This window comes from Sphingopyxis selenitireducens (genome assembly GCF_051550705.1).
Taxonomy (GTDB): Bacteria; Pseudomonadota; Alphaproteobacteria; order Sphingomonadales; family Sphingomonadaceae; genus Sphingopyxis.
Genome location: NZ_JBPULG010000006.1, coordinates 115,343 through 173,013 on the forward strand (window position 1 = coordinate 115,343; position 57,671 = coordinate 173,013).

General features: G+C 63.1%; 45 protein-coding genes (2 of these 45 running past the window's edge). 25 read left to right on the top strand and 20 right to left on the bottom strand.

The features are described from left to right. The 8 genes from ACSYDV_RS19185 to ACSYDV_RS19220 form a co-directional block, all read right to left on the bottom strand. Positions 1-2,757: the beginning of a filamentous hemagglutinin family protein gene (locus ACSYDV_RS19185; protein ID WP_438325525.1), read on the bottom strand. The gene continues 9,612 nt to the left of window position 1, outside the view; the window shows 2,757 of its 12,369 coding nt (coding positions 1-2,757); the start codon lies at positions 2,755-2,757; the stop codon falls past the left edge of the window. A 112-nt stretch (positions 2,758-2,869) separates the two neighbouring features. After that, positions 2,870-3,547, bottom strand: a complete 678-nt coding sequence (locus tag ACSYDV_RS19190) for a hypothetical protein (protein WP_438325527.1) — start codon at positions 3,545-3,547, stop codon at positions 2,870-2,872. Positions 3,548-3,569: 22 nt separating this feature from the next. Beyond that, positions 3,570-5,387, bottom strand: coding sequence for a putative porin (locus ACSYDV_RS19195; protein ID WP_438325528.1), 1,818 nt, complete (start codon positions 5,385-5,387; stop codon positions 3,570-3,572). Positions 5,388-5,439: 52 nt separating this feature from the next. Continuing rightward, entirely contained in the window at positions 5,440-6,135 is a 696-nt protein-coding gene (locus ACSYDV_RS19200; RefSeq protein ID WP_438325530.1) for a TonB-dependent receptor, read from the bottom strand. Next, entirely contained in the window at positions 6,135-6,554 is a 420-nt protein-coding gene (locus ACSYDV_RS19205) for an ExbD/TolR family protein (RefSeq protein WP_438325531.1), read from the bottom strand. Before ACSYDV_RS19205 ends, ACSYDV_RS19200 begins: the two co-directional genes overlap by 1 nt. 26 nt (positions 6,555-6,580) lie before the next feature. After that, positions 6,581-8,317, bottom strand: a complete 1,737-nt coding sequence (locus ACSYDV_RS19210) for a DUF2341 domain-containing protein (RefSeq protein ID WP_438325533.1) — start codon at positions 8,315-8,317, stop codon at positions 6,581-6,583. Positions 8,318-8,319: 2 nt separating this feature from the next. After that, complete coding sequence (locus tag ACSYDV_RS19215; protein ID WP_438325535.1) at positions 8,320-9,924, bottom strand: ShlB/FhaC/HecB family hemolysin secretion/activation protein; 1,605 nt, start codon at positions 9,922-9,924, stop codon at positions 8,320-8,322. A 405-nt stretch (positions 9,925-10,329) separates the two neighbouring features. Continuing rightward, positions 10,330-11,310 carry an AraC family transcriptional regulator gene (locus ACSYDV_RS19220; protein ID WP_438325536.1) on the bottom strand — a complete coding sequence of 327 codons (981 nt, stop codon included), beginning with the start codon at positions 11,308-11,310 and terminating at the stop codon, positions 10,330-10,332. A gap of 167 nt (positions 11,311-11,477) precedes the next feature. Between ACSYDV_RS19220 and ACSYDV_RS19225 the strand changes: the two genes are divergently transcribed. The 13 genes from ACSYDV_RS19225 to phoA all read left to right on the top strand — a co-directional run bounded on the left by ACSYDV_RS19225 (position 11,478) and on the right by phoA (position 29,562). Continuing rightward, positions 11,478-12,164 (top strand): energy transducer TonB family protein, encoded by a 687-nt coding sequence (locus ACSYDV_RS19225; protein WP_438325538.1) that lies wholly within the window; start codon positions 11,478-11,480, stop codon positions 12,162-12,164. Positions 12,165-12,208: 44 nt separating this feature from the next. After that, positions 12,209-12,907, top strand: coding sequence for an STN domain-containing protein (locus ACSYDV_RS19230; protein ID WP_438325540.1), 699 nt, complete (start codon positions 12,209-12,211; stop codon positions 12,905-12,907). Further along, positions 12,904-13,449 carry an RNA polymerase sigma factor gene (locus ACSYDV_RS19235; RefSeq protein ID WP_438325542.1) on the top strand — a complete coding sequence of 182 codons (546 nt, stop codon included), beginning with the start codon at positions 12,904-12,906 and terminating at the stop codon, positions 13,447-13,449. The genes ACSYDV_RS19230 and ACSYDV_RS19235 overlap by 4 nt, the downstream gene beginning before the upstream one ends. A 111-nt stretch (positions 13,450-13,560) precedes the next feature. Continuing rightward, complete coding sequence (locus tag ACSYDV_RS19240; RefSeq protein WP_438325543.1) at positions 13,561-14,490, top strand: FecR family protein; 930 nt, start codon at positions 13,561-13,563, stop codon at positions 14,488-14,490. 282 nt (positions 14,491-14,772) lie between these two features. Beyond that, positions 14,773-17,118, top strand: coding sequence for a TonB-dependent receptor (locus ACSYDV_RS19245; RefSeq protein WP_438325544.1), 2,346 nt, complete (start codon positions 14,773-14,775; stop codon positions 17,116-17,118). Next, a complete protein-coding gene (locus ACSYDV_RS19250) occupies positions 17,108-18,562 on the top strand; it encodes an esterase-like activity of phytase family protein (RefSeq protein WP_438325545.1) in 1,455 nt (484 codons plus the stop codon). The genes ACSYDV_RS19245 and ACSYDV_RS19250 overlap by 11 nt, the downstream gene beginning before the upstream one ends. A 389-nt stretch (positions 18,563-18,951) precedes the next feature. Beyond that, a complete protein-coding gene (locus tag ACSYDV_RS19255) occupies positions 18,952-22,743 on the top strand; it encodes an autotransporter domain-containing protein (protein WP_438325547.1) in 3,792 nt (1,263 codons plus the stop codon). A 75-nt stretch (positions 22,744-22,818) separates the two neighbouring features. Further along, the gene (locus ACSYDV_RS19260; protein WP_438325549.1) at positions 22,819-23,886 is read left to right on the top strand and encodes a helix-turn-helix transcriptional regulator; all 1,068 of its coding nucleotides are present in this window, start codon (positions 22,819-22,821) and stop codon (positions 23,884-23,886) included. 135 nt (positions 23,887-24,021) lie between these two features. Continuing rightward, positions 24,022-25,362, top strand: a complete 1,341-nt coding sequence (locus ACSYDV_RS19265; protein WP_438325551.1) for a tetratricopeptide repeat protein — start codon at positions 24,022-24,024, stop codon at positions 25,360-25,362. A 380-nt stretch (positions 25,363-25,742) separates the two neighbouring features. Beyond that, positions 25,743-26,165 carry a VOC family protein gene (locus tag ACSYDV_RS19270; RefSeq protein WP_438325552.1) on the top strand — a complete coding sequence of 141 codons (423 nt, stop codon included), beginning with the start codon at positions 25,743-25,745 and terminating at the stop codon, positions 26,163-26,165. A gap of 314 nt (positions 26,166-26,479) precedes the next feature. Next, positions 26,480-27,187, top strand: a complete 708-nt coding sequence (pgl, locus tag ACSYDV_RS19275) for a 6-phosphogluconolactonase (protein ID WP_438325994.1) — start codon at positions 26,480-26,482, stop codon at positions 27,185-27,187. 10 nt (positions 27,188-27,197) lie between these two features. Next, on the top strand, positions 27,198-27,632 hold the full coding sequence (locus ACSYDV_RS19280) for a GFA family protein (protein ID WP_438325554.1): 435 nt from the start codon (positions 27,198-27,200) through the stop codon (positions 27,630-27,632). A 523-nt stretch (positions 27,633-28,155) separates the two neighbouring features. After that, positions 28,156-29,562: an alkaline phosphatase gene (gene phoA / locus ACSYDV_RS19285; RefSeq protein WP_438325556.1), complete on the top strand. Its 1,407-nt coding sequence runs from the start codon at positions 28,156-28,158 to the stop codon at positions 29,560-29,562. A gap of 189 nt (positions 29,563-29,751) precedes the next feature. Here the strand turns inward: phoA and ACSYDV_RS19290 are convergent, their stop codons facing one another. From ACSYDV_RS19290 to ACSYDV_RS19305, 4 genes are all read right to left on the bottom strand, one after another. Then, a complete protein-coding gene (locus tag ACSYDV_RS19290) occupies positions 29,752-30,918 on the bottom strand; it encodes an Sb-PDE family phosphodiesterase (RefSeq protein ID WP_438325557.1) in 1,167 nt (388 codons plus the stop codon). Positions 30,919-30,949: 31 nt separating this feature from the next. Continuing rightward, the gene (locus tag ACSYDV_RS19295) at positions 30,950-33,775 is read right to left on the bottom strand and encodes a TonB-dependent receptor domain-containing protein (protein WP_438325558.1); all 2,826 of its coding nucleotides are present in this window, start codon (positions 33,773-33,775) and stop codon (positions 30,950-30,952) included. 341 nt (positions 33,776-34,116) lie between these two features. Beyond that, a complete protein-coding gene (locus ACSYDV_RS19300; protein WP_438325559.1) occupies positions 34,117-35,172 on the bottom strand; it encodes a FecR family protein in 1,056 nt (351 codons plus the stop codon). Beyond that, complete coding sequence (locus tag ACSYDV_RS19305) at positions 35,165-35,746, bottom strand: RNA polymerase sigma factor (RefSeq protein ID WP_438325560.1); 582 nt, start codon at positions 35,744-35,746, stop codon at positions 35,165-35,167. The genes ACSYDV_RS19300 and ACSYDV_RS19305 overlap by 8 nt, the downstream gene beginning before the upstream one ends. A 203-nt stretch (positions 35,747-35,949) precedes the next feature. Between ACSYDV_RS19305 and ACSYDV_RS19310 the strand changes: the two genes are divergently transcribed. Continuing rightward, positions 35,950-38,100 (top strand): catalase, encoded by a 2,151-nt coding sequence (locus ACSYDV_RS19310; RefSeq protein ID WP_438325561.1) that lies wholly within the window; start codon positions 35,950-35,952, stop codon positions 38,098-38,100. Continuing rightward, positions 38,097-39,356: an NAD(P)/FAD-dependent oxidoreductase gene (locus tag ACSYDV_RS19315; RefSeq protein ID WP_438325562.1), complete on the top strand. Its 1,260-nt coding sequence runs from the start codon at positions 38,097-38,099 to the stop codon at positions 39,354-39,356. The genes ACSYDV_RS19310 and ACSYDV_RS19315 overlap by 4 nt, the downstream gene beginning before the upstream one ends. Positions 39,357-39,449: 93 nt before the next feature. Here ACSYDV_RS19315 and ACSYDV_RS19320 read toward each other — a convergent pair whose 3' ends face one another. The 6 genes from ACSYDV_RS19320 to ACSYDV_RS19345 form a co-directional block, all read right to left on the bottom strand. Next, entirely contained in the window at positions 39,450-39,620 is a 171-nt protein-coding gene (locus ACSYDV_RS19320; protein WP_438325563.1) for a DUF1328 domain-containing protein, read from the bottom strand. Between the two features lie 134 nt (positions 39,621-39,754). Then, on the bottom strand, positions 39,755-40,249 hold the full coding sequence (locus ACSYDV_RS19325; RefSeq protein WP_438325564.1) for a hemerythrin domain-containing protein: 495 nt from the start codon (positions 40,247-40,249) through the stop codon (positions 39,755-39,757). A gap of 507 nt (positions 40,250-40,756) precedes the next feature. Continuing rightward, positions 40,757-41,407 (bottom strand): class II aldolase/adducin family protein, encoded by a 651-nt coding sequence (locus ACSYDV_RS19330; protein WP_438325566.1) that lies wholly within the window; start codon positions 41,405-41,407, stop codon positions 40,757-40,759. Continuing rightward, positions 41,407-42,348, bottom strand: coding sequence for a carbohydrate kinase family protein (locus ACSYDV_RS19335; protein ID WP_438325569.1), 942 nt, complete (start codon positions 42,346-42,348; stop codon positions 41,407-41,409). Before ACSYDV_RS19335 ends, ACSYDV_RS19330 begins: the two co-directional genes overlap by 1 nt. Before the next feature lie 2 nt (positions 42,349-42,350). Next, positions 42,351-43,625, bottom strand: a complete 1,275-nt coding sequence (locus tag ACSYDV_RS19340; protein ID WP_438325571.1) for an aminotransferase class III-fold pyridoxal phosphate-dependent enzyme — start codon at positions 43,623-43,625, stop codon at positions 42,351-42,353. An 18-nt stretch (positions 43,626-43,643) separates the two neighbouring features. Further along, complete coding sequence (locus ACSYDV_RS19345) at positions 43,644-45,881, bottom strand: TonB-dependent receptor (RefSeq protein ID WP_438325573.1); 2,238 nt, start codon at positions 45,879-45,881, stop codon at positions 43,644-43,646. Between the two features lie 155 nt (positions 45,882-46,036). Between ACSYDV_RS19345 and ACSYDV_RS19350 the strand changes: the two genes are divergently transcribed. From ACSYDV_RS19350 to ACSYDV_RS19385, 8 genes are all read left to right on the top strand, one after another. Then, positions 46,037-46,699: a TetR/AcrR family transcriptional regulator gene (locus ACSYDV_RS19350; protein ID WP_438325574.1), complete on the top strand. Its 663-nt coding sequence runs from the start codon at positions 46,037-46,039 to the stop codon at positions 46,697-46,699. Next, positions 46,696-47,835, top strand: a complete 1,140-nt coding sequence (locus ACSYDV_RS19355; RefSeq protein ID WP_438325576.1) for an MFS transporter — start codon at positions 46,696-46,698, stop codon at positions 47,833-47,835. Before ACSYDV_RS19350 ends, ACSYDV_RS19355 begins: the two co-directional genes overlap by 4 nt. 157 nt (positions 47,836-47,992) lie before the next feature. Further along, on the top strand, positions 47,993-48,511 hold the full coding sequence (locus ACSYDV_RS19360; RefSeq protein ID WP_438325577.1) for a sigma-70 family RNA polymerase sigma factor: 519 nt from the start codon (positions 47,993-47,995) through the stop codon (positions 48,509-48,511). A 123-nt stretch (positions 48,512-48,634) separates the two neighbouring features. Continuing rightward, a complete protein-coding gene (locus ACSYDV_RS19365; protein ID WP_438325578.1) occupies positions 48,635-49,630 on the top strand; it encodes a FecR family protein in 996 nt (331 codons plus the stop codon). Between the two features lie 121 nt (positions 49,631-49,751). Beyond that, positions 49,752-53,273, top strand: a complete 3,522-nt coding sequence (locus ACSYDV_RS19370) for a TonB-dependent receptor domain-containing protein (protein WP_438325580.1) — start codon at positions 49,752-49,754, stop codon at positions 53,271-53,273. Between the two features lie 10 nt (positions 53,274-53,283). After that, positions 53,284-53,871, top strand: a complete 588-nt coding sequence (locus tag ACSYDV_RS19375; RefSeq protein ID WP_438325581.1) for a biliverdin-producing heme oxygenase — start codon at positions 53,284-53,286, stop codon at positions 53,869-53,871. Next, the gene (locus ACSYDV_RS19380; protein ID WP_438325582.1) at positions 53,855-54,274 is read left to right on the top strand and encodes a YbaN family protein; all 420 of its coding nucleotides are present in this window, start codon (positions 53,855-53,857) and stop codon (positions 54,272-54,274) included. The genes ACSYDV_RS19375 and ACSYDV_RS19380 overlap by 17 nt, the downstream gene beginning before the upstream one ends. After that, complete coding sequence (locus ACSYDV_RS19385; protein ID WP_438325584.1) at positions 54,271-55,083, top strand: energy transducer TonB family protein; 813 nt, start codon at positions 54,271-54,273, stop codon at positions 55,081-55,083. The genes ACSYDV_RS19380 and ACSYDV_RS19385 overlap by 4 nt, the downstream gene beginning before the upstream one ends. 158 nt (positions 55,084-55,241) lie before the next feature. Here ACSYDV_RS19385 and ACSYDV_RS19390 read toward each other — a convergent pair whose 3' ends face one another. Then, positions 55,242-55,577 (bottom strand): hypothetical protein, encoded by a 336-nt coding sequence (locus ACSYDV_RS19390; RefSeq protein WP_438325585.1) that lies wholly within the window; start codon positions 55,575-55,577, stop codon positions 55,242-55,244. Between the two features lie 83 nt (positions 55,578-55,660). On the opposite strand from ACSYDV_RS19390, the gene ACSYDV_RS19395 reads away from it, so the two are divergent. Next, positions 55,661-56,587 (top strand): LysR family transcriptional regulator, encoded by a 927-nt coding sequence (locus ACSYDV_RS19395; RefSeq protein ID WP_438325586.1) that lies wholly within the window; start codon positions 55,661-55,663, stop codon positions 56,585-56,587. A gap of 128 nt (positions 56,588-56,715) precedes the next feature. Further along, positions 56,716-57,486, top strand: coding sequence for a sulfite exporter TauE/SafE family protein (locus tag ACSYDV_RS19400; protein ID WP_438325587.1), 771 nt, complete (start codon positions 56,716-56,718; stop codon positions 57,484-57,486). 72 nt (positions 57,487-57,558) lie between these two features. On the opposite strand, the gene ACSYDV_RS19405 is transcribed toward ACSYDV_RS19400, so the two are convergent. Next, positions 57,559-57,671 carry the 3' portion of a hypothetical protein gene (locus ACSYDV_RS19405; RefSeq protein WP_438325589.1) on the bottom strand. Its footprint extends 439 nt past the window's final position, so the window shows 113 of its 552 coding nt (coding positions 440-552); the start codon falls outside the window, past its right edge; it ends in the stop codon at positions 57,559-57,561.

Sequence of the window (57,671 nt, forward strand, 5' to 3'; positions counted from 1 at the left end):
AGCATCGATCATGCTACCGGCTTCAACAATGACATCATGGGTGGAGGACAGGCTCACGACTCCCCCGTCGATATGCGACAAAAGCTCACCCGCCGCATCGCCTGAAGCCGCGTTGGCCCACAGGCCGCGCACGTCGAGCGTGGCGCCGTCATGCAATTGCAGACGCGCCGCGCCGTCGGCATCCAGCAGAACCTCGCCGCCACCGCGACCCGCGCCGCCCGGAAACAGATTGGTCGCCTTGATTGAGCCACTACGTGCGGTGATGTTCGCGGCGATATCGATAGTCGGGGCGACCAGATCGACCGACCCACCATTGGCGAGGCGAAGGTCACTCTCGACCGCAATTGCGCCGCGTGTCTCCAGCTTGATCCCGCTCAGACCGGCCTCGTTCAGCCGGGTGGCATCGAACCAGGCCGTGCCGACCCGGATATCGGGCAAACCGAGATCAGTAGTAATCTCTGGCGTTATGGCATCGAAGTCGCCAATCTTCACGTCCACGTCAAACAGGCCCAGGCCCGAAAGCACGCCATATCGGCCAAGCGCCAGCGTGCCTGCCTTTGCGACTGTATGCTGACCGAGCTTGTATCCGTCGGAGACGCCATCGGCGCGTGCGTTGGTCTGTCGTTCGCCGTTGATGACGCCAGCGACGATATCACTTTCCATGATGACGGTGGGCGCGGAGAGGATGAGCTGACCAGCATCGCGTCCGACGCTGTAGCCATCGGACCAGCGGCGCGAGGAGCGAGCGCCGCCGAGCGGATGGGACCAGACCTGGGTGTAGGCTTCGCCCCAGCGCTCATGATTGCGGATGAACGCGTCGCCCCAGGCGACCATCTTTATGCCAGCGGGGGCATGGCGCAGATCATAAAGCTTGCCGTCCGCGCCGAGCACGCGTGTCGAGTTCACCCAACCCGCGGCATAGTCGAGACTCCCGCCGGATATGTCGAACACTGCACCTTGCTGCGCGACGACCTCGTTTGCGGCGAGCGTGATCGTGCCGCCGACCGCCGTCCATTCACCGATACCGTGGGCCATATTGGCGAGATGACCGCCAACTTCGAGGAGGCCGCCGGCGGTATACCAACGGTCGCCCTCATAGCCGCCGGTGCCATCGGGCAACAGGATGAGATCGCGGACATCGATCCACACATCGTTGCTGCGCAGTTTGTCGTTATCGCGGTTCGCCGGGCTGTCGCGCATCTCGTTGCCCTGGACGTTGACCAGAATCGAGTTGGACTCCATGTCGAGGGCCACGCCCATCACGCCGGACACATCGATCCGCGCATCCTTCTCCACGGTGATCCGTCCGGCATTGGCCTGCACGGCGACCTGACCGCCTTGAGCGCTGGTGTTGGAGCCGCCCTCGAACACGACGTCACCCCCGGTGACGATCTCGATGCGCGACTGGTCGAGCCGGTCAGCGAGGGTGGAGCGGTCATCGAACCCGCCGGTGGTGGTGCTCAGGCGGTTGGCGTTGGCGGTGGTGCTTTCCTTGATGAGCGCATCGCGCTGGCCGTTGAGCGCGGTGTCCTTGGCTTCCAGTTCAGGCAGGATGATGGTGAGGCTGTCCTTGCCGAGCGTGACCGAGCCTTGCGTGTCGGACGCACCGTTGAGCAGATGAATGGTGCCGCGCTGATTGACCCCGGTGGTGGAGACGAGCACGCCGTCCTGCCGGATTGTTCGCCCACCCAGCGTGATGTCGCCCTGCGTCGCTTCGATAAGACCGCTGTTCGTCACCGCGCCGCTGGTCGAACCGCCGGAAATCAGCCCGCGCACCTCGTTGCCGCGCGTCGTCGAATATGGATTCTCCGCCGTGCCGTAGCCACGGCGGACGATGAACTCGTCACCCGCCGAGAGCAGGGTCTGTCCCCTGGGCGTCGTGATGCTGCCCGCATTTGTCACTTCCGTGCCCATCAGCAGCACATAGCCGCCGCCTGACGTGATGCTGGTGGGTGCATGGGTCCTGATCTGTGCGCCCGCCTCAACCGTGATCGCGCCGCCAGCGCCGGTGAAGCTGGGCAGATAGTTCGTGCCCTGAAGCTGCGAGTAGATGCCACGGTTCAGGAAGTCGTCGTTGGTGATATTGGCGCTGGAAGCGACGAGATTGCGGACATTGACGGAGGACGCGCCGCCGAACAGGATGCCGTTCTGATTGAGGATGAGGACGGTGCCCTTGGCGTTGATGCTGCCATGGATCTGCGACGCATCGGCATCGCGGACGCGGTTGAGTACGACCCAGTCGGCGCCCTGCTGGTTGAACGTGAGATCAGTTTCCCGTCCGACGTTGAAGCTGTCCCAGGTGAGGATCGCTTTCTGCTGCGTCTGCTCGACCGTGACGTTCGTGCGGCCGTCCTTGCCGGCGCCCTGCTGCGGGCCGCCCGCGCCTACCCATAGGCTGGGATCGATCTCGATCTCGGGCGCAGCCTGAAGTCCGCCTTGGCCAAGACCGTTGGGGATTGCGTTAAGGGCCTGCTGCGCGGCGATGCGCGCCTGCATCTGCGCGTCCTGCATCTGAGTGCGGGTCTGCGTTGCGCGGCGGAGCGCATCGAGTGCACGCTGGGTAGCGCTGCTGGTCTGGGCCTGCTTAAGCGCCTGCTCTTGCGCGACCCGCGCGGCGGTCGCCGCCGGATCGGCGCCCGCACCGCGCCCCCGGCCCCAGCCGCCTTCGGACTGGGCCTGTGCAACCCCGCCAAGCAGCAGGGCCGAGAGCGAAGCGCTGATGAGGAGCTTGTGGCGGAAGGAGCGGTCATGGGTCACAGTGTATACTCCGGCAGGCTGGCGGCCGGGCAGGCAGCCGCACAATGTTCGATGGAAGCAATGGGATGGCGACGGCACCGCGTGTCAGGCGGTGGTCTGAAGAATCTGGTTCTCACGGGCGCGGAACCCGCGGAGGCCGGGAAACGGGCCGTTCGGAATGCACCGAGGTGCCGAACCCGCTTCCCATTCGCAGGCGGGCGGCAGTCTGGTTGACGACGCCGACCCGCGCGTCGGGTGAGCCGGCCTGCGGGATCGGCGCGTCGATCCCCGCGCGCGCTTCGTTCTGGGCGATGCGCGCTGCGTCGGTCAGTTTCCGGGTCGCGCAGTCGAGATGACCGGCGCGCTCGCCAGCGATATCGATAATGACGCAAGGCCCCTGAGGCGCCCCGCCTCCGATCCGCTGTTCGTCCTGCGGCGCGTCCGGTTTACTCGCTTCGACCTGCAAGGGCGGAAGTTCGAGCACCGGATGCTCATGCGCTGGCCGGGCCTGCGCGGGCTGCGAACCCGGCGCCAGGAGAAGGACGGGTAACAAAAGGACGCGGGCGCGCCGCAAAGGGGTGATGGGCGCGCCCGCGCAGGCCAGTGGAAGGATGGCCCGCTCCGCAAGGAGCGTCGGAAGCGAGCCGGTGCCGGCGTTCGAACGCCGGATACGGGATGTCGAAGACGCCACGCGCCGCGTGACCCGACCCCGCCCGATGAGAGCTGCAGGCGGAGCCGGGTCGCGGTGACCGTCTGCATGGGCAAGTCCACGCAGGTAGGCCGACAGGATGAGAAGCATCATGGTCGACATGGGTCTGATCCGGTGCCTTTGCTCAGAACCGGGTCATGAGGTCGACGAACCCGCGATCGACGCTGAACGGCGCGGAGGCGATCTCCTCGGCGCTGAGCCAGCGGAACCCTACGATGGTGTTCTTCGCGATCCCGTAATTGCCGCCGATCTGCCAGCCGCGATTGTTGGTGCCGCCGATGTGGAAGTCGCTGTCCGCGAACGCATCGACCACCGCGTCGCTTTCCAGCCGGCGATAGGCGACATAGGCGTTCCAGTCTCCGCGCTTCGCCTGCCAGTCGCCCAGCATGTTAAGGTTCATGACCGTGCCGACCGTCAGACGCGCCTGCCAGCCCTCGTTGCCGCCCTGATAGGCTCCGGGCTTGGCAATGGTGCGATTGGGGTTCTCGGTGGTGGGTGCCGGGACCAGCACGTCGGGCCCCAGATTGTTGAGCGCGGTGCCGACCCAGCCCTGACCATCGACCAGATTGCCGCGGATCGCCTTGCCATTCCAACCGAGGTTGCGGACATAATCGCCCTCGAGCCGTAACCCGAACCCGTCGGGGCTGGGCCTGTATTCGAGCTGGCTGCGCACATGCAGGATCTGGAACTTCGACGCGTAACCGAAATATTGCGGCTCGGGCGAGAGGTCGGGGTTGATCGGGTTGGGGACGATGTCGCGCAGCGGCGTCATTGTGTTACCGAACTGCTGGAACGCCGGGCGCAGGGCATCGGTCGAACAAACCAGCTCATACCAGTAGCACGGCTCCGAGAGGCGGCCCTGTATGTTGGTGTAGCGATAATAGGCGCCCGCCAGCTTCACGCCGACCTGGTCGGCAGGCTTGAACTCGACACCCGCCTGTGCGGCGAGCAGATAGCGGTCCTGGCTCTTATAGGCCCGTCCGCGCGGGACATTATTCTCGACCCGCGCATTCTGCGTGCCGAAGTTCATATCGGTGTTGAACACCGGGAACGCGCCCGCCGTGCCGAAGAAGCGCACGCCGTCGTTCAGCGGCGCACTGCCCGAGATCGCCACGCCGTCGAAGTTCATGTCGTTGTCGAAGATCAGGTCAGACGACCAGAAAGGATTGGCGAACCGCCCGAGGTCGATGTTGACGTCTTTGACCGGAGTCAGCCGGATCGAGGCACGGTCGAGCCAGAGCTGATATTTGCCGGTGCCGTCCGCGCCCAGCGTCTGATTGGTCGAAACCGGCGCATTGTCCGCGCCCGTCGCGATGCGCACGTCGGCGCTGATCCACTCTGCGATCTGCGCCTTGACCCCGAGCCGGGCGCGCAGGCGGAACCGCTGCCGATTCTCCAGCGTGTTCACATATGGCGCGCCGATAGAGTCGGGGTTTGCGTCATTGATGTCGAACGGATCGCCATGGTTCAGGCGCCCATAGTTCCAGAAGATGTCGCCATTGTCCTTGTCGTAGAACCGGCCTTCGCCGCGCACGCGCACGTCGCCATAAATGCTGATACGCCGCGTCCATTCAGGGGTCTCCCCGGGCTTCGACCAGCCTTCGGCCTGCGCCTGGGTCCCAAGCTCCGCGCGAACCTGCTGCGCGATCTGTTCGCGCACCACCGGGGATACATAGGCCACCGTCTGCGTGCCGTCGGCGGCAACACCCGCCTGCGGGATCGGCGCGCGGACCGGCGCGGGCTCGACCACTTCGGCCTGCGCGATGATGCTGCTGGCGTCATCCTGCGTGATCACGCCCTTGGCGACCAGCAGTTCGAGGATCTTCTCCCCATCGACGCGGCGTTCCTGCGCCAGTGTCGGCGAAGCAAGCAGCGTCGCGCCGGCGGCGCACGCCATCAGCATGGGTTTAAGGCGGCCAACGCGGCCGATAGACGTCAACATGGTGATATTCCCCTTTGGAAGACTGGTGTTCGGGTGCTGGACGGACATGCGATCAGCCTCCCGAGCGGGTAGAGAGTTCAAGGCGCATCACGGGAAGTCCGGCAGGCGGCGCCTTGCATGATGCCCCGGCCAGCACGGCGCGGATCTGCGCAGCGAGGCGATCATCGACCCCGGACACTCGAACCTGCGTGAACCGCCCATCGGGCGACATCGTCACGGCAAGCGACGCATTATAGCGCCCGCGCGACAGCTCCCGGTCACGCTGCGCCGCCGACCGGACGCATCCGAGCGCCACATTGGCATAAGCACGATACGCATCATCGCCGCCACCGGGGCGTCCGCCGATGCGGGTGCCCCCGCCATTGCCAACGGCGAGGCCGTAATTACTTGGGCCGGCGCCCTCGCGGGCCGAGAGCGCGCTGTCGCCGGGCGTGGGATCGCTCGACTGATCGGGTGGCGGTGGCGTATCCATCGGCTGATCCAGCGGCTCGGCCAGCTTGGGCTCAGGCGGCTGCTCGACCTGTTCCTTTGGCGGCGGCGGTGGAGGTGGTGGAGGCGGCGGCAGGATAACCTGCGTCGTCTTCATCTCAGCCGGCCGGTCGCTCACTGACTGCCGGCTGAGCATGTTCCAGGCGATGGCCACGACGAGGCCCACGCCCATCACGGCAAGTATAGGGCCGAAGGTAACCGAAGACTTGCGCCGGCGCGGACCGCCGCCGTCGGGCCCGCCCAAGGCGACGGCCGCCATTACTGGCCTCCACCCGGCGGGCGTGTCGATGCCATGCCAAGACTGGGGACGCCGACCTTCGAGCACAAGTCGAGGACTTGCATGACCTTGTCGTACTGGACCGCCCGGTCGCCGCGCAGGATGACTGCCAGGTCCGGCGTTGTAGCGATGCTGGAGCGCAATTGCGCTTCCAACTCGCTCATCGATACCGGGATGGCGTCAATCGACACGGTGCCGTCATTGCTGACCGCGATGACCCGGCTCTTCTGTGCTTCCAGCGTCTTGGCGGATGACGCACTGGGAAGATCCACCTTGATGCCCTGCACGGCGGCAGTAGTCATCAGGATGAAGATGATGAGGAGCACCAGCACCACGTCGACGAACGGGGTGATGTTGATCTCGTTATACGGCTTCTTGCCGCCGCCTACCTGCATGCCCATGGCCTGAACTCCTTATCCGTTGGGGTTCAGGCGGCCTGGGCCGCTGCAGGAACATCCTGCCACGTCTCGGCAATGCGCTTCTCCAGCTCGTCCACGAAGATGTCGTGGTCGGCGGTGATCTCCTCGATGCGGCTGAGCAGATAGTTGTAGCCGAACAGCGCCGGGATCGCGACGGCGAGGCCGGCGACGGTGGCGAGCAGTGCGGCGGCAATACCGGGCGCAATAGCGTTGATGTTGACCTCGCCTGCCGCGGCGACGCTGGCAAAGGTGATCATGACGCCGAGCACCGTGCCGAGCAGGCCGATGAACGGGCCGCCCGAGATGGCAATGGTCAGCAGCACCAGTCGCGCGTTGAGCTTCTGGCCTTCACGCACGCGGCCAGCATCGAGCGCCGAGCGGATCGCCGCGATCGACTGCGCGCGGATCGCGAACCGGCTGCCGGTGTCTTTGCCCTCGCGCAGGCGCTCAGTCAGTTCGCGCCGGCCAATGGCATAGAGCCGGCCAAGCGTGGAGTCGGCCGCTGCGACACCCGGATCGAAGGCGGGGAGCCCGTCATGGTCGCCCGCGCGCCGCGCCTGCGCGTTATAGACGTCGAGGAAAGCCTCATTGGCGTTCCTGACCTTGCCGATCAGCAGGCCCTTGCTGATCATGATTGCGATTGCGACGAGCAGCATGAAGGCGCAGATCAGGATCACCACCCAGGCGTCGAACGTCAGCGCAGCAAACAGCACGCCGAAGTGGCCGCTGCCGCCGGTCTCGACCTGCTGCGCGGTATCCGTCGTTACCAGCTTTGCGGTCTGGCCTTCGCTGCCCGCCGCAAGCTGGAATGCGGCCTGCGGCAGCGCGGCGCCCGCAACGCGGAACTCGTCGATCTCCCCCGCAAAGCCAGCGCCAAGCTGGGCGGCACCCGTGGCCGCAGCCAGTGCGCCTGTCACCTCGCCGGCGGGCTGGCCATTGATATAGAGAATGCTCTTTGCGCCGTCATTGACCAGCGCCACATTGGCCCAGGCGCCTGCGGCAAGCGCGCCGCCGGCCGAGCGGTTGCCGCCCTGGTCGATGAACAGCTGACCATCTTCGCTGATGAGGCTGACGCTGCCCGGCAGGCTGAACACCGTACCGTCATCGCCGGGCTTCACCCAGAAGCTCACTGACAGCGGACCCGCTGCAAAGGCGGACGCAGGCAGCGTGACCGGGCTCATGCCGTCAAGCACAAGGCTCGATCCGATCAGGCCACCCGCGTTGCGACCCGCCGCTCCAGTGGCATTATTGCCGTTCGACGTGGCATCTTTCGCGGCGCCTTCGTCGTTGAAGTGATAGACCAGCCGGTAATCGGCGCCGAAGGTGCCCGCAACATCCTGCTGGGCCGTAGCATTCTTGTTGCCATAATAGGCGTAGACCGCCGAGGCTTGGCCGGGCTGGAGGCCCTGTACATCGACCCAGATCAGCGCCTGTTCTTCCTGCGGGCTCCACTTTTCGATGTGGAACTTGAGCGGCGTGCGATCATCCCCGGCGACAAAGCGCAGGTCCGAGCCGTCGGGCTTCACGTCCTTGAAGCTGAAGTTGCCGCTATGGAGCCGAATCAGGACGGGCGCGCGCGCCACCTCGCCGGTGACACCTGCTGCCTGGGTGTTGAGGTTGATCTTGGTGCGATAGCTATAGTCCGCCTCCCACCAGGCATGGGCGGGCGAAGCGAACGCGACGGTCGCGGCAGCGGCCAGAAGCGTTCCGGCCACGCCTTTCTTGAAACGTGTAAAGACTGACATGGTTAGAATTCCCCCTGAATGCGGAAGCGAACGAAGATGTCGCCTGACTCGGATGTCGAGCCCGACTTGAGCGGCACACCGGCGTCGATCGCGCCGGTCAGGTAATTGAAAAACTTGATGCGCCCGCCGAGACCGGCGCTCGACAGCCAGGTGTCACGCGTCGCGGCCTGGCTCGGCAGCGGCTGATGGATACCGACATAGCCGCTGTCGACGAACGCATGCAGACGCAGCTCGGTAACGAGGCTCGATCCCAGAAGCTTCGCCAGGTCGGGCGAACGCAGTTCGGTCTGATAGGCAAAACCATAATCGCCGATCGCCTCGGACTCATAATAGCCCCGCACGCTCGACATGCCGCCGAGACTGAAGCCCTCGTTGCTGATCAGCGGATCGGGCGACCATTGCCCGGTCAGCCGCGCGTTGAGCTGGAGATCGGGGCCGAAGGTGCGGGTCGTATCGGCGTCGAGCTTCAAGGCAATGAAGCTCTGCCGCGCCATGTAACGCTTGGCATCGAACCGCCGCCAGTCATCGCCAAGACCGCGGATGCCGAAGGCGCCGGAGAAGGTCAGGCTGCTGGTGGCATTGTCGTCCATCCAGTCGCCGCGCCAGGACGCGATCAGCGGCGCATATTTGATCGGCGCCGAAGCTCTGTCGGACCCCAGCAACACGTCTTCGCTGAAGTCCTTATAGTCCATCCCCAGTGTCAGACTATGATAGAAGCCCTCGCTGGCCCCCAACGATTGGATCAGGCGAAACCCGCCCATCTTGCCACGCCCGATCACGCTCGTGCCGCCCACAACCGCAATGTCGCTGTCACTATAGACCCCGTAGACCAACATCTGCGAGCCTTGGCCAAGCCGCATCAGATAGTTGCCGGAGAAGACCGTGCCGTCGTCGGGACGGTGCGGCGCGGTCTGGGCAGAGAGAGACAGGCTGTCGCCGCGCCCCCACATATTGTCGTAGCGCAGGGTGGCGGAAGCGCGCAGGTCCGTCGTCGCGCCCGAGGAGAAGTTGTTGAGTTCGGCCGAGGCGTGAAAGGGCGAACTTTCCTCGACCTTCAGCACGACATCGAGCGTGCCGGGCGCTTCGCCCGCACGCAGCTCCGGGGTCACCCGCCGTGAGGGGTTGCTGTTGAGCGCCACCACGTCGCGCTGGAAGGCCGGCATGTTCGGGGTGGTGCCGACCGCGACCGACGGTGCCATAGCGCGGATCGCATCGGCATTCTTCGTGTCACCCTCGACGAGGAGCTGACCTACCGCCTGCGGCTGGACCTGCAATTGCAGAACACCGCCGTCCACCGATTGCTCGGGGATATAGACCGAGACCGCCACATAGCCCCGGTCTTCATAAAGCTTCTGCAAAGCCGCCCGCGCGCCCTCGACATCTGCCTCCGACCGGCCCGGCCCCATGAAAGGCAGAATCGCTCGCTCCACATCATCCGCGCCAAGCAGCGTGTTGCCCTTCACCTGAAACGCCAAAATGTCGAAAGATGCGGCGGCAGGCTGCGCCGCTGCATCCTGCGCTTGCACGGTGACCGGCGCGATGCACAGCATCGCCGCGACCACCGCAGCGCTTGGCCGCAAGCGCCAATGATTTTTGTCGAACCTCAAAACCTTCACCTCCTGCCGGCAAGGCCGCCACGGCACTGGGCCCGACGGCGATCGGTCGCTCAATCGCAAGAGGACGCTGGAGCAGGTCATTGCTGCAATCCGGCGTCACTCGTCGAGGCGCTCATGGGACGGCGCGCAGGATTCGTTCAAGTCAATTCAGATCATCTGGCCCATAGATATGCGCTTTGGCCGGGTTTCTACAACTATGATTGCATTTGGATTACAAAATCTATCGAATATACATTGAATTGATTCCAATCAGCGAAAATCATATCGGCACAGAAAATTGGAAATATTTCATATTTTTGGATTTTTTATTTGAAAAACAGAAAATGCGTCACAACCAATAAGGTTGAAACGTTCCATAATTATTACGATGAATGTGGAGTTTGCTTCCGCGTCAGATCACTCTCTTTGCCGAACCGCCCGTGCACGGGTCTGGCTAGCGGATTCAGAATAGCGACGCAGGAACGCCCTCGAGAAACTGGGGGTGTCGGCAAAGCCTGCCGCAATCGCGAGTTCGGCGACCGAGCGGCTCTCCATGCCGCTTTCGAGGCGCTCATGCGCCCAACTGAGTCGCATCGAGCGGATATATTCCTTCACCGTCATGCCCAGGCACGCCCGGAAGCCCTTGCGAAGTGTGCCGCCTGTCACCCCGACAGCCGCGGCGAGCTGCTCAAGGTCGAAAGCTGTCTGAGGCTTGTCGCGCACCAACCGAATCGCATCGCTGACCGCACGCACCGGCTGCATGAGCTCGCTCGCGCTACCGCAAAGATGCTCGGCAAGACCTTGATAGAAGGACGCGGCGACCGCCGTCGTTGCAGCGCCCGATTGTGGCTGAGACGTCCCGATAAGGTCGACGATCAGTTCTGTCACCCGCACCAGTCTGCATGTGTCCGCGAGCGGGGCAAGGCTGGTCGCAGCCGGGGCAAGACGCCGGCCGTCGCCGGTGATCGAACTGACCGAGGCATTGAGGCGCTCGGGGTAAAAATAGACCGCAAGCATGTTCGCACAATCCTGCCAGGATACGAAGACCTGGCTCGGTCCAGTACCGACCCAAGGCGTGCCGACGGGGCATATGACGTGCTCTTCGCCGTGCGAGACGAGGACCGCGCCATCGAGAGGCACCAGAAACAGCACCCTTCCGCGTGGAACATGAAGTTCGCTCGACAGACAGCGCGGTGCATGGCGCAGATCGACGATCAGATCGTCGACATGGACATGATAACGCGAGAGCAGGCCGCCGGCACTCGTCTCTACAATCTGGGCGGTGCCTTTAGCCAGACGGCGCGGATCGGCACGGCGCAAGGAAAGCGGCGTTGCCGAGCGCTCACCTGCGTCCGATCGCCTGCTGTCTTCCACTCGTGCCAATGCGCTTCTGTCCATCTCGATCCTCCACATCTTGAAGGACAGAATTCTCGTGAGAATGGCGCAGGACTATTTTCACGCCCTCGCATATTTTTTCTCATTTTCGCGGTGAGACGGCGGAAAAACGTCACTTGGCGTGTGACGCGAATATTTCACGGAACTGACGCATTAGAGCGCGAATCCTCATGACCTTCGCCAATCTATCTCCTTTTTCCGACAGGGCTTTCGGCTTGCTCAGTTCGCTGGCGATCCATGCCGCAGTTGGCGTCGCGTTGATTGCCTGGCCGGCTACCGGTCAACGCGGAGAACATGCTCCCAGAAAATCCGGCGAGGCCTTGATGGTCGTCGAACTGATCCCGCTCTCCGGCGAGGGGACCGATACTCGCAACAGCAAGGGTAACGCAGAGCCCATGCTGCACGAACCCGCCGGAAGTTCGCCCTCCATATCCGGCGATGTATCCCGGATGCCCACAGGGCACGCACCTTCCCCAACTGTGACACGCGGGGGCAGCGCCGCGACGACGGGCGAGCAGGATGACACAGCGGAGCAGGCGGCATCGGGCGGCGCGCAAGCGCTTTCTGGCGCTGACATGCAGCAGTTCCGCACGCTTCTGCTGCGCCACATCGAGCGCTTTCGCCGCTATCCCGACGACGCCAGGCAGGCCGGGTTTGAGGGCACCGTTAAGGTTCATTTCGAGATGGACCGGCAGGGCCAGGTCATAGACCTGTGGATCGAGATGAGTTCGGGCTCGCGCAGTCTTGACAACGAAGCGCTAGCCGCGGTCCTGCGCGCCAGGCCGTTGCCGTTGCTGCCCGCGACCTGGCCTTCGCCTATGGGGGTCACTCTACCGATAAGCTATGCGCTGAAATGACAGCCGCACCCGCCTGTATGCCCATTGGCGTGGCTGGGCGGCGCTTGCGCTATTCTGTGTTTGCAACGCCGCTGGCCGCACTTCTCCTTGCCACACCCGTCGTAGCCAATGATGACCCCGGCCCTTCGCAACCATCGACGCAGACTTACGAGATTCCGGGGCAGTCCCTGAACACGGCATTGGCCCGCTTTGCCGAAACCAGCGGGGTCGACGTTCTGGTCGACGAAGCCGACGTCAGGGGGCGCCGATCCCAAGCCGTAGTCGGCCAGTTCGATCCGCCGCAAGCCTTGCGCGCGATGCTTGACGGGACCGGCCTCGTCGGACGCTTCACCAGTCGCCGCTCAGCTGTCATTTCGCGCGCCGGGGGCACCGGCCGGGCAGAAAAGCCGATAACGTCAGCTTCCGGAAACGCGATTGTGCTCGACCCGATGGAAGTCACGGCGTCTCGTCTGATTGGGGCTCCGCGGCCCGTCTTCAGCGGGCGTTTCATCGCAGACATGGCCGGGCAGATCAGGCGGATAATGGCTGCGTCCGGTATCGTCGACAAAGGTCCCGACGCCCGAGTTCGTCTGCAAATGCGGATTCGTGGCGACGGCACGCTCCACCAAGTCCATATTGTCATGCCCAGCGCCGACCCCGCGCGCGATGCCCGGATCGTGGCGCAGCTTGAAGGCGTCAAGCTCGACCTCGCGCTCCCCGAAGGCCTGCCGCAACCGATCCGCTTCGATGTGGCGGGCCGGTGACAACATCGACCCGGCAGAATCTGCGGCGTACGCTGACTGAACGCTACCGCGAGATCCGCGCGCGCCTGTCGCGGCGGCTCGGGTCCGACGCCCTCGCGGAGGAAGCAATCCATGAAACCTGGCTGCGCCTCGACAAAGGTGGAGACCTCGGGCCCGTCGCCAATGAGGAAGCCTATCTGATCCGTGCAGCCATGAACATGGCAAGCAATCTGCGCATCGGCGAGGAACGGCATGCACGAACCGTCGGAATTGAAGATATCGACGACCAGGCCGACGAAACCCCTGATCCGCTTCGGGTCTCCGACGCCAAACTTTCGGTCGAGAAGGTCATGCGCGCGCTCGAAGACCTTCCGCTGCGACAGGCCGATATCTTCCTCGCCTGTTTCATGCACGGCGTTTCGACCGAGCAGGTGGCGACCAAGCACGGTATCAGTCCGCGCACCGTCCAGACCGACCTGCGCGCGGCCGTATTGCACTGCGCGAGACGGCTCGGCCGAAAAGATGTCTTCGCCGATCGCGGCTTCAAAGTGTCTAGGGACTAGGAGAAAGATTTTTGTGACGCGACCAGAACAGAAACCAGGCAGAGGAATTGCGGGTTCGTGAACTTGCGAAGTGGCCAGGAAGACAATGTGCCCCCGCTCAGGCTGGAGGCGATGGACTGGGCGTCGCGCTTTGCGATCGGCCCTGTGACCGACGATGATCGCGTGGCGTTCGAAGAGTGGCGCGAGTGCAGTCCCGCACATCGCGAGGCCTATCGTGTCGCCACCGCATTTCTCGACGAACTGCGTACTCTGGACCTCCCTCTCCAGATGCCGCGCCCCATCCTGGCGAACGATAATGCGGCGGACCTTCGGGCGGGCCAGCCGCGCGTCAGCCGTCGCGCGTTTCTGGGCAGCGGTGCTATGGCGGCCAGCGTTGCCGCAGGTGTGATTGCTGCGCAATCACCGCTGGGCCTGTGGCCGACGCTTTCTGAATTTTTGGCCGATGAACGCACGGGACCAGGCGAACGGCGGACGCTTTCGCCCATGGCAGGGATCGACATCGAAATGAACGCACGATCCAGCCTGTCCTTTCGTGACGACGAAGCCCGCCTGATCGCCGGCGAGATTTTCGTCAATGTCGAGAAATTGGGAACGCCCTACCAGGTCACGACGAACGGCCCGATCGTCACAGCCTCCGCTGCCCGGTTCAACGTCAACGCGCTCGACAGCGAATTGTGCGTCACCTGCCTCGAAGGCGAGATCAAGGCGACGAGGGACGAACGGGATTTCACTCTACGTGACGGACAGGCCGTGATTTGGCGAAACAACGGCAAGGTGCTGCGAAAGGAGGCGGACGAGACCGCCGTGCTGGCATGGCGCAGAGGCCTGCTGGTATTCAACGGAACGCCGCTAGAATCCGCCGTCTCCGAGATCAACCGCCATTTCCCCGGTCGCCTCGTCCTGCGTGGCGGCGGGCTTGAGGCGAGGCCCGTGACTGGCGTCTTCCATGTCGACCAGATCGAACTGGCGGTCGTCCAGATCCAGCAGTTGACAGGGGTCAGCGCAACCAGGCTTCCCGGGGGCGTCGTTCTTCTGGGCTAATTCAGCAACGCTCCGGATATGCTCCCATCGGGCATGTCGCACGCCATGCGATCATCCGGCGACCTCGCAGAAGCTCTGGGAAAGCGGCTGCTGGCCGATTGTGGCCTGGCAGCAATCGGCGAGACAATCCATCAAAGCGGACATGGCCCGGACATTATCAATTTTGTCCGAGACGACTGGCCCGTAGCAAAAACGTCATCAACGCGTGAAATAGGCCCGCCCCAGACGATGGTCGGCGCCGCGAACGAGGGATCGCGGCGTTTCTTTTTTGTGGGGGTTTGAATGTTTCAGAAATCGGTGTCGGTTTTCGCGTTGGCGATCGCCTGTTTGAGCTATGTGCCGCACGCGAACGCGCAGAATGTTGCGCCGGTCGACGGGGACGATGTGGACGTCGGCGAGATCGTCGTGATCGGCAGCGGCCAGACGCGTTCGGTCTCGACCCTGCTGCCGTCGAACCTCGACACCTTGCCGCCGGGCGCGAGCGCGCAAAAGGCGCTGAACTTCTTGCCGGGGGTGAGCGCACAGTCGATCGACGCGCTCGGGATCAACGAAAAATCGCTCTCGCTGCAGGTTCGCGGTTTCAACACCACCCACCTCGGCTACACGCTCGACGGCGTGCCGCTCGGCGATGGCGCCTATAATAATTACAACGGCCTCAGCATCAGTCGTGCGCTGATTTCCGAAAATCTCGGTCGTGCCGAACTCGCGACGGGGATCGCCGGTCTCGCCATTCCCTCGACGAGCAATCTTGGCGGCGCGGTGACCTATTTCTCCAGCGACCCGCGCAAAGATATGGGCATCACCTTCAACGGAAGCGTCGGCAGCGAGCGCGCAAAGCGCGGCTATCTGCGCTTCGACACCGGCGAACATAGCGGTTTCTCGGCCTATGTCTCGGGTCAGATCCATGAATATGATCTGTTCGTCGATCAGGCGGCCTATAACAAATCGACCGGCCGTCAGTTCAACGGCAAATTGATGTACGAATTCGACGGTGGCAAGATTACCGCCTTTGCCGATATCTCGCGCACCAATCAGGCGAGCGACGCCTATATTTCGAAGGACATGCTGAACCGTCTGGGCTGGGATCAGGGCGGATATGCGCCGAACTGGCAGGCCTATCTCGACCGCGCCTATTGCGCCGTCACCGGCCCCACTGCGCCGACAAAGTGCAGGGACTCCGTCTCGCCCGAAAAGCGCTCGGACGTGACCTTCACCAACGGCCAGATCCTGCGTAACGACAATCTCTATTATCTAACGGGCGAGTTCGACATCACCCAAGGCCTCGGCCTGCGCGTTCAGGGCTATCATCACAAGAACAAGGGCGCCGGCAACAACTGGATCATGGGTTGGTCGAAACAGGGTACGGCGGACACGTCGGACGACGTGCCGGTCCAGATCCGCGACACGCGCTACACCATCGACCGCAGCGGCGTGTTGGCGAGCCTGAGCTGGGAAGCGGGATTTAACCACCTGCAGGCCGGCATGTGGTTCGAGGACAACACCAGCAGCGCGGCGCGTTATATCTGGACCAACGTCAAGGGGCCCTTCAGCCTCGCGCAATATCTGAAGGGTCAGCCCGATACCGCACAATGGGTGCAGGAAACGCACTGGAAAACATGGCAATTCTATGTGCAGGACACGATGAAACTGCTCGATGACGCGCTGACGATCGATTTCGGTTTCAAGAGCACCTATTCGAAATCGGACGCCCGCGCGATCCCCGGCATCGCCAAGACTGCGCCGCCGGCCTCCAGCCAGTTCGCCAGCGGCACGCTGGTCGCCAAGGATAATTTCCTGCCCGAAATCGGCGTCCACTGGGACGTCGCGCCCGGACATGAACTTTATGCAAGCTATGCCGAGAATATGGCGATGTTCCAGGGCGGCTTCAAACTGGGGCCGCAGTCGGTATCGCAGGCCGTCTGGGATCTGCAGGGCAAATATCTGAAGCCCGAGACGTCGAAGAGCTTCGAAGGCGGATATCGCTATGTCAGCGGGCCGCTGCAGGTGTCGCTGGCGGCATATAATACGAACTTCAACGAGCGCCTTCTGCAATATAATCCCTGCCCGACCAACCAGCAGCAGAACCCGGGTTGCGGCAACAGCTTCCACAATGCCGGCGGCATCACCAGCCGCGGCGTCGAGCTCGGCGTGCTGTGGAAGCCGGCGCCGTGGGTGAACTGGTATAATTCGGCGTCGTACAACAAATCGACCTATGACGAGAATCTCGACTGGTGCACGGGTGCGACCTGCGTAGTGAAACCGACGAAGGGCAAGCAGCAGGTGGATACGCCGAAGGAAATGCTCGCCAGCGTACTCACGCTGACCGAGGGCGGCTTTTCGGCGTCGCTGATGGGAAAATATACCGGCCGTCGTTACTACACCTATACCAACGACCAGAGCTTCAAGGGCTATGCCACCTTCGACCTCGGCCTCGTTTACAAGTTCGGCGACATGGGCCCGGTCAAGGGCGCAAAGTTGGCGCTCAACGTCACCAACCTGACGAACAAGCGCTATGCGGCAAACTTCGACAGCAGCGTGTTCGCACCCGACGATGCCCCGGGCAATCTGGTCGTGTTCCACGCCTCTGCGCCGCGTCAGGTCTTCGGATCGCTCAGCTTTGGCTTCTAAACCAACCCGCGCTGCGGCGCTCATCCTGATGTGCCTCTTCCCCGGTCTCGCGGCCGGGGAAGAGCCGATCACGCGGCCGAACATCGAACGATCGGCCGAAGCACGCAGCGTGTCGTTGCAGGGGCGTACCTATGTCAACGAGGGGCTGGTCGGCACGGGCATCGTTCCGGCGCAAACGGTCGATTTCCTTGGCGATACTCTGGGGTCTTTTTCCTCGCTGAAGATCTCGCCCGGAAGCTGGAAGCGCGTCGGCGCGGGGTATCAGGCTATCCTGTGGACGTTGCCCGACCGCGGCCGCAACGATCCCGATGCCAAGCTCTTCTTCGATTACCCGGCGCGGCTGCATCGCTTTCGCATCCAATTCACGCCCGCCGATGGCAAAGTCGCCATCGCGCCCGACGGCGGGCTAAAGCTCAGCGATTTTCGCGGTCGCCCCTTCACCGGCGCGGATCCGGGCAACGGCACGCTGACACAGCGCGGCATCGTCCTGCCTGCACCTGCCAGCGGCGTCGGCCGCGGCAAGATTTCGCTGGATGCGGAGTCGCTGCAATTCACGCGAGACGGACATTTCTACATCGGCGACGAATATACGGCGAACGTCTATTATTTCGATGATCGCGGCCGCCTGCGCGGGATCATTCAACCTCCGCCGGCCATCACGCCCCGCCGCGACGGGCGCCCGTATTTCGGTTCGCTGAAATCGCCCGATACGGGTCGGCGAAATAATCAGGGCGCCGAAGGCATGTCGCTGTCGCCCGATGGCCGCACGCTGTTTGTCATGATGCAAAGCGCGCTGATGCAGGACAGCGCCACAGGCAACGCCGCGGGTCGCATCAACACACGCGTGCTCGCCTATGACGTCAGCCGCAATCCGACCCCGACAATGCCCAAGGCGCATTACGTCGTCCAGCTACCCGCCTATGACGCCGACGGAAAAGGCGGCGCGCCCGATCGCACTGCGGCGCAGAGCGAAATTGTTGCGCTCGACGACCACCGGTTTCTGATGTTGGCGCGCGATGGCGCGGGCCAAGGCGCTGATAACAAGCATCCCATCGTCTATAAAAGTGTCGTGCTGGTCGACCTGACGAACGCGACCAATCTGTCCGGAACCGAATATGAGACCGGCACCGCGTCGCTGTTGCAAGACCCGGCCGGAATCGCGCTGCGGTCATCGATCCGCCCGGCCGAACGCGCCGAACTGATCAATATGCTCAACCCCGCGCAGTTGGCCCGGTGGCGCCTCAGCGTCGACGCGTTGTCCGAGAAATGGGAAGCGATGGATCTGGTTTCCACTCTGGAACCCGATCGTCCCGCCGACTATTTTCTGATCGTCGGCAACGACAATGATTTCACCGCGCGCGTCTGCGTCATGTCGGGCCAGCCATGCAACGCCGATATCGACAACGACAACCGGCTGCTGGTCTATCGACTCCGGTTCCCATGACGCGTGAGTGAGAAATCGGCGGCCGCGATGCCATGCCTTGCCCTGCCGTCGCCGGGGCATTTGGCCGATAGGAGACCAACGGCTTTCGCGCAGCATGTGCGTGAAGTCGATATTTAGCGACATGGTCAGTTGATGCATCGATAGGCTGACAGTGCCTGTGGGAACAACGCTACCCATCGTAAAAATCGAAATCGCGAATCTTATGGAACCGGTGGCGGGCCCAGCCGCTTCGGATTACCCGCCCAGCGCAACATTTATCCACTCGATGCAACAAGTTGCAACTTGGTGTGATTCACCGCGCTCCGGCAGAAACTGCCTCGATCGGGCGGGGGCATCACTTGGGGCTCAAGGGCCGGTCATTCCCGCCTTTCGCCTTGAGGATATTTCCGATGACAAGCATCAGTCTCAGCTCCGTTCGTCGGCGCCGCTATGCGCGCGCCGCCCTGCTCTCCGCCACCGCAGGCGTCGTTTTTTTCAGTGCGTCGCCAGCGCTCGCCACATGCGTCGTCCAGCCGGGCGGTGATGTCGTCTGTTCGGGCGCCAATGGCAACGCACAGTCGATCGACGTGGCACAGAGCGCATCCGTCACGACCCTGCCCGGTTTCTCGGTCGATAGCGGGACAAGCGCACTGGTCATTCGCGGCGTCGGCGCGATAAGCTATGACGATGCGAATAACAGCTCGCTGATCGGGCGTGCCGGTGATGGATTGCTGGTCGTGCAGGAGGGCGCCTCCGGGGCCGCCTCCATTCGGACGGCGGGCGACATCACCGGAACCGATCGCGGCATATTGGTCAACAACCTCGGCCTTGGCGGCATCCGCGTGGAAGCGACCGGCACCGTGTCGGGCGGCGTGCGCGGCATCACCGCCGTGGCTTTCGCCGGAGGCGCGGATGACGATATCGTCATCGTGTCGAACAACGCCTCGGGCGAAACCGCGCTTGGGTCGGAAATGCGCGGCGGCAACGGATCGATCCGCGTCACGTCCACCGGGACGGCATCGTCGACGATCGCCGATGGTTCCGCGATCGCGACCTTCATCAGCGTCCCCGGCACGGGCCGCGACATCGTGATCGACGCGAATGATATCGCGGGGGTTGGTGCCGGTATCACCAGCACGAATCGCGGCACCGGATCGACGAGCATCACCGTGAACGGAAAGGTGGACGTCGCGGGCCGCCAGGGCATCACCGCGACCAATGAAGGGCGCGCGACGGACATGACGGTCGTCGCGAACGGCAGCGTTACCAGCGGCACCACCGCGATCACGCTGTTGAATAACGGCACCGGCGATACCGCGATAACCGCGCGCGGGCAGATCACCAGCAACAATGTCGATCCGACCACCAGCGCGCAGGCGGGCAACGGTATCAACGCCGTCAATGGCTCGGCCGCGCGCAACATCGCCGTGTCGGCCGCCGGCGTCGATGGCCGCGCCGGAGTGCTGATCCGCAACGGCGGCACCGGCACCACGTCGCTGACCGCTACGGGGCTGGTACGCGGGCGGGAAGGCCGCGGGGTCGAGATTCTTTCGAGCTCAAACGCAGGCGCGATAACCGCCAATCTGGCTGACGTTACCGGAGCGACCGATGGTGTCATCATTACCGCCCAAGGCAATGGTCCGGTCGATCTGTCGATCGCCGGTCCCGTCGTCGCGAGTGATATCGGCGTGCGCGTCGAACTGGCGAGCAACGGCATCGGGGACATCAATGTCGCGGTAAACGCGGTGAGCGGCGGAAGCAACGGCGTCATCCTGACGGCTCTCGGCGCGGGCGATATCGCGCTTGTCGCGACGGGGGCGCTGTCGGCCACGGACGGGACCGGTCTCAACATCTTCGGACGCGGTGCGATCGACGCCGATGTGGTCGATGTGACCGGAGTCAACGGCGTCGTCATGAGCACGTCGGGCGACGAGGGGAGCATCGATTTCACCTCCACAGGCACGCTGACCGGGACCAGCGGCGACGGACTGTTTGTGTCCAGTTCGGGCGTGATCGGCATCGATGCGACGAACAGCAACGGCGTGCGCAATGGCCTGACGATGAGCTATGGCGGCGCGGGCGAGGCGGTGCTGATTTCGCGCGGCACGGCGATCGGCGGCGCCAACGGCGTGCTCGCGACGACGGGTTCCAGCGCCACCGGCGGCCTGTCGCTCGACATCAACAATGCCTCGGGCGGCGATTATGGCGTGTCGATCCTGACGCGCGGCTTCGGCGGAGGCGGTAATGGCGATGGCGGGGCCCTGGGCAGGGTCGGCGCGGCCAATAGCCGCCTTGCCGCACTCGACGCCGCTGGTGGTGGCGGGGCGACGCTGATCACGCGCGGGACGGTCGAAGGCGGGCTTGCCGCGATCGATGCGGTCACCGAAAGCGGACAAGCTTTCAACCTGACCAACGATGGCACGATCCGCAACCGCAGCAGCGCATCGGCCGACCTCGCCATCCAGGCGGTCGGCGGACCGGTCGACATTCTCAACAACGGCACGCTGCTCGGCACGATCCGCCTCGACGCGGGAATCGTGGCACCTGAGCCTGAGCCCGAGCCGGAACCGGAACCGGAGGAGCCGCAGCGCGAACTGCGTGTCGCGGCGCGCGACGCCTTCATCATCGCCGAAGTCCCCGATATCGAGGCGAGCCACCGTTTCACCAACGCGGGCACCTGGAACAGCATCGGCGGGGTCAATGTCTTTGGCGGCGTCGACGATGTGCTGGTCAATGTCGCGGGCGGCCGACTGATCGGTGGGACGGCAGCGGCGACGGCCGAGACGACGACCTATTCGGGCCTCGAAACGCTGACCAATCAGGGCATCATCACGATGGTCGATGGCGGCATCGGCGATATCGTTCAAACGAGTGGGGACGCCAGTTTCGTGGCGGGATCGTTGCTTGCGGTTGATGCCGGCGGCAACGGGTCGGACCGCTTCGTCGCCGACGGCATCACGACGATCGAGGCGGGGGCACAGTTGCAGGTCAGCAACCCGCAGCCGGCGGTGCCCGGCACCCGTTACACCGTGCTTGAATCAGCGGGGGGTGTCACCGGCAGCTTCACCTTTACCGATCAGCTGCTTTCAAACTTTCTCGGTTATCGCCAGGGTCGCACCGATACGACGATCTTTATCGAACTGGCGAAACTGCGGGCTTTCGCGTCGGCCGGTATTACTCCGAACCAGATCGCGGTCGGCACGGCGCTCGACGGACAGGCGGCGACCGATCCGCTGGCCGCAGCGACGTTGTTGCTGGCCAGCGATACGGCGGCACAGGCGGCGTTCGACGGTCTGTCGGGTGAAATCCATCCGAGCGTCCGCACAGCGATGGTCGAGGAGAGCCGCCTGCCCCGCAACGCCGTCCTAGAACGGCTCGATGATCGCAGCGGCGGCGCCATGTGGGGGCAGATGTTCGGCAATTGGGGCGACAGCGACGGCACCCACGGCACCGCCGACCTGGACCGCAAGACGATCGGCGGCGTGTTGGGCGCCGACTATGCGGTCAGCGACAGCGCGACGGTCGGCGTCGCAGGCTCCTATCTGGAAACCGACGTTGATGCACGCGAACGGAGCAGCAGCGCCAAGCTCAAAAGCTGGCATGTGATTGGCTATGCCGGGGTCCATTTCGGCGGCGCGGCGTTCAAGATCGGCGGCGGATATGCATCGGCCAGCATCGATACCGACCGCGCCGTGGCATTCCCCGGCATCGGCCAGCGACTCGTCGCCGGTTATGACGGCTCGCTCATCCACGGCTTTGCTGAACTTGGCTATCGCCTGGCGCTCGGCACCGGCCATATCGAACCCTTTGCCCAGATCGTCGCAGTTCGCGCCGATACCGACGCGTTCGCCGAAACTGGCGGCAGCGCAGCGGTTGCGGGCGCCAAGACGGACGAGAACGCGACCCTCTCGACCCTTGGCGCCCGCTTCTCGACCGGGCCGACGGCGGCCTTTTCGATCGGCGGCATGGCCGGGTGGCAGCATGGTTTCGGCGACTTGACGCCTGCGACCGCCATGCGCTTTGCAACCGGCCCTGGCTTCACCGTCATCGGCACCGCGCGGTCGCGCAATGCGGGCGTCGTAACGATAGATGCGCGGCTCCGGCTGAGCGAGGTCGCACGGATCACCGTCAGCTATGACGGTGTGATCGGGTCGGCAGGGCAAGATCACAGCGTCAAGGCGGGGCTGCGGATCGCCTTCTGACTCCGGCCCGGCCCCCGTCTGGCGGCGGGGGCCGGGTTTGAGTTTGCGCGGAAGTCCGGCACGCTTCATAGTCAAATGGCCGTGTTTCCAGTCGAATCCATCTATGATGCCGCAACCGATGAGCGGTTGTTCCCCGACCTGCTCCGGCAGATCGGCGTTTATTTCGGCGCGCAGGCGGGGTTTCTCGCCTGGATGAGGGGGATCAATGGTTCGGGCTTTCAGGCCGAATATGGCAATGACCCGGCCTTTCTCAAAAGCTATGTTGAAACCTATGCGCCGCTCGACATATTGCGCCCGGCGTTGATGGAGACGCCCGAGGGCGAACCACGCCCCGCCTATCCACTGCTGCAATCAGCCGAGGTACGCGAAAGCCGTTTCTACCGCGAATATATCGCGCCGCAGCACATCGTCGACAATCTCGCCGTCAATCTGATCAAGCGCGACGATATATTCGCAACGATTGCGATCCTCCGGACCGGCGATGTCGCGCCATTTGCCGAGGCCGATATTGCGGCGATGCGGGTGCTGGTGCCGCACCTCCGCCGCGCGGTCATCCTGTCGAGCCACCGCATCCGTCAGGCCGACATGATGGCGGCCTATCGCGAGGTGGCGCAGGGCGCGCGCGACGGGCTCGTATTGCTCGACGATGAGGGACAAATCCTGGACCTGGGGCCAGAAATTGAACGGATGACGGGTTTTGCGTCGCTTGAGACGGCGCGCCGGTCGGCATTTTCCCGCGCGCTGGCCCGCGCCGCCGAAGTCGGCACGCCGATCCTACGCGAATTCCGCTTTGGACACCGCAAACTGCGGCTGCTGCTTGCTCCGCAGCCGCTTTCGCGCAACCGCTACGGCGATGTCAGCGAAGGGCGCGGGGCCGCGCATGCGGTCAGCGTGACCGAGGTCGACCGGCGCTGGGGCTTTGCCTATGGCGCGATGACCGAAGCGCATGGACTGACCGCGGGTGAGGCAAAGATCCTCGAAGATGTGCTGACACATGGCGAGATGATCGGAACTTCGCAGCGGCTGGGCATCGCGCGCGCCACCGCGCGCAGCCATCTCCACAAAATCTATGCCAAGACAGGAACGTCGGGTTTCCCCGACCTCTGCCTGTTCGCCCACCGGTTCATCGTCGCCGCGCGCTGACGCCTAAACAGATGATGGATGCCGGCCCCGACCGTGCATGATAGCCCTGCCCGATCCTTGGCGTCCGCCAGCGCAGGAAGGGATGGGTGGTATCATGATTTCGTTTGGCGCGCTTCCATATGGCGCGATCTGTCGATGACGGCGGGCAGCAAGGCTTTGCCCGACCGGATCGACGGCTGGAAGTCGATCGGCGCCCATTTCGGGCGTGACCGGACGACCGCGATCCGATGGGCGCGCGAGCGCGACCTGCCGGTGCACCGCATCCCCGGCGGCAAAAATGCCACCGTCTACGCACTGCGTCACGAACTCGATCGCTGGGCCGGAAGCGACGACCGCAACGTCGAGCGCGACGGCGATATGCCCGAGATACCACAGGACATTGGCCCGCCACGCCGCCGGTGGGCCGCGGCGAGCGTCGCTCTGTTCGCCTTGGCTCTCGGCGGTGCGGCATGGACGGCGCGCCCCTGGATGAGCCCCATTTCTTCGGCCGAGGCGGCGGCACTGGTGCTACCGCGCGACCCGGTTACCGCCGATCGCTTTCAAAAGGCCCGCGACCTGCTTGCCGATCGCGAGGCCGCGTCGATCGAGGGAGCGATCGACCTGCTTCAAGAGGTCACACGGCGCGACCCCGGATATGGCCCCGGTTATGCGGCGCTTGCCGAAGCCCTGATCCTGTCCCGCGAATTCGGGACGCGGAGCGACCTTCGGGCCTTTCCCGCGGCGCGCGCCGCCGCCCGCGACGCGATGCGCCTGGCGCCGTCGCTCGCCTCCGCATATCGCGTCAACGGCTTCGTCGCCTATTGGTGGGATCAGGACTTCCCGGCGGCGCGCAAATATTTCGACCGGGCGATCGCACTGACGCCCGCCGACGCGACCGGCCATTTCTGGTATGGAAATATCCTCGCCGACCATGGCGACAGCACCGACGCGCTGCACCACCTGCGCCAGGCGCGCATGATGCAGCCGGGATCGGTGCCGATTCAGACTGACCTGGCATGGGCCTTATGGTCGGCCGGACACGCCGATGAAGCGATCACCGCGTTCAACGATTTGGCGCGGCGCCACCCTGATTTCCCGGTCATCCACGACTGCCTGGCGATCATCCGCCTGGCCGATGGCGATTTTGCCGGATATGTTCAGGGACAAGTCCGCGTGGCCGCGCTTCGGCAAAGCGAAACACTGCGCAAACGCGCCGACAGGCTATCGCAGGCCTTGATCGACGGGCCGGCCCCGGCAGAAAAAATACTGCTGCAATTTGCGCTCGACGATCGGGTCAGCGGCGAAAATCGCACCGGTGCCTGGGCGGCATTTGTCGCATCGTCCACGCGCAACAAGAGTAGCCTGCTGGCGATTCTTGGCGAAGCCCAAGCGCGCAATGAACGGTGGGGAGACGCCGGCTTGATCCGAAAGATACGCGGCCAGTGGGTCGATGACACGCATATCCAAGCCGCCCTGAACCGGCTGACCAACAGTTAATGATGACCATCGGATTGACGGTTTCCATCTCATAAGGTCGACTTCAAGATTCTGTCACTGATTAACGCGGTCCGTTATTGAGGCGTCACTCCAACTGGTCGCTCGACGGCGGAATTGGCCGAAAACGGACAGGCAGCTTTTGGAGGGCGAGCCACAAGGAACGGACGTTATTGATGACTGTAGCGCTCCATAGTGACGGAATCGCGCGGCTGGCTTGCGGTCCCAGCTTGGGGTTGCTAAAAACCTTCTGTCGAGAAAGGGGAGATCGGTGTGGTTAGCCCGGTCCTCGCAGAAGCGGGCCCTGACCTTCGCCGTGGCGTCGTGTCCCAAGATCTGAAACGCTGTCGCAATTGTGGGGCAGCGAATGAAAGGCCTTGGATATGCAACACCAAATTTCCGTCATCACGCTTGGAATCAGCGATCTGGCGCGGTCCCGCCGGTTTTACGTTGAGGGATTTGGCTGGACGCCCGTTTTCGAGAATGAAGAGATCATCTTCTATCAGATGAACGGCTTTGTGCTCGGCACGTTCGAGAAGTCGGCCCTCGAAAGGGACATGAATCGCTCCGAACTCGCCTCGCCCGGCGCCTTTTCACTCGCCCACAATGTATCGGATCAAGCGGAAGTCCACAGTGTGATCGACAAGCTGGTGCAAGCTGGCGGACGTGTCATCAAACCGGCAGACGCCCCGCCCCATGGCGGGTATCGAGGATATGTAACCGACCCGGACGACCACGCTTGGGAGATAGCGTGGAACCCGCATTGGCCAATTGATGCGGCTGGCCACGTCACTTTCGCAAATTGAGCTTGCTGACTGCTCGTCTGTCTCGCAGGCGAGCAGACGGTCAAAAATCGCTCGCCCCAGACATTACTTCGTCGAGCCAGCGGCGAGCACTAGCGGGTTCGGAAGTTGCAGCTTCGGGGCGACGATCGATAACAGCGGCCATCAGGATGTGTTCGCGGCGGCTTGCATTCATGCTGTTCGGCTTAATCCGCCAACTGTGGCGGCCGATCTTCGTGTGGCTCAACCCTCGCGAGAGAGCATCCCAATCAGTAAGGTTTGCAACCGGAGATATCCGCCCTAAAAATGTACCCCAACAGGAAATTCATGGAGAGCGTGTGAGCGACGAAATCGAATGGTGGGACTATGACAACGCTGCCGAGATGGCGGATGCGGTCGCGGGGGATATCGGCTTTATCATCGAAAGCGCGATCGAAGCGCGGGGCACTGCGGTGATCGCTCTAGCCGGCGGAACGACACCGATCGCAATTTACGAAAGGCTTTCATCGACACGGCTCGAATGGAAGCGGGTTACGATCGTGCCTAGCGATGAACGCATCGTGCCGCTGGGCGATCCGCTGAGCAACGTTACCGCGCTTGCCAGATATTTTCTCCCGAAAGGCGCTCGTGTCATCCCGATCGTTCCGCATGCCACCGCGGACTATAAGGCGGCCGGACGGTCTGCGGACGCGCTGATGCAGGATCTTCACTGGCCGCTCGATCTTTGCCTTTTGGGCGTCGGCGCTGACGGGCACGCCGCCTCTATCTTTCCTGGGCCCGATTTCGAGGAGTCCGTGAACGGTCCAAAGGAGCGCCGGGCCCTTGGCGTGATGCCGGATCCCATGCCGAAAGATGCTCCGGTCCCGCGCGTCACGCTCAGTCTCGCGGCGATTACGGCAGCACGCGCGTTGATGGTAGCTGTACGAGGCGATGAGAAGCGCTCCGTGATCGAGACGGCTATCAAGCAGGGCAAGTCCTCGCCCTATCCGATCGGGCTCGCGCTGGCGGCAACCGAGCTCCCCGTCGATATCCATTGGGCACCATGAGGTTCGCCAAGTGAGCATCGCCGCATCCACAAAATCTACGGGCTCGCTCGAGGGATCATGCCATTGCGGTGAGGCTCGCTGGACGCTCGAGGGCGACCCCGGCTCGATCACCATCTGCAACTGCACATTATGCCGGCGATATGGCGCCTTGTGGGCCTATGACTACCTGCCCGGCCGCATCATGATCGAGGGTGAGTTCAAGTCCTATACGCGGGCAGGAACAAAAGATCCCGCACTCGAGATCCTGTTCTGTCCGTCATGTGCTGGCGTACTGGCATGGCGGGGAATGCGCCAGGAAGACGATGGCCGCAGGCGGGTCGCCGTGAATGTTCGTCTCGCGTGTCCGGAGCAGGTTGCTGAGCTCGAGATCGATCGTTTCGATGGGCTGGACACGTTCGACGATCTCCCATCCGATGGACGATGTGTCCGTGATTTCTGGTTCTGAGACACTCCCCCGCGCGGTTCGGGGAGATCGTCATCTGCTGCCAAAAACAGCAATCTTTTGGCGCTGCCGTACAATTATCAATTGAGCCGTGCAGCTATCCGCGCTGTGCGACCCAAGAGAGCTCTTCCTTTGAGGAAAACAGAGATCTTCATCTGACGCCCGCTCGGATAATTCGGGCGGGCGTCTTTTTTTTTCTGCCGGTTAAATAGTCCCTTCAGCCATTCAACCACGGCCGGTCACCGCCAACCTGGATCAGGACATCCAGCGAATTTCAGAGAAATTTGGCCGAAAGGAAACGGTCCGATCTGCGTCTACAATCTTGAAAGACACGGGAAGAAGGAGCCCTCGCGCTCATTGGCAGGCTCGTTCGCTATGTCACAGGTCAGTAACATGCCTGGATCATGCGAGACCCGCCGAAAGTAGCAGGTCAAGGCTGGTGTTCACATCCACCGCAACTGCGGTTGATCAATACACAGGCGTCAGCCTTCAACGCTTAAACCATCGAAAGTTCAGGGCCCTTCCCATGATTTCACGCCTCGCTTTAGCTGCTCTCCTCGTCGCTCAGGCTCCTGCCAGCCATGCGGAGGATTCTCCGATCGAAACCCCGCGGGCTGCAAACGGCGATCTTCGCGATGCAGGCGGCGCCCGCCGCCTGACAGGCGACATGAGCGAGACCTATCGAAAACTGATGGAACAGAGCGAAGTCCGCAATGTCATCCTGCTGATCGGCGACGGCATGGGCGACTCCGAAATCACTATCGCACGTAACTATGCGGAAGGCGCGGGCGGTTATTTCAAGGGTATCGATGCGTTGCCCTTCACGGGGCAATACACCCATTATGCCCTCGACAGGACAACGGGGAAGCCCGACTATGTGACCGATTCAGCGGCTTCCGCCACAGCTTGGGCATCGGGGGTCAAAAGCTATAATGGCGCGATCGGCGTCGATATTGCGGGCAAGCCCCACCGCACGCTGATCGAACTCGCCAAGACCGCAGGCCTCGCCACCGGCAATGTATCGACGGCCGCGATTCAGGATGCGACGCCCGCGGCGCAAATGGCTCACGTCAGCCTGCGGGGCTGCTTCGGCCCAGTCGCAACGTCCCGGACCTGCCCTGAAAATGCGCTTGAGAATGGCGGCGCCGGTTCGATTACGGAGCAGTTGCTCGGCACGCGCGCCGACGTGACGCTGGGCGGCGGGTCCGCAAGCTTTTCGGAGACAGCCTTGGCGGGTGAATGGAAGGGCCGCACTTTGTTGGAACAGGCAAAGGCGCGCGGTTATCATGTCATCCGGACCACCGCAGATCTTGATACCATCGCGCGCGCGAACGACCGTCAGCCGCTGTTGGGCCTGTTCGCAGACGGCAATATGCCCGTCCGCTGGATCGGCCCGCGCGCCAGTCATCACGGGAATATCGAGCAGCCTCCGGTGACCTGCGAGGCAAATCCCGAACGCACAGCAACAATTCCGACGCTCGCGGCGATGACACGCAAGGCTATCGCGCTGCTGAAAGACAACACCAAGGGCTTTTTCCTTCAGGTCGAAGGCGCATCGATCGACAAGCAGAATCATGCGGCCAACCCATGCGGACAAATCGGCGAAACGGTCGATCTGGACGAAGCCGTACAGGCTGCACTCGAATTTGCGAAAGCCGACGGACACACGCTCGTCATCGTCACCGCCGATCACGCCCACACAAGTCAGATCGTCAGCAACGACACCAAGGCGCCCGGCCTGACCGCATCGCTTCGCACGAAGGACGACGCGATCATGACCGTCAGCTACGGCACCGCTGAAGAGGGGTCCCAAGGCCACACCGGCACACAACTACGCATCGCGGCTTATGGGCCGCGTGCCATCAATGTCGCCGGTCTGCTGGACCAGACCGACCTCCACTATATCATCCGCGATGCACTGAAGCTGGATTAGGGCGCGCCCAAATCGTCGGGCTTCGGGTCGGGGTTGGAAATGCCCGGTCGATCGAAATCTCTGCTTTCAGAGCTTCGAAGAGTCTCCGCTATGGCCTTGATCCCAAAAGAATTGCGAGCGAAGCCTGTCGCTTCGCTCGCAATAATCACGCGACTGTCATTTTTCCGGTCATGATAGCGGGTGCGGGCATCATTTCGATCTCAGCGTCATCCGCAGCGGTGTGTGGGGCGCGATCTGGGCATTGAGCACATCGAAATCCATGGAAGCTGATTGGCCCTCGGCACCGCTCTTGAACGTCAGGACAATCTCCCCTCGTGCCGGCACGGTGACCATGGGCCCGGCGTCCATAATCATATCCGCCCCGACACGTCGCAGCGTGAAAGGAGATGACGCCGCGTTACGGATAGCGAGCTTGCCAAAGCCGAATGGGTCGCCGGGATGCGCAACACTTCGGACCTCAATCGTTAACGCCCCTTCGACGATCGACCGTACATCGCGCTCGCGGCCAATCAGCGTGTGATTGTAAAGCGCCACGGTCCGACGGGCTTGAAAGCCCTTCTTGATTGCCGCTTCGCTCTTATCATCCGCCAGAACCAGCGTTGAAGTGCGCTGCTCGATGCCCGAATATTCGAAGAAGCTTTGCATGGTGCTGTGAAGATCCGAGCCGCCGACGATGGCAAGATCATGATCGAGCGCGAACTGGAAGGCGCTTGGTGAATATTGCGCCGCGTTCGCCACTTCCAACCCGTCGATCAGTTTCTCTTGCATCAGTTCGCGATGAAAGGGCTGCGGTTTCGTCTGTCCTTGATCCCACCAGCTATGGTTCCAGATCATGATCGCCCCCTGCTCCTTCGCCGCGCGTATCGCCTTGCGCCAATCGACCCGCGGCGGCTGATTCTTGGGCGTGGGGAGCAGTAGCTTGTTGGCATCGTTCAGGAAGATGGCGTTAAAATGACCGCTGAAGGTTCCAAGCGATGCATCCGGCTGAGCGATTTCGACACCGTTCACCACCAGTAGTCCCGAAGACCCGCCGGTTGCCGCATCGCGCGCCACGACGAAAGCGCGGTTCCGGTCAAGGTTGGGCAGATCCTTGAACTTGGGCTGATAGTCGATGTGTTCGGTGATCGCGAGCATATCGAGGCCGCTGCTCACGGCTTCGGATACCCGCACATTCGGCCACACGGCGCCGTCGCTGAACAGCGAATGTGTGTGCGTGTCGACAGCCAGCACTTGCTGTCCATCCGGCGTTACGGGAAAGTCGATTTCCTTTGGCTCTTGTGCGTGACTTACGCTGGCGAGCCCGAGAAATGCGCAGCCAGCGAAAAGCATGCCTGCGAGCTTTTTCTTGAAATGCATGTCGAAGATTTCCTTCAATAGTGCCGGGCGATCACAGGCTGACCTTGATCGTGGTGTAAAAATAGCGGCCCGTGACGTCATAATATCCGCCGACGTTCCAGCCGCCGCTGGCGCTGGGGATCTGCGGTGCGCCGGTGTTCAGGAGATTGTTCACACCGAACAGGATTCGGTACCGATCGGCGATGTCCACCCCGATCGACAGGTCGGTATAAAGGTATGGCGCGATCCTGTTGCCCTCGAGCTGCTCTTCAATATCGGTCAGATCGATCTTGCCGGCGCTGACGAAGCGGTTGGTGACCGCAACCGACATGTTGTCGATATTATAGTTCAGAAACAGCGTTCCCTTGAACCGCGGCGTGACCGAGTTACCCAGTGTGTTGACATCGCCCGCCGGCTGTCCCGGCGTCGTCTCGAACAGGCGCTTCGTCATGAGCGATCCCATGAACCCCGCATGCAAGCGGCCATCGCCAAGCTGCGCCCGGTAATTCACGCCGAAATCAAATCCTCTGGCATTGAGCTTCTGCGCATTGATGAGGAACGTATTCACCGACACGAGCTTGTGCGTGACGGGGTCGCGCGTTTGCGCGGCGCAAAAAGGATTGTCGATGCTCGGCAGATCGACGCACAGATTGTAGAGGGTCCCCGCGCTGAACGATGCGATCACACCGTCGATACCAATGTCCCAATAGTCGGCCGTCAAATCAAAACCCGGCAGGAATTTTGGTCGCAAGATCACGCCGAGGGTCAGGCTGTTGGACGTCTCTGGCGCGAGGTCCGGATTCCCTCCACTGGAGACGACAGGCCCATCCGCATAAGCGGGGATCGGGCTGGTGATGCCGAGCGCGGTGCAATTGGCGGCGCGGGTCGGCGAGGCATTATAGTTGCCGATGGAACTGCAGGGATCGATCGGCTGTCCGCTGGCGACAAACCGTTGCGGCGCATAGAGTTCGCCGAAATTGGGCGCGCGCACGCTGCGCGAACGAACCCCACGCAAGGCGATGCCTGCGACCGGTTCCCATGACCCGCCAACCTTCCAAGTGCTGGTGCTGACCCCTGTGCTATAGTCGGAATAGCGATAGGCGGCTTCGATTTCCAGGCGATGGGCAAAAGGCAGGTCGCTCAGGACAGGGACGACCGCTTCCGCATAGACTTCCGATACGCTTTGCGAAGCATCGATCGGCGCCTGGAAGGCATCGATGCCAAGGGGCGAATGCGTGAAATCGCCTTGCTGCGCCAGCCCATCGCCGCGCATCGCAATGGTTTCCCGGCGATGTTCGGCACCGGCCACAATGACGAGCGGGCCATAGGGCAGATCGAAAATGTCACCGGAGATGTTGGCGCCAAAGATGTTCTGGGTGTTGGTCCGCTTGGTGACAGGCTCGTGGCCGAACAACCAGTTATGCTGAGCTTCGTTCAAGGGCTGCTGGCTGAAGATACTGAAGGGAATGCAGCCTTGCGCGCGCGCGGCCGCATCCCGGCAGATCGGGTCCCCGGTCAGCGGATCGGCGATCGCGTCCCGCGCCGCAGCATAACGCGACACCTGCGGAATCCCGACGTAGGTGATGTCGTCCGTGGCGCGGCCATATTGCCAGAAGGCGTCCCACTTCAGCCTGCCGAGCGCGCCCGAAAGCCCCGAACTGATGGTGAAGGTATCACGGTCATGCTTCGCCTGGATGAGCGGAAAATTTCCATAGCTGCGTTCGATGGCCAGCTCGCTCAGTCCATTGTCGATCATGATCGTGCGCAGAAAGCCGGGCAGATAGGGGTTGTCGAGATAGGCCCTGTCGCCGCCCCGGCCGCCCGCCTGATTGGCTCGCATGTCCTGACGATAGAGGTTGATATAGGTGGCGTCGTAAAGCGAACGACCATAATCGATACGCCCATGCCATTCGATCGTGTCGCTGAGCTTGTATCCGACCTTGGCAATTGCCGAATAGGACTCGTAATCGCCCTGCAAGCGCTGGCGGTTATAGAAATTGGCACCATCGCCGCCATCGAACATGGATTCCGGTACGATGACGGTACCGGCCTTGAACGCAACCGGGCCGCTGTCGTTGAACGAGTAGCGCTTGCCGTTCAGAAGATAGCTGGGATCAAAACCCACAGCCTGGCTGCGTTGATCGCGATACATAATGAGATCGGGAATGCCGTCGTTCGGCCCCGTGTTCGCCGGGTTCGCCCAGATCTGCGAAAGATTTCTCGAAAACGAGCGATCCGTTGACAGAATTTCGCCGACCTTCGTGTAGGTTCCGCCGATAATGAAAGACCCGCGATCTTCAGCGAATTTTCCGCCGGTCGCTAGGGAGACGCGGGTCTGGGGACCGTCCCCATATTGGCTGATGCCCTGATTGAAGGCGAGATGCAGTCCGTTCAGTGAGTTCTTGGTAATCACATTGGTGACGCCGGTAACCGCGTCTGCACCATAGACGGCGGCAGCGCCGCCGGTAACGACTTCGACGCGATCGATGAGAACGCTCGGGATCATGCCGATATCGACCGCAGAACTGCCATTGGATGCCGACACGCGCCGCATACTATCCACCAGCGTCAGGCTGCGTTCCGTACCCAACCCGCGCAGGTCGACGAAGAAGGCCCCCGCATTCTGGTTGCTGACCGAATTGTTCATGCCAACGCCGGGAGCGACCGCTGGATTGAGCTGCAGGGCGTCGTAAGCCGTGAAACGACCAGCCCGTTCGGCCTGCTCCAGGCTGACGACGCCGACCGGCATCGCCGATTCCAGTTCGGGACGCGCGATGCGCGTTCCGGTCACGATGATCCCGTCATTTGCGGCAGCTGCTTCTTCAACCGCCCCCTCGACAAGGATCGCGGCCTTTCCATCGAAGGATCGGACTTTCAAACCTGTGTCAGCAAGAAGCTTGTCGAGCGCCTGGCGAACATCGAGATCGCCTTGAACGGAGTTGGTCGTCCGTCCCTCGCCGGCTGGGCCGGAGAGGGTAATGGAAATGCCGGCTTGCCGGGCAAATTCACGAACTCCACTCGAAGCGGATTGAGCAGGAACGTCAAACTTGCGAATTTGGGCGTGGACTTCCGTTGGCAGCATCAACGCCGTCGCGACCACGGCCGCGGAAGCGGCGGAACGCATAAAAGAAGAATGCATCAGATATTCCCTCTGTTTGATGACCTCAAACCTATGACGAGGGAAATTCCACATTGGGTCTCTGAAACTAAATTATTGTTTTATTTCATTTTTACTACAATCTCTCCATTCCCATATTCGACGTCCGCACCCGACACGGCAGCAACGGCCTGAGCGAACCGGTCTGGATCGTCGGCCCGATAGAGGCCGATAATCGTCATGTTGTTGATCGCTTCGTCGCCAATGACGATCTTGGTGGAATTGATGCGATTAAAGCGTGCGACGGCCGACTTGACAGTCACATTATCTAGCGAAATTTGTGCAAGTTCCGGCGGCGGCAGCCGGTTTGGCCTAGCAGTCGGCGATTTCGGCTCGAGCGGCGGAGCGGTGCCCGGATCGAGGGTGAGAGAACCGCCCGCATGCAGATGGACCGCCTGGTCGCGCTCGTCGCGGGGCCATATCAGCACACTACCCTCAGTGACCCTTATCATTCCGCCGGAGCGTCCTGCCCGACTTACGGAGTAGACGGTGCCGGTGGCCTGCGCATACACCTCTCCCGATCGCACCACGAACGGACGAGCCTTGTCCGGCGCAACCTTGAAGGTGGCCATTCCGCTTACCAGCGTAATCCGGCGGTAGTCGGATGACATGGCCACCTCGATCCTTGCGTCCTGTCCCAGCGTCGCGATCGAGCCATCTTGAAGTCGCACGACCTTCGCCGGGGCTAACGTCCCGACCGGCTCGGACGGGGACATCAAAGGCCATCCGGCTGCAACCATCAAAGCAACGCTTGCGGCAAGAGCCGCGCCGGTTGCCGCCGCTCGCCCCGTCCAGCGGACAAGGCCTCCACGCAATGGACCGACCGTCTCGTCCTGCATGACCATAGAGGCAGCGGCAGGCGCCACCGAAAGATCGGGCGTGCTGACGGCAATATCCGCGTCTCCGACGGCCCGCGAGCAGGCCTCGACAACGGCATCTTCGGTAGCGCGCATCCACGCGCACGCACGCACATAAGCGCCGCGATGCCGCGTATCGGCCGCAAGCCAGGCATCCAGTTCAGCACGGCTTTCCGGGATCATGTCCCCATAGGCCGTTTCCACGGCCCAATGGATAGCCTCGTCGTTGATACTGCTGGCGAGAGCATCCTTGCTAGTCACGTTGACTGATCATCCGTTCCAGTACCGCATCCTCTATCCGCGCGTCTTGTTCCATCATCGCCTCGATGACCCGATGGATGCCTCGCTCGACCTGCTTTTTCAGCGCATCTGCACTGATGCCCAAACGTTCGGCAGCTTCCTTTCGCGAAAGTCCCTCAATGCGCCGAAGTTCGATCGCTTTCCGGTGGGTATCCGACAGTTGAGCAAGCAATTTGTTCACTCGCTCCATTTCCTGAACGCCCTCCAGTCGCCGATCGGCCGCAGGTTCGCTATCCATGACGTTCGACAGATCCATTTGGGTCATGGATGTGAAAATAACTATTCCGGCACGGCGCATCCTGTCCGTCAGCACCGTATGCGCCGTGCGGAAAAAATAGGCTTTCGGGTTATCGATATGATTGACTGACGCCAGATTGGAGATGCGGCAATAGGCATCCTGAATCACATCCTCCACATCAACGAGATGCCCCCATCGCCGCAAGAGCCATCCTTGCACGGCCGCCTCATGGGGAATGATTTCCCTGGCGATCCAGGCCGCAATATTCTCCTGCTCATCGCCCGCCCGATGCAGCACGCTAGCCCCCTTTTGGATCTGCCTGCGGTTCGAGTGAACCCAGTGCGGCCGCTCCTAAGACGCCTGCCGTGACATAATGGTGACATGATTTCGAGGCTCGGCCGCTCGGTTACGGTCAACCGCTTTCGATCTTTCCAATGTCAGCAATGAAACTGCCGTCGTGCACAAGCGTTGGGAGGAAGACCGATCGAAGGAGCCTCCCCATGCCGAAGAAGCCCAACTCCTCGCCAGCCCTCGACAATAGCCTCGACATACACCAGCCCGGCACCGGCAAGACTGCGGTCAAGAGCGACAAAGGCAATGCCGGCGAGCTTCAACAGCATATCGACGGCGACGATCATCGCGACGGACGCGCGCATCTCACCGACAATTTCGGGCACCGTATTTCGGACAATCAGAACAGCCTGAAGGCCGGCGAGCGCGGTCCGACGCTGCTCGAGGATTTCGTCCTTCGCGAGAAAATCTTCCACTTCGACCACGAGCGGATTCCCGAGCGCATCGTCCACGCGCGCGGTTCGGGCGCGCATGGCATCTTCGAATGCACACGTGCGATCCCCGAACTCACCAAAGCCGACATTTTCCAGGAGACAGGCAAGACGTGCCCGGTCTTCGTCCGCTTCTCGACCGTCGCGGGCGGCGCAGGCTCGGTGGACACGCCGCGCGACGTGCGGGGTTTCGCCGTAAAACTCTACACCGACGCCGGTAACTGGGACCTCGTCGGCAACAATATTCCCGTCTTCTTCATCCAGGATGCGATGAAGTTTCCGGACCTCGTCCACAGTGTAAAGATGGAGGCCGATCGGGGCTATCCGCAGGCGGCAAGCGCCCACGATACATTCTGGGACTTTATCGGCCTGATGCCCGAAAGCTTCCACATGATCATGTGGGCGATGTCCGACAGGGCCATCCCGCGCAGCTTCCGGACCATCGAAGGTTTCGGGGTTCACACCTTCCGTTTCGTCAATGCGAAGGGCCGCGCCAAATTCGTGAAATTCCACTGGAAGCCTGTACTCGGCCTCCAGTCGACCCTCTGGGACGAAGCGGTAAAAATCGCGGGCGCCGACCCCGACTATCAGCGCCGCGACTTGTTCGAGGCCATCGACGGCGGCGACTTTCCGCAATGGGACCTCGGCGTGCAGGTGTTCGACGAGGCGTTCGCCGAGAAGCAGCCTTATGATGTGCTCGATGCGACCAAGCTGATCCCCGAGGAGGATGTGCCGGTCGAGATTATCGGTCGCATGACACTCAACCGCAATCCCGACAATTTCTTCGCCGAGACTGAACAGGTCGCCTTCCTGCCCTCGAACATCATTCCAGGTATCGATTTCACCAACGACCCGCTGCTACAGGGCCGGCTCTTCTCCTATCTCGATACGCAAAAGTCGCGGCTCGGCACTACCAACTTTCACCAGATTCCGGTCAACGCGCCCAAATGCCCGTTCCACAATTTCCAGCGCGACGGGATGATGCAGACGCTCGTGCCCAAGGGACGCGCCAATTACGAGCCGAACAGTCTCGCCGATGCCGGAGAGGATACAGGTCCCCGCGCCTGCCCCGAGACAGGCTTCACAAGCTTCCCCGCAAATACCGAACGCAACGATCCGGGCGAGAAGCTGCGCATTCGCGCCGACCTCTTCGCCGACCATTTCAGCCAGGCGCGTCTCTTCTTCCGTTCGCAGACCGAAAATGAGCAAGCGCATATCGCCTCGGCGCTGGTATTCGAGCTCTCCAAGGTGACGCTCGATCATGTCCGTGTGCGCGTTGTCGGCCAGCTCCGCAATATCGACGAGGCTCTGGCCAAGCGCGTTGCGAACGGCCTCGCGATCGATCTGCCCGCAAAGATCAAACCCGCCAAGGCAGCGACCGACATGGCGCCCTCGGACGCGCTCTCGATCCAGAAGCGCCCGCGCCCCGGCATCAAGGGCCGCAAGGTCGCCATCCTCTTTTCCGAAGGCTCGGACAAGGCCGCGATCGATCGGCTCAAGAAGGCGATCGAAAAGGCTCGCGGCACCGCCTTCCTCGTTGCGCCGAAGGTCGGCGGCATCCCGGTCAGCGACGGCACGCTGAAGGCCGACGGCCAGCTCGCGGGTTCGCCCTCGGTACTGTTCGATGCGGTCGCCTCGATCCTGACCGAAAATGAATCCGAAAAGCTCACCCGCGAAGGCGCTGCGGTGCAATGGCTCATGGACGCCTTCAGCCATTGCAAGACGATCGCGCATGACGAGGGCAGCCAGCCGCTCCTCGACAAAGCTGGGGTCGAGACGGACGATGGGGTGGTGCCGCTCAAGGATTTCATGAGGGTCGGAACGCAGCGTCATTGGGATCGCGAACCCAAGGTCCGTACCCTGTCGTGACCGACCGCAAGCCGAAGGAGGGAGCGGCCGACGGCGCACTCACCCGGAAACAAGACCTGCGGACGGGCAGACCCATTTGGTCGGCGCATCGGCGCCCTTCCATCCCAACGCATGCGCTCACGCGCGACATCAAGACGGATATCGCAATCGTCGGCGCCGGGATCACCGGCGCGCTGATCGCCGAGACGATGACAGAGGCGGGGCTCAGCGTCGTGATCGTCGATCGCCGCGGCCCCGTGGAGGGTTCGACGGCCGCGTCAACGGCGATGCTCCAATATGAACTCGATACGCCGCTTCACCTGATGGCCGAGCGGATCGGGCGCGACCATGCCGAGCGCCTCTGGCGCCGCTCGCGCCAGGCGGTCGATGCGCTGCGCGAACGAACCGAGCGGCTTGGCATCGACGCCGACGCCGCGACGCGCGGCTCGATCTATCTCGACGGCAATATTCTCGACGCCAAAGGTCTGGCCCGCGAAGCCGATGCCCGGCGCCGCGCGGGATTCGAGGTCGAACTCCTCGGTCCCCGAGCGGTCGAGGAGCGTTATGGCATCCGCCGGCGCCACGCGATCATCGGCTTTGGAAATTATAGCGCCGACCCGCGCCGACTGGCGGCGGGCTATCTCAACGCCGCGATTGCGCGTGGCGCCCGGCTCTACACGCCGGTTGAGGTCATCGCAGTCGCGCCGCAACCTGCAAGCGTGAGGCTTTACAGCCAGAACGGCGCGAGCATCGAAGCAAGGCACATCATTTTCGCAACGGGTTATGAGATGCTCAAAGGCATCCCGCGCAAGGGCAACAAGATCATATCGAGCTGGTCGATCGCGACACGGCCGCAGCCCCGCGCGATCTGGCCCACGGCGGCGCTGATCTGGGAAGCGGCAGATCCCTATCTGTACATCCGGACCACATCGCAGGGCGAGGTCATCTGCGGCGGCGAGGACGAGGAGATTACCGACTCCGGCGCGCGCGACGCGAAGCTCGACGAGAAAGCCCGCACATTGTCGCGCAAGCTTTCGGCGCTGCTTCCCGGTATCGACGCCGAGCCAGCCTTCGCCTGGGCTGGCAGTTTCGGGACGAGCCCGGTCGGTTCACCCACGGTGGGTCGCATTCCGAAAATGCCGAATTGCTATGCCGCAATGGGTTATGGTGGCAATGGGATCACCTTCGCGATGATGGCTGCGCAGATGCTGCGAGGACAGATCATGGGTACTGGCGATGCCGACGCCGATCTCGTCAGCTTCTACCGGAAATTCTGAGGCCAGCCGGCAATCCAGCCTTTGTTAGAAGGGCATGCCGGCAGCCCGGGAAAGCCGCCGGCATGCAAAGGGGCGCGAGGGGGCGCCGAGAGATTAAGGAAGCGTCCGGCGCCCGCGACCGAAGATAAGCGCAGCGACGAACAGCACGGCAGCAATGATCAAAAGGATCTTGGCGAATTCGGCCGAGAGGCCGGCGATGCCCCCGAAACCGAGCAGCGCCGCAACCAGCGCGATGACAGCAAAGATAATGGCCCAACGAAACATGATAATCTCCCTTGCAGAGGCGCGACCATCCACGCTCCGGCACGCATGCCGGAGCAGCGGACCGCGCCGCCATTTCAACTAGTCTTGATAAACGAATAACGCCGTCAGCGAATCAAGGTTCCGGACATGCCGGCTTACATCGTTGCAAATTCGGCTGGCGGCAGGCCATTCGTGCGGGCGACTTCCCTCAGTTCTTCCTTGCGAGCCAGCATCCGCTCGCCAAGCGCGTCGAGATCGACGTCAGCGGCGCGCGCCTGCTGGAACATGTTGTCGTGCTGCTTTTCTTCCTCTTTCACATGATGCTTGATCTCTTCGGAGAGCACGGTGACCTTCGCCTCGAAAAACTCGTCCTCGGGGCCGGAGGCAACGATCTCGTTGATCAGCACCTTGGCGCCGTCATGCTCGACATAGGCTTCCTTGAGGAGATCGTCGTCGATCTTGCCCTTGAGCGCAGGATAGAAGACTTCTTCCTCGATCTGAGCATGGATTTTGAGTTCAGTGCAAATCTCGTCGGCGATCTTGCCCTTCTCGCCCGCGCTGCTTGCCTTCTCGAACTTCGCGAACAGGCTTTCGACCGCACGGTGATCGGCAGCGAGAATGTGGGTGGCATCGGTATCGGTCGGCTTCATGGCGTCCTCCATTGGCTCCCACCCGCACCTGTCAAACGATGACCCCGCGCGAAAGTTTCCTGGACACAGCGGCGTCGGAAAAAATCGAAACATGGAATTTGTCGCCGGCTCCAGCAGGACCGGGAGAGTCAGACGAGGCTCCGCGATCCATACCGGGGACCATCAAATAAAGGCCGCGCTCATTCCAAAGCTTGTTGGGCGCGGCTTGCGGCCGGGCGTGGGCGCGAACGGTCGCCCGATCGAGACAGGAGAAAGAGTATGAACCGAAAATCAATCTGCATTAAATTTCGGACGTCTCCGGCTAGGGCAGAATTCAAAAGGTTCACTAGACGGGCTTTCTCCGTACCGTTCCTTCCAATAAAAAATTCACGTCTGGATCGATTGGGAGTTCAAAATGACCGTCGGCACCACGACAACCCGCAACTTCGATCGATGCAATATTAAACACACTCGGCTCCCGAAAAAACAGGGCCCGCTGCGTCCACTCAACGCTATGTACGCCTTCGATCAACCATCGGAATCGCCTTGACCATATCGCCTGAAGGCCCCGAGAATCCGTTCCATCTCTGCCCCATCGAGCAATTTCGGGCCGCCGATCGCAAGCGTGCCGCAATAGACCGCGGCCTGTTCCTCGATTTCCTCGGCAATCGCCATCGCAACGGGGAGCTTGGGGCCCAGCGCGATCAGCCCGTGATTGGCCATCAGGCATGCGAAACGCCCGTCGAGCGTCTGCACGACACCCTCGGCCAGTTCCTCGCTGCCGAATGTCGCATAGGGCGCAACCGGAACGCTTGCCCCGCCGCTGACGGCCACCATGTAGTGGAGCGGCGGGATTTCGCGGTGCGCGCAAGCGAGGATCGTCGAATGGCGGGCGTGGCAATGCACGATCGCATTGGCATCGGGCCGGCGCCGATACAGCCCCATATGCATCCGCCATTCGCTCGACGGCCGCGCCGATCCTTCGGCAACGCGCCCGTCGCCATCGACAAAGACCATCAGATCGGCGGTCAGGCGATCCGGGGTCACGCCCGAGGGCGTCACGAACATGCCCGATGCAAAACGCACCGAAAGATTGCCCGACGTCCCGCGATTGAGACCGCGCGCGTCGAGCGCACGCATCGCGTCGACCAACTGTTGCCGGGCGTCCTCTTCGATCATCACTTCTCTTCCTTCACCGGCGTATCGCGCATGAACGTCAAGGTCGTATCATAGCTTTCCAGCTTGCCCAGCGTGCCAACGCCCAGCGCGACCTGCGCGGCGGTCGCAACGCCGAAACGCAGCGCCTCGGCATGGTCGAGACCGCGCGTGCGGCCCGCGATATATCCGGCGCACAGGCTGTCGCCGCAACTGGTTGTATCCACCGGATCGATCCGGTGCGCGGCGACATGGATTTGCCGGTCGGGCAGAATGAGCAAGGCCCCCTCGCCGCCCATCTTGATCAGGCAGCCGCCCGCACCGCGCGCCATGAACCGATGCGCGCCCTCGACCGGATCGTCGGTGCCCGCCAGCGCGCGAACCTCGGCAAGGCTCGGCATGAACAGGTCGACGCACGGCAGCAATGTGTCGAGATCGGCCTGTGCGGCGTCGGAGGGCGCGATCAGGTCGCATGATGTGAACACCCCGCGCGCCTGCGCCGCGCGCAGCAAGTCGCTGCCCTTTCCGGCGGCGCCCGGAAAGCCCACACTGCCCCAGTGGACGGCGGCAGTGTGGGCTAGCGCGGCAAACACCGCGTCGGTGACGGGCGCAAAAATGCTTGCCCCCATCATGTGCCAGTTCGGACGGTCGCCATTGGGGCGGATCGGCAGAACCGTCGTCGATGTCGGCCATTGGGGATCGACCGCGAGCAAGCTGGTATCGACCCCTGCAGCATCGAACATCGAACGGATCAACTGCCCCTGCGGGTCATCGCCGACCGCCGAGGCAATGGCCGTACGAAGGCCCAGTTTCTGCGCAACGAGCGCGGTGCCGCCCGCCGTGCCGGCGGGGGACAGGACGATCTTTTCGACGATCTGCCCGGCCTCGCCCTCGGGCAAGGAGGCCACCGGATAGACCGTTATGTCGATCGTCGTGAGCCCGACGGCGAGCAGGTCGAGTTGCATCGTCAGCCGGCCGTCGCCGCCGCAAGCGCGACCAATATGGGGTGCGGTTCCAGGTCGCCGCGCCGGGCCGCGAGCGCCGCAAGGGCGTCATCGGCCGCAGCGAGCGTCAGATCGATGTCGGCGTCGGTCATCGCGGCGCACAGGAACATATTGTGCCAGGGATGCATATAGACGCCGCGTGCGAGCATCTCTTCCGCCCAGCCATAGCCGACGCGGAAGTCGGGATCATCGGCGAACATGATCTGCGGCATCTGGACCGGCCCCGTCTGGCGCAGCGTAAAGCCATGCCCGGTCGCGGCGGCGTCGAGCCCCGACCGCAAGCGGTCGCCCAGACGGACCATATGCTCGAGATAATCGCTCTCGCGGATGATCTTCAGCGTCTCGATCGCCGCAGCCATCGGGACCGCCGACAACCAGAAGGATCCGGTGGCATAGATGGACCCGGCGCCCTCGCGGCAGCTGTCAGATCCCAGCAACGCCGATATGGGGTGTCCGTTGGCGAAGCATTTGCCCCAGGCGCTGAGATCGGGCTGAACGCCCAATTCGCTCCAGCTGCTGCCACGCGCAAGGCGGAAGCCCGCGCGAACCTCATCGACGATCAGCATCGCCCCCGTCTGGTCGCAAAGTTCGCGCGCGCGGCGGGCATAAGCGGGTTCGGGCGCTTCCTGATCGATGAAGGCGTCGTGCCGGAAGGGCGAAGCGAAGACGGCGGCGAGGTCCCCTCCCGCATCCGCGACCGCCGCCTCGAGGCTGGCGACGTCATTATAGACATAGGTGCGGACATGCGCGCGATCTTCCGCCACCGTGCCGGCGGGGATCGGCGTGCACCAGGGCGCGGCGCCATGATAGGCGCCCTTGGCAACCAGCACGATCCGCTTGCCCGTCTGCGCGCGCGCGCTGCTCATGGCCATCGTCGTCGCGTCGGTGCCGTTCTTGCAGAACATCGCCCAGTCGGCATGGTCGACCATCGCGACCATCGTTTCGGCAAGCTCGACCATCAATGGCGACGGCCCGGTGAGCGTGTCGCCAAGCGCCGCCTGTGCCTGTGCGGCGGCATCAACCCGCTCGTCGCGATAGCCGAGCAGGCTTGGCCCATAGGCGCACATATAGTCGAGATAGCGATTGCCATCGGCATCCCAGATATAGGCGCCCTCGGCCTTGCTGAAAAATTGGGGGAAGCTGTCCGGCAGCATCCGCACCGATTCATGCCCGTACATCCCGTTGGGAATCACTTTCAGCGCGCGCGCACGCAGCGCGGCATCCTGTATTCGGCTCATATCCATCTCGCTTGCTGGTCAGAATTTCAGAACGGCCTGGACGCCATAGGTCGCCGGGTCATTATAATTTACCTGGTCCATGGTCACGACAGGCGAAACATAGGTGATGAAGCGCGTGCCGGTGATATTCTTGCCCCACAGCGCAAGTTCCAGATTCTCGTCGGCCGACAGCCACGAGAACCGGACGTTCGCCGTGCCATAGGGTTTGACCCGGTTGGCCCGGACATTATCGGGGGTGAGGAAGGTTTCCGACTGGAGGCTGCCGTCGACGCGCAGGCGCAGCGCACTATCGCCCGGCAACGGCTGCGTGACCGAGAAGCCGGCCGAGAGCGCGACTTCGGGCGCGTTGACAAGCTTGTTGCCCGAATAATCGTCCGCCGCCAGCGCCGTGAAATCCTTGTATCGCGCATGGAGGAAGCTTGCGTTGACGAAGGCGTTGAAATTGCGCGACGGCTGCGCCTGCAATTCGACTTCGACGCCGTACAGCTCGGCATTGCCTGCGTTGAGCTTGCGCTGAACGGGCAGCACGCCCGAGGTGTCGAAAACGAACACCTGCAGGTCGCGATAATCATAATAGAAGGCCGCCGCATTGAACCGCAGCGCGCGGCCGAGCAGGTCGCTCTTGAAGCCCGCTTCATAAGCGTAGAGCTTCTCCGACCGGAACGGCTGGAGCTGCGCGGGGTCGCTCGATGAGCCGCCGGCGAAGCCGCCGCTGTTATAGCCCTTCGACGATGACGCATAGAGGAGCAGATCGTCGGTCGCCTGGAACGACAGCGCGGCGCGCCACGACAGATCCTTGAAGGTCTTCGAACCGGTGAAGTCGAGCACGGGCACGGTGATCACATCATCGAAGAAGCTGTGGAAATCGAAATCGATGCTGTCGACCGAATAGCGCAGTCCCCCGGTCAGCGTCAGCCGGTCGGTCAGCTTGACGTCGGCCTGCGCGAAGGCGGCCCAGCTTTCGGTCTTCTGCGTATAGGGATAGGCGAAATTGCCGATCGAATTCACCGGGTCGAGCGTCCCGAGCAGATCATCCGGGTCGCGGAAGACGCGCAGAATGTCGAACGCGCTTTCGGTGACGAGCTTGTCGTTGAAATAATAGCCGCCGACGATCCAGTTGACCGCACCGCCGTCGCGCGACTGCAGCCGCAGTTCCTGGCTATATTGCGTCGGCCGGTCGACATAGGTCGCGGTCAGCACATTGTTCGGGCTGGCGTCGGTGTCCTCGACGGTGCTGCGGCGGACCTGTTCATAGGCGCTGATCGAGGTGAGCGTGACGCCGCCCATGTCGATGCTCGCCGTCAGCGAGCCGCCGAACACGTTGACGCGTTCCTGCCCCTCGACGTCGTAATCGCCGGCGTTGAGGTCGCCGTCAGTGTCGGCATAGCCAAGGCCGTCGAGCGGCACGCCGTCCGCGAACGTCGGATTGCCTGCAAAGTCGATACCCGACCCGCGATGCTGGAACTGTCGTGCTCCGCCGCGATTCTGGCCGCCGTGCACGATCGCCCGGATCAATATGTCCGAATTGGGTGTGAAGTCGACAATCGCCCGGCCTGCCCACATGTCGAGGTCGTTGAGCTTGTTCCCGGTCACGCGGTTGAGCAGCCAGCCGTCGCGACGCAGATAGGTGCCCGCGACGCGCGCCTTCAGCACATCGCCGACAATCGGGCCGCCGACGCCGCCCTCCAGCTGTACTTCGTTGAAGCGACCATAGGAGAGCGCCGCATTGGCGGTGAATTCATCGGTCGGCTTGCGTGAGGAGAAACGGATCGCACCCGCCGTGGTGTTGCGGCCATAGAGCGTGCCCTGCGGCCCCTTCAGCACTTCGATGCCTTCGCTGTCGAAGACGTTGAACAGCTTGCCTGCGTTCGCGCCAAGGAAGACGTCGTCGACATAAACGCCGACCGCGCCGGTCGTGTTCGAGTTGAAATCGCCGATGCCAACGCCGCGCAGGAACAGCGAGGTCGTCGTCGCGGAGGTGCCGGCCTGCGACGACAGGCCCGGCACGAGGATGGAGAGGTCACGCGGATCGCGGATGCCGACTTCGGTGAGCGCGTCGCCGCTGATCGCGGTGATGCTGATCGGCACGTCCTGGATATTCTGCGAGCGCCGCTGGGCGGTGACGACGATGTCGCCAATCCCCTCCTGCTCGGCCGCCGCAGCCACGGATGAAGCGTTCTCCGACTCCTGCGCCGCCGCAACTGCGGGGGCCAAAGCCAGCAACGAGACCGAAATCATTGCAAAACTGCGTTTCATCGACTTCCTCTTCTCCATTTTCGGATATTTATCCGGTTTAGAGAGCAAGAGACCGCAAAGGAGTCAAGAATATTTCACATTCCCGACTTTCGAATCAGATAAATGGTTGATTTGTATTTTGCCATCGGTGATGCATGAAGGTGTCAGGAGCATGCATGACCACAGGTGAAATAATCCGTGCCGAGATCCGCCGCCCCGCGCAGAAGCGCAGCCGGGCGCGGTTTGAGGCGATCCTCGACGGGGCCGAACGCCTGCTCGAGACCCTGCCCCCTTCGGCGATCAGCATCCACGCGATCGCGGCCGAGGTCGGCATCTCGCCGCCATCCATCTATCATTTCTTCCCCGAGCCCCACCTGGTCTTCAGCGCGCTTGCCGAGCGCTATCTGAAACGGTTCGAAGCCGGGGTGCTGACCGAAGTTCCGCAAGATATCGAAAGCTGGCAGGATCTGCAGACGCTGCAATATCGCGCCGGGCAAAAATGGTTCAATGACCACCCCGCCGCACGCCAAGTCCTGCTCGAAGGCCCGGCATGGTCTTCCGACATTCGCCTCCAGGATCTCGACAGCAATTTCGTGACTGCAGGACGCAGCATCGAATTGATGACGCAGATGTTCGTTATGCCCGACATTCCCGACCTGCACGACCGGCTGGTCGAAGTCATCGTGATCAATGATGCGATCTGGTCGCTGTCGATCCACCGCCACGGGCTGATCACCGACGAGATGGAGGAACAGGCGCGCCGGGCTCGCATCGCCTATTCGCGAACCTTCCTTCCCGAATATCTGCCGCTGCGCATCGACCGGAAGACTGCACCTTGACCGCGCCGCTCTCGCCGGTCACCGGCCGGACGCTCGCGACCTCGATCCTGATCGGCTCTTGCGCACTGCTGGTGCTGGGCGTCCAGCCGGTCCTGCTCGGCGCGATGGTCCAGGAAGGGCGCATTGCCGAAGCGCAGGTCGGCAATCTGGTGACGATCGAAATGCTCGCCATGGTTCTGGGATCGCTGGCCGGCATCGGGTTGCTCCGCAAAACGGGCGCGCGGGTCGTGATCGGCGCGGCCGGACTGGCCCTCGCCGCCATGAATCTGATGATGACGGGTCAGTCGGGGATGGCGATCCTCGCACCGGTCCGCGCCGTCGCAGGGTTGAGCGAAGGCGTGCTCGTCGCCTCCGCCCTCGTCGCCATTTCGCGCGTGACCCGGGTCGAGCGCGCCAGCGCGATCTTCCTCGCCGTTCAAACGCTGCTGCAGGCCATCGTCGCGGCGGCGCTTCCCTTCATAGCCATCGTCAGTTCCCGCACCGACACCGCGCTGATCGCGCTCGCCGGCGCCGGCGCGGTCGCCGCGGCATCGGCGCTGTCGCTTCCGCATCACCTGCGGCCGGCGGCGCCCGACAGCGAGCGCGGCGCCCTGAACCGGGCAAGCCTCACCGCGCTGCTGGGTGCAGGGCTGTTCCTCGGCGCCATCGTCTCGGTCTGGAGCTATTTCGGCCTCTGGCTCATCCATTATGGGTATCCCCCGACCTTCGAGGGCACCGCCATTTCCTTATGCCTTGTCGCGCAAGTCGTCGGCGCCCTGACCGCCGCCCGTTTTGGCGAGCGGCTGCCCAGTCGCCAGACGATTTCCGCCTGCGCGCTCGCCGGCGCCTTGCTGGTCGCGCTCTTCTTCGTGGGCCGTGACAATGCCGCTGCCATATTGGCGGTCAGCGTGGCCTTCGGCTTCGTCTGGCTCTTTACCCTGCCCTTCTTTGCCGGATGGCTGATCGAAATCGACCCGGGCCGCCGCGCGGTCCTTTATCTGACGGCCTTCCAACTCGGCGGCGCGGCATTGCTACCGTCGCTGGCGGGCGTCGCCGTCGGCAATTTCTCGGTCGACGCAGCGCTGATGTTCAGCGGCGCGATCTTCCTTGTGCTGGCAGCCGTGCCATTACTGAGCAGGCTCACAACCCGCCCCTGACGACCGGTCTGGGCTGGTCGTAGTGCGGCCGGCGTTCGAAGATCGGCAATTCCATCGCGAAGCCTTTATTGCGAATCGTTTGCAATTATGACGCCATTGCAGCATAGACGCATCCTCGGGGTTCGGAGACCGCGACGGGTTTAAGAGAGCGATACAGGTGAAACACGAGCAGTCGGCGGAGTGGGTCTTCATGACGCATCGCGCCGTGCTGATCGACTATGCCGCAAAAATCGTCGGCGATCGGGGGCAGGCCGAGGACATTGTCCAGGACGCCTGGCTGCTCGCGGCGAAGATGGATAGCGCCGTGATACGCGAGCCGCTGGGCTATTTGCGGCGGACGGTCCGCAACCTTGCGATCGATCTTCTGCGGCGACAGGCCCGCGAGACGCGGGTTTGCGGGGGCGATCTGGAAACGGCTATCAACACTGTACAAGACCCGCAGGGATCGCCCGAAGCCCTCCTGTCCTCGCGCCGCGACCTTGCCTGCGTTCTTCGCATTCTGCGCGGCCTGCCCGACCGGCAGCGGATCGCAATCGAGATGCATCGGTTCGGGCAGTTCAAGCTGCGCGAAATTGCGGACCGGCTGAACATATCGGTCTCGCTGGTGCATCTGGCGATTTCGGAAGGCTTGGCCACCTGCGCCGACCGCTGCGGAATCGATCGGACCGGCGCATGAAACGAAGAGAATTTTTGAAAAACGGAGCAGCCCGTTCGTCCTGTTCGCATGAGATTCCGTCGACCGCTTTTTCTTCGCCACGGGCAGCGCTCGATAGCGCGCCCGGCATCGCGGGACATGCTGGTGGATAACGATCTGCACGCTCTCCACCGACAGGCGGCCGACTGGCTGATCCGGCTTCGCGAGGAACCGGACGACCGCGAGGCGGCGGACGCATTCGAGGCATGGCTGGATCAGGAACCCGCCCATGTTCGCGCCTGGGCCTCGGTGTCCGCCATGTTCGAAGCCATCGGCGAGACGCGGCCGGAACATGCCGACGCATGGCGCACCGAAAACGCCGCAGCTTTCCGGACACCCGCCCGGCGCCTGTATCGGCGCTGGGGACAGGTCCCGCGCGCACGAGCGCCGGGACGGCGGCAGCTGGGCGCCGCCGTCGCTGCGGCACTCCTGTGCGCATGGATCGCACCGTCCGCCATCCTCTTTGCCCGTGCCGACCATATGACGGGCACGGGTGAAATGGAGCTTGTCACCCTCGATGACGGCAGCGCCGTGCGGCTGGGCCCGGATAGCGCGATAGCGGTCGATTATCAGGCCGGCGCGCGCACCGTCCGGCTGCTCGCCGGGCAGGCTTGGTTCGATGTGAAACACAATCCCGGTGCCCCCTTCCGCGTTGCGGCGGGCGATGTTCGCACCACCGTGCTGGGCACCAGCTTCGATGTGCGGCGGATCGGATCGACCACCGCGGTATCGGTCCAGCGGGGCCGCGTGCGGGTGGTCGATCATGGGGCCGCCCCCGCCCCGGTACGCGAACTGACGACCGGCGAATGGGCGCGCCTCGACGCGCGGCATCGCATGACTCACGGCACCGACAACCCGGCGCTGCTCGGCGCCTGGCGCGAGGGGCAGCTGATCGTTCGCAACCGCCCGGTCGGCGAGGTGATCGACGAGCTGCGCCCTTGGTATCGTGGCCGGATCATCGTGTTGAGCCCCGCACTGAAGGATCGGCGGATCGACGGCGTCTTCGACGCCCGCGATGCCATGACCGCCCTGACCGCGATCGTGCGGCAGGAGGGCGGATCGGTCCGCAGATTGACGCCATGGCTGATCGTCATCTCGTAAAAATATCCCGCGCCGAAAAATTATTTTGAAAAAATGGTCCGTGCGCTCGTCTCCTTCTGGTAAGGCTTAAATGCTAATATGTCGCATTAGCATTTAAGCGTCGCGAAAGGAGATTACTACGATGCGCGGTGCCAGGGAATTTGCGGGATATAACAGGATGGCCATGCTGGCGGGCATGATGCTGGCCAGCTCGACCATCGCGATGATGGCGGCGACGCCCGCCATGGCGCAGGTAAGCGAAACCCGCGAATTCAACATTCCGGCCCAGCCGCTTCAGGATGCGATCGTCCAGTTTCACCGCCAGTCCGGTATTCAGGTCACCGCTTCGGGCGGGACGACGGCCGGGCGCCTCGCCGGCGCCGTCCGCGGCCGCCAGACCACGACGCAGGCGCTGGGCAGGCTGCTCGCAGGCACCGGCCTGCACTGGCGCTGGGTGAACAAGCAGAGCGTCGCGCTGGAACCGGCCCCTGAAGTCGCCGACGGCACCGTCCAGCTCGGCACCTTGCGTGTCGAAGGCGCGACCGAAGGCGAAGCGTCCGGCGGGAACAATCATCGCGCCGCTGGTTGGGATGGAACCGCCGGCTCCATTTATGTGACCCCGGGGTCTGTCAGCGTCGTCACCAAGGATCAGCTGGAAGCCTATCCCGCCCAGTCGCCCGCCGACATGTTGCGCGGAACGACGGGCATCATCTCGGGCGAGGCACGCACCAGCGGCGGGCTCGACGTCAATATCCGCGGGCTGCAGGGACAGGGCCGCGTGCCCGTGACGGTCGATGGCGCCATCAACGGCACGACCGTCTATCGCGGCTATCAGGGCACCAGCAACCGCAGCTTCGTCGATCCCGATTTCATCAGCCACATCTCGATCGAAAAAGGCCCGTCGATGGGCAATGCGATCGCGGGCGGCATCGGCGGCAGCATCAGCATGTCGACGCTTTCCGCCGATGACATCATCCCCGACGGCGACACGATGGCGCTCCGGCTGAAGGCATCGATCTCGACGAACAGCAGCACGCCGGGGTCGCAGATGACGCGCAGCCTGCTGCAGCCCAAGGATTCCGCGGGCGACAGCTTCCTCGCCACCCGGGAGAATGTGCGCCCCGCCTTTCTCAGCGCAACCGGCGGTTCGGGCAGTCTGGTCTTCGCGCGCAAGAGCGACCTGCTCGATATCGTCGCCGGCTATTCCTTCCGGCGCTCCGGCAACTATCATGCGGGCGCCAATGGCAAATATGCGCCGCAGGAAACGGGGACGCCGTCGCAGCTTTGCGCCAGTTCTCCGACCGACTGGCAGCTGCGCGAATTGTGCGAGCGCGCCGCCGGATTCTATGATCGCTATGGCTCCACCCCCTTCGTCGGCGGCGAAGAGGTGCTCAACAGCTCGACCGACACCGAATCCGTGCTGGTCAAAGCCACGCTGCGCCCGGCGGACGACCATATCGTCGAATTCGGCTATGGCGGTTACTGGAGCGTCTTCGGCGAAAACTATCCGGGCTCGTTGGGCAGCGCGACTGCGACGGTCTTTCAGGCCGACTTTCTTTCGCGAACCAGCCTCGACCGCTTTACCGGCCGTTATCGCTGGAACCCCGCAAGCCAGATGATCGATCTCAAGGTCAATGGCTGGCTGTCGAAGCTGGAGGAAGCAGCGCCCTCGTTCGGCAATTTCGACCTGACGCGCCGCTATGTGGACAGCTGGGGCGCCGACCTCGCCAACAGCAGCCGACTGGCCACGCCAGCCGGACAGCTGTCGGCCGACTATGGCGCCTCCATCCTCCGCGAAAAGGCAGGACCGGTCGGCAAATGGATGCCCGGCGGATCGCAGCCGCCGGGCCGCGAAGGCACCCGGCGTGAGGTCAGCCTCTTCTCGCAATTCGCGCTGGAGCCTGTCTCGTGGCTGCGCCTCGACGCGGGGCTGCGCTATCAGCATTACAAGCTGCACGACCGGCAATCGGGCACGATCTATAACACCGACCTGATCGACCGCGCCGAAGATGCCGTCAGCTACTCGCTGGGCGCCGCCGTCATGCCGATCGACGGGCTGCAATTCTTCGCCAGCTACAAACAGGCGGCCCGGCTTCCCTCGCTGATGGAAGCAACCACCGGCTTCTTCATGATCGCCAACCCCGACCTGCACAAGGAAGAGGCGCATAATTGGGAGGCCGGCGTGAACTATATCCGGACGGGTCTTTTCTCCGGCGATGACGATCTGGGCGTGAAGCTCGCCTGGTTCGACAATGATATCGAGGGTTATATCTCGCGCCGTTACATCACGCAGAAATTCGCGATGCAGATGTATAATATCGACCGCGCGCAGTTCCGCGGGCTGGAAGGCAGCATCAGCTACAAGGTCGGCGGGTTCAGCCTCGACGCGGGCGCGACATGGTATGACCGGATCCAGTTCTGCCGCACGGCGGGCGCTCCGTGCATCGAAAGCTCGCTCGCGTCGGATTATGCGACCAATTACATCCCGCCGCGCTGGTCGGCCAATCTGCACCTCAATCAGAAACTGCTCGGCGACCGCGCCGCGATCGGTGCCCGCATCACCTATATCGGCAAGCGCGCGGGCGGGGCGGAAAAGCCGCAGACCGGCTATATGCCGCTGATTTCGGCAATTCAGTGGCATCCCTATGTGATCGCCGACGTCAACGCCCGGATGAAGGTCGCCGACGGACTGTCGTTCGATGTCAGCGTCGATAATCTGTTCGACCGCTATTATAACGAAGCCATGAGCCTTGGTTATGTGCCGGCCCCCGGCCGCACGTTCCGCATTGGCGTCACCAGCACCATGGCGTCAAAATCGGGCATGTGGCCGGGCAACTGGTTCGGCGCGAAGGGCAACGCCGATCCGGTCGACTGGTCGGGCCCCTATGTCGGCGCAGACTTCGCCTATGGCCTCGGCCGCATCCGCGGCGATGTCACCGACAATGCCGGAAACCCCGCCGATCTGGTCAACGGCAGCCGCGTCGCGATCGATCCGCGCAACGCGATGGGCGGGCTCCATGCGGGCTTCAACTATCAGTTGCCGGGTAATGTCGTGCTCGGGATCGAAGCCGGGCTGATGACCACAAATCTCGGCGGCAGCACAGAGGTCGCGATCACCGAAGAAAGCACATCGACCGAATATCTGCAGAGCTGGCACAAGCTGGAATCCGACACCCGCTATAATATGGACCGGCTTATCTCGCTGCGCGGACGGCTGGGCTATTCGCTGGGCCAGACTTTGCTCTACGGATCGGCGGGCATCGGCTGGCTGCGCGAGACCGATACGCGCAACCAGTATCGATCCACCTCCAGCCAGAACCGCGGCATCGGCACCGACGTCGAACATTATCTGGTCGAAAAGGATCGCAAGACGCGGACGGGCGTGATTCTCGGCGGCGGGATCGAGCGCGCGATTGGCAGCAACTGGTCGATGCGTGTCGAATATGACTATGCCCGCTTCGGCCGCGAAACCTTTCGCTTCGACAAGGCCCGCGCGGGAATCAGCCTGCCCTACAGCGATTTCGATTCCGGTTGGAACGACGACGGATCGGTCTGGTACGAATTTATCGAAGGCCCCGGCAACTCGACGATCGTGACCGGCCGCAAGGTCGACACCCGCGCAGACCTCCACATGCTGCGCGTCGGCGTCAGCTATCGCTTCTGAGGATATGGATATGATCACCTTGACCGAACTGCCGCTGTCGAAGCGGCTGAAGACCGAAACCCATGCGGTGCACGACACGCTCGACCGGTCGATCATGGCGGCGGCGAGCTTTGCCGATGTCGCGGGCTATGCCCGCTTCGTCGAACTGCAATATCTTTTCCACCGCGACATCGACGCGCTCTATGACGTTCCGGCGCTTCAGGCGTTGTTTCCGGGGCTGGCGGAACGGCGGCGCCTGTCGCTGATCACCGCCGATCTGGACGATCTGGGGCGGGATCTTCCGACCACGTCCCAGCCCCGCGCCTTCGAACCTCCGGTGCCCGACATCGCGGCGGCTGCCGGCTGGCTCTATGTCGCCGAAGGATCGAATATGGGCGCGGCCCTGCTGCGCAAGCAGGCCGCGAAACTGGGCCTCTCCGATAGCTGCGGCGCGCGCCATCTCGCCCCGGCGCCGGAGGGACCGGCCGCGCATTGGCGATCCTTCACCGCTGCGCTCGATGCAATCGCCCTCGACGAAGAGGGGCGGCGTCAAGCCGTCGCGGGCGCCAACGCCGCCTTTGCCCGTGTGCAGGCCTTTGCCGATGCACGGCTCGGCTGATCCTGCACCCTCGCGCCCGCGAAGCGGACGGCTCGCTCGCGGCCTCTGGCTGTCGGCCGGCCTGCTGCTCGTCGGCGTGGGGATTGTCGGGATATTCGTGCCGCTGCTGCCGACGACCGATTTCATGCTGCTGGCCTTGCCATGCTTTGCGCGATCCTCGCCCCGCCTCGAGGCATGGCTGCTCAACCACCCGCGTTTCGGCCCCGGATTGCGCGCATGGCGCAACGAGCGCGCAATCCCCCGCCGGGCAAAGGTCATGGCCGGTATCGGCATGCTGGTCGGTTACGCGCTCTTCTGGGGGCACGTCCGTCCCGGCTGGATCTGGTCGCTCGCCATTGCCGCCTTCATGCTCTTCTGGCTGATCTGGGTCTTGCGCCGTCCCGAACCGGCGGCGGCGCAATGAGCTACGACCCCGTCGGAGATGACGTATCGCGGTCGCCTGCCGAGGAAGATATGCGCGCAAGCGAAGGCGCCTATCGCCCCGCCGAAAGGCGTGCGGCCGGACCGCTTGCCGTCCGGCCGCCGCGGTACAGCGACAGCCGGACCGACTGGCGCACGCGGTCGGTCGGCATGGGCGGCACGGCGATGGTGTTTTTGGCGATCTTCGCCGCTGCATTTCTCAGCTGGCGAACCCTATATCCCGTCCGCACCATTTCCGAACCTCTGGCGGTCAGCCTCCAGCCGCTGTCGTCGCCCGACACGGTTCAGGAGGTCCCCGACGGCCCCATCATGGTCGAACAGCAACCCGCCCGGCAAAGGCGCCCGATCGAAATGCAGCCTCCGCTACCGCTTCGCGAGGCCCCCAGCGAACCCGTTTCGTCCGAACCCGCCGCCGATCCGTCGCCCCCCGCAAAGCCGGTCACCGAGACGAGAGCGCCCAAATCCATCCCGGCCCCGCCCGCCCGGCAGGCGTCGAGCAATGTCAGCGCGACATGGGAGGCGCAGTTGCTCGCGCATCTCGAAAAATATCGCCGCTATCCGGCCGCCGCGCGTGCGCGGCGCGAACAGGGCGTCGTCCATGTGCGTTTCCGTATGAACCGCGAAGGCCGGCTGCTGTCGGCCGAAGTCCTGCGCTCTTCGGGATCGACCGCGCTCGATCGCGCCGCGCTCGACACCGTCCGCCGCGCCCAGCCGCTTCCCGCGATTCCGCCCGAAAAGCCCGATCCGCTTGAGCTTTCCGTTCCGGTCGAATTCTTCGTCAAACGCCAGTGAACGGCCGCCATCAAGCGCGGGACGCGGCAAGCCCGACGCCTTTTTTGTCCGGCGCATGAAAATCGGGGCGGCCCCTTTGCGGGTGCCGCCCCAGTTTTATGTCCGTCGGGAGAGGGAGAGGACGGACCGGAGATTGGTGTCCTGGCTTGGTCGTGGGCTTAGCGGGCAGCAACCTGGCTGTCGGCCTGAGCTTCGGTGACGCCGGCGAGCTTCAGCGCGGCGCGGAACTGCTTGGCGGCGGCGCGTTCATTGCCAGCTGCGCACAGCTTGTTGCCGGTCGAAACAAAGCGCTTGGCGCTGGCCTGCTTGCCACCTTCGGCGCTGTCGGCGGCGGTACGAGCCTGATCGGCCAGCCCGGCGCAGCGATAATCGCCGCCCGACTGGGCATAGGCCGGCGAAGCCGACGCCATCAGGCCGGTGAAGGCGAGCGCCGAAGCGGCGACAATCGCCAGAGCGGTGGGAAAGCGGCGGAAAGCGGAGAGCTGATAGGCCATGGGAGAGGTTCCTTTCGTTTCGTTGTGCAACCTTTTTAGCTGCGCTTGCGCACTTAGATAATCCCATATAATCTGCAAGTGGCTTGAAGCAGGATTTAACAATCCCCCATGGGGTGCTCGACGGGATCGAAGCGTTCCTGCGTGTCGCAGAAAGGCGGAGCTTTTCCGCCGCGGCCGCTGACCTTGGCGTTTCGCCTTCGGCAATCAGCCAGACGATCAAAGGCTTGGAGGCGCGCGTCGGCGCGCCTTTGTTCATGCGCACGACGCGCAGCGTCGGACTGACCCAGGCGGGGGAGATGTTCCTCGAACGCGCCGCCCCCGCCTATGCCGGGCTCGCCGATGCCTATGAGTCCGCACGCAACCTTGGCAACCGGCCTGCCGGGCGGCTGCGCATCAACCTGATGCGCGGCGCGGTGCAGCCCTTGTTCGAACCGATCATCGCGGGCTTTTGCGACACCTATCCCGAGATCGAGCTGGAAATTTTCGCCGAAGACGCGCTGACTGACCTGAGCGCCGGCGGGTTCGACGCCGGGGTGCGAATGGGCGAGGCGCTGGAAGCCGACATGATCGCGGTCCGCCTGACCGGCCCGTTCCGCTTCGTCATCGTCGCCGCCCCCGCCTATCTGGAAAAACACGGCCGCCCGCAAAGTCCGGAGGATCTGCGCCACCATCGCTGCGTCCGCATGCGGCTTTCCAGCGGCGCGATGCTTCCCTGGACCTTCGAGCGCGGCAACCGCGAGTTCGACGTCGGGGTCACCGGCCCGGTTATCGTCAACGACTTTACTTCGCTGATGGTCGCGGTACGCGCCGGGGTCGCGATGGGCATGTTCGCCGAGCCCGTCGTCAAGGGACTGGTCGCTTCGGGCGACCTCGAACTGGTGCTCGCCGACTATGCCCCCTCAACCTCCGGCCTGTTCCTCTATTACCCCAGCCGCAAGCATGTGATGCCGAAATTGCGTGCTTTCATCGACTATGTGCGCGATTATCTGCCCGACGACGTCACCGGCTGAGCATCGCATCAAAAGATATTCCACTGGCCGCACAAACAAATCCCTTCACCGCCAGCAGGAAAATTGGGCTAGCGAATCCTCGCGAAAACCGGCAGCTAGTTGTCAACTAAAACGGTTGGGATAATATTGTGCACGAAATTGCGGCGTTCGACTTCTCGGCGATCCTTCCCTTCATCCTGATCGGCTTCGCCGCGCAGCTCGTCGACGGCGCGCTGGGCATGGCATTCGGCGTCATCTGCAACACGTTGCTCGTCGCCGTAATGGGCGTTCCGCCGGCCGTCGCGTCGGCGCGCATCCACGTCGTCGAGGTGTTCACCACCGCCGTGTCGGGGATCAGCCACCTGCTCCACCGCAACATCGAATGGCCGCTCTTCTTTCGCTTGCTCATTCCCGGGGTGATCGGCGGCGTCGCCGGCGCCTATCTGCTGACATCGATCGACGGCAATATCGTCAAGCCCTTCATCCTTGGCTATCTGGTCGCGGTCGGCCTGTGGCTGTTGTTCCGCGGCCTTTTCTATCCGCCGAAGTTCCGCAAGCCCAAGGTGATTGCCCCGCTGGGTCTGGTCGGCGGCTTCCTCGATGCCGCCGGCGGCGGCGGCTGGGGTCCGGTCGTCACGTCGAACCTGCTCGTTCAGGGCGCCGAGCCGCGCAAGGTCGTCGGCACGGTCAACAGCGTCGAATTTTTCCTGACCCTCGCCGTCTCGGCGACCTTCATCTATCATCTGGGCCTCGCCGATATCGCCGGCGCGACGCTGGGCCTGCTCATCGGCGGCGTTGCAGCGGCCCCGCTCGGCGCCTTCATGGCCAAGCGTTTCTCGCCCAAACTTCTGCTGGTTCTGGTCGGCGTGGTGCTGACCGCGACGAGCAGCTTCGGGCTGTGGAAGTTCCTGGCGGGCTAGTTTTCGCGGCTGGCGCCCGAACCGGCGCCAGCCCCAGCCTCCGTCCCGCCAGCCTTCGTCCCGCCGGGCCGTCTAGTTCGCGGATTTTGTCTCGTCGATCTTGTCGACCCATTCGGGAAAGAAGTGCGGCTCGCGCGCCGACCAGCCGGGCGCGGTCGCGGCGGCTTCGCTGATCGACTGGAGCA

Excerpts from the sequence above, each read along its gene's own strand:
- ACSYDV_RS19190 (WP_438325527.1), bottom strand. The coding sequence starts at position 3,547 with ATGTCGACCATGATGCTTCTCATCCTGTCGGCCTACCTGCGTGGACTT.
- ACSYDV_RS19195 (WP_438325528.1), bottom strand. The coding sequence starts at position 5,387 with ATGTTGACGTCTATCGGCCGCGTTGGCCGCCTTAAACCCATGCTGATG.
- ACSYDV_RS19200 (WP_438325530.1), bottom strand. The coding sequence starts at position 6,135 with ATGGCGGCCGTCGCCTTGGGCGGGCCCGACGGCGGCGGTCCGCGCCGG.
- ACSYDV_RS19205 (WP_438325531.1), bottom strand. The coding sequence starts at position 6,554 with ATGGGCATGCAGGTAGGCGGCGGCAAGAAGCCGTATAACGAGATCAAC.
- ACSYDV_RS19210 (WP_438325533.1), bottom strand. The coding sequence starts at position 8,317 with ATGTCAGTCTTTACACGTTTCAAGAAAGGCGTGGCCGGAACGCTTCTG.
- ACSYDV_RS19220 (WP_438325536.1), bottom strand. The coding sequence starts at position 11,310 with ATGGACAGAAGCGCATTGGCACGAGTGGAAGACAGCAGGCGATCGGAC.
- ACSYDV_RS19225 (WP_438325538.1), top strand. The coding sequence starts at position 11,478 with ATGACCTTCGCCAATCTATCTCCTTTTTCCGACAGGGCTTTCGGCTTG.
- ACSYDV_RS19240 (WP_438325543.1), top strand. The coding sequence starts at position 13,561 with ATGGACTGGGCGTCGCGCTTTGCGATCGGCCCTGTGACCGACGATGAT.
- ACSYDV_RS19245 (WP_438325544.1), top strand. The coding sequence starts at position 14,773 with ATGTTTCAGAAATCGGTGTCGGTTTTCGCGTTGGCGATCGCCTGTTTG.
- ACSYDV_RS19255 (WP_438325547.1), top strand. The coding sequence starts at position 18,952 with ATGACAAGCATCAGTCTCAGCTCCGTTCGTCGGCGCCGCTATGCGCGC.
- ACSYDV_RS19260 (WP_438325549.1), top strand. The coding sequence starts at position 22,819 with ATGGCCGTGTTTCCAGTCGAATCCATCTATGATGCCGCAACCGATGAG.
- ACSYDV_RS19265 (WP_438325551.1), top strand. The coding sequence starts at position 24,022 with ATGACGGCGGGCAGCAAGGCTTTGCCCGACCGGATCGACGGCTGGAAG.
- ACSYDV_RS19270 (WP_438325552.1), top strand. The coding sequence starts at position 25,743 with ATGCAACACCAAATTTCCGTCATCACGCTTGGAATCAGCGATCTGGCG.
- phoA (WP_438325556.1), top strand. The coding sequence starts at position 28,156 with ATGATTTCACGCCTCGCTTTAGCTGCTCTCCTCGTCGCTCAGGCTCCT.
- ACSYDV_RS19290 (WP_438325557.1), bottom strand. The coding sequence starts at position 30,918 with ATGCATTTCAAGAAAAAGCTCGCAGGCATGCTTTTCGCTGGCTGCGCA.
- ACSYDV_RS19310 (WP_438325561.1), top strand. The coding sequence starts at position 35,950 with ATGCCGAAGAAGCCCAACTCCTCGCCAGCCCTCGACAATAGCCTCGAC.
- ACSYDV_RS19320 (WP_438325563.1), bottom strand. The coding sequence starts at position 39,620 with ATGTTTCGTTGGGCCATTATCTTTGCTGTCATCGCGCTGGTTGCGGCG.
- ACSYDV_RS19325 (WP_438325564.1), bottom strand. The coding sequence starts at position 40,249 with ATGAAGCCGACCGATACCGATGCCACCCACATTCTCGCTGCCGATCAC.
- ACSYDV_RS19330 (WP_438325566.1), bottom strand. The coding sequence starts at position 41,407 with ATGATCGAAGAGGACGCCCGGCAACAGTTGGTCGACGCGATGCGTGCG.
- ACSYDV_RS19335 (WP_438325569.1), bottom strand. The coding sequence starts at position 42,348 with ATGCAACTCGACCTGCTCGCCGTCGGGCTCACGACGATCGACATAACG.
- ACSYDV_RS19340 (WP_438325571.1), bottom strand. The coding sequence starts at position 43,625 with ATGAGCCGAATACAGGATGCCGCGCTGCGTGCGCGCGCGCTGAAAGTG.
- ACSYDV_RS19345 (WP_438325573.1), bottom strand. The coding sequence starts at position 45,881 with ATGAAACGCAGTTTTGCAATGATTTCGGTCTCGTTGCTGGCTTTGGCC.
- ACSYDV_RS19350 (WP_438325574.1), top strand. The coding sequence starts at position 46,037 with ATGACCACAGGTGAAATAATCCGTGCCGAGATCCGCCGCCCCGCGCAG.
- ACSYDV_RS19370 (WP_438325580.1), top strand. The coding sequence starts at position 49,752 with ATGCGCGGTGCCAGGGAATTTGCGGGATATAACAGGATGGCCATGCTG.
- ACSYDV_RS19375 (WP_438325581.1), top strand. The coding sequence starts at position 53,284 with ATGATCACCTTGACCGAACTGCCGCTGTCGAAGCGGCTGAAGACCGAA.
- ACSYDV_RS19380 (WP_438325582.1), top strand. The coding sequence starts at position 53,855 with ATGCACGGCTCGGCTGATCCTGCACCCTCGCGCCCGCGAAGCGGACGG.
- ACSYDV_RS19385 (WP_438325584.1), top strand. The coding sequence starts at position 54,271 with ATGAGCTACGACCCCGTCGGAGATGACGTATCGCGGTCGCCTGCCGAG.
- ACSYDV_RS19390 (WP_438325585.1), bottom strand. The coding sequence starts at position 55,577 with ATGGCCTATCAGCTCTCCGCTTTCCGCCGCTTTCCCACCGCTCTGGCG.